Annotated in this window: 31 protein-coding genes (1 of these 31 running past the window's edge); 17 read left to right on the top strand and 14 right to left on the bottom strand. The window is 32.6% G+C overall.

The window, feature by feature from the left end; all coding sequences use genetic code 11:
• Positions 1–95: 95 nt before the first annotated feature.
• Positions 96–3,809: a two-component regulator propeller domain-containing protein gene (locus tag PBN93_RS12240; protein WP_271080768.1), complete on the bottom strand. Its 3,714-nt coding sequence runs from the start codon at positions 3,807–3,809 to the stop codon at positions 96–98.
• A 223-nt stretch (positions 3,810–4,032) separates the two neighbouring features.
• Positions 4,033–5,520 carry an aminotransferase class V-fold PLP-dependent enzyme gene (locus tag PBN93_RS12235; protein WP_077403018.1) on the bottom strand — a complete coding sequence of 496 codons (1,488 nt, stop codon included), beginning with the start codon at positions 5,518–5,520 and terminating at the stop codon, positions 4,033–4,035.
• Positions 5,521–6,223: 703 nt separating this feature from the next.
• Between PBN93_RS12235 and PBN93_RS12230 the strand changes: the two genes are divergently transcribed.
• The 3 genes from PBN93_RS12230 to PBN93_RS12220 are packed head-to-tail and all read left to right on the top strand — an operon-like array spanning position 6,224 to position 16,577.
• Entirely contained in the window at positions 6,224–13,681 is a 7,458-nt protein-coding gene (locus PBN93_RS12230) for an Ig-like domain-containing protein (protein ID WP_271080767.1), read from the top strand.
• Between the two features lie 9 nt (positions 13,682–13,690).
• Complete coding sequence (locus tag PBN93_RS12225; protein WP_077403013.1) at positions 13,691–14,644, top strand: PorP/SprF family type IX secretion system membrane protein; 954 nt, start codon at positions 13,691–13,693, stop codon at positions 14,642–14,644.
• A 1-nt stretch (position 14,645) separates the two neighbouring features.
• Complete coding sequence (locus PBN93_RS12220) at positions 14,646–16,577, top strand: OmpA family protein (protein ID WP_077403010.1); 1,932 nt, start codon at positions 14,646–14,648, stop codon at positions 16,575–16,577.
• Positions 16,578–16,644: 67 nt separating this feature from the next.
• Here PBN93_RS12220 and PBN93_RS12215 read toward each other — a convergent pair whose 3' ends face one another.
• Genes PBN93_RS12215 through PBN93_RS12195 form a run of 5 tightly spaced genes read right to left on the bottom strand, consistent with a single transcriptional unit; the run spans position 16,645 to position 26,759 of the window.
• Positions 16,645–17,352, bottom strand: coding sequence for a hypothetical protein (locus PBN93_RS12215; RefSeq protein WP_271080766.1), 708 nt, complete (start codon positions 17,350–17,352; stop codon positions 16,645–16,647).
• Complete coding sequence (locus tag PBN93_RS12210; protein ID WP_271080765.1) at positions 17,352–20,693, bottom strand: alpha-amylase family glycosyl hydrolase; 3,342 nt, start codon at positions 20,691–20,693, stop codon at positions 17,352–17,354. Before PBN93_RS12210 ends, PBN93_RS12215 begins: the two co-directional genes overlap by 1 nt.
• Positions 20,694–20,751: 58 nt before the next feature.
• Positions 20,752–22,116, bottom strand: a complete 1,365-nt coding sequence (locus PBN93_RS12205; protein WP_077403001.1) for a SusF/SusE family outer membrane protein — start codon at positions 22,114–22,116, stop codon at positions 20,752–20,754.
• 19 nt (positions 22,117–22,135) lie between these two features.
• On the bottom strand, positions 22,136–23,671 hold the full coding sequence (locus PBN93_RS12200) for a RagB/SusD family nutrient uptake outer membrane protein (protein WP_271080764.1): 1,536 nt from the start codon (positions 23,669–23,671) through the stop codon (positions 22,136–22,138).
• A 4-nt stretch (positions 23,672–23,675) separates the two neighbouring features.
• A complete protein-coding gene (locus PBN93_RS12195; protein ID WP_077402995.1) occupies positions 23,676–26,759 on the bottom strand; it encodes a SusC/RagA family TonB-linked outer membrane protein in 3,084 nt (1,027 codons plus the stop codon).
• A gap of 265 nt (positions 26,760–27,024) precedes the next feature.
• On the opposite strand from PBN93_RS12195, the gene PBN93_RS12190 reads away from it, so the two are divergent.
• The 7 genes from PBN93_RS12190 to PBN93_RS12160 all read left to right on the top strand — a co-directional run bounded on the left by PBN93_RS12190 (position 27,025) and on the right by PBN93_RS12160 (position 36,933).
• A complete protein-coding gene (locus PBN93_RS12190; protein WP_271080763.1) occupies positions 27,025–28,062 on the top strand; it encodes a LacI family DNA-binding transcriptional regulator in 1,038 nt (345 codons plus the stop codon).
• Between the two features lie 135 nt (positions 28,063–28,197).
• A complete protein-coding gene (locus PBN93_RS12185; protein WP_077402989.1) occupies positions 28,198–29,574 on the top strand; it encodes an MFS transporter in 1,377 nt (458 codons plus the stop codon).
• Position 29,575: 1 nt separating this feature from the next.
• Entirely contained in the window at positions 29,576–30,232 is a 657-nt protein-coding gene (gene pgmB, locus PBN93_RS12180; RefSeq protein WP_077402986.1) for a beta-phosphoglucomutase, read from the top strand.
• A 56-nt stretch (positions 30,233–30,288) separates the two neighbouring features.
• Entirely contained in the window at positions 30,289–32,592 is a 2,304-nt protein-coding gene (locus tag PBN93_RS12175; protein WP_271080762.1) for a glycoside hydrolase family 65 protein, read from the top strand.
• A gap of 14 nt (positions 32,593–32,606) precedes the next feature.
• The gene (locus tag PBN93_RS12170; RefSeq protein WP_271080761.1) at positions 32,607–34,538 is read left to right on the top strand and encodes a glycoside hydrolase family 13 protein; all 1,932 of its coding nucleotides are present in this window, start codon (positions 32,607–32,609) and stop codon (positions 34,536–34,538) included.
• Entirely contained in the window at positions 34,538–35,494 is a 957-nt protein-coding gene (locus PBN93_RS12165) for an alpha/beta hydrolase (RefSeq protein ID WP_271080760.1), read from the top strand. The genes PBN93_RS12170 and PBN93_RS12165 overlap by 1 nt, the downstream gene beginning before the upstream one ends.
• Positions 35,495–35,496: 2 nt before the next feature.
• Complete coding sequence (locus tag PBN93_RS12160) at positions 35,497–36,933, top strand: alpha-amylase family glycosyl hydrolase (RefSeq protein ID WP_077402974.1); 1,437 nt, start codon at positions 35,497–35,499, stop codon at positions 36,931–36,933.
• 70 nt (positions 36,934–37,003) lie between these two features.
• Here PBN93_RS12160 and PBN93_RS12155 read toward each other — a convergent pair whose 3' ends face one another.
• Genes PBN93_RS12155 through PBN93_RS12140 form a run of 4 tightly spaced genes read right to left on the bottom strand, consistent with a single transcriptional unit; the run spans position 37,004 to position 42,592 of the window.
• A complete protein-coding gene (locus PBN93_RS12155) occupies positions 37,004–38,551 on the bottom strand; it encodes an acyl-CoA carboxylase subunit beta (protein ID WP_077402971.1) in 1,548 nt (515 codons plus the stop codon).
• Position 38,552: 1 nt separating this feature from the next.
• On the bottom strand, positions 38,553–40,031 hold the full coding sequence (gene accC / locus PBN93_RS12150) for an acetyl-CoA carboxylase biotin carboxylase subunit (protein ID WP_077402968.1): 1,479 nt from the start codon (positions 40,029–40,031) through the stop codon (positions 38,553–38,555).
• A gap of 2 nt (positions 40,032–40,033) precedes the next feature.
• Positions 40,034–40,513 (bottom strand): biotin/lipoyl-containing protein, encoded by a 480-nt coding sequence (locus tag PBN93_RS12145; RefSeq protein ID WP_077402965.1) that lies wholly within the window; start codon positions 40,511–40,513, stop codon positions 40,034–40,036.
• 42 nt (positions 40,514–40,555) lie between these two features.
• On the bottom strand, positions 40,556–42,592 hold the full coding sequence (locus PBN93_RS12140) for an HD family phosphohydrolase (protein WP_077402962.1): 2,037 nt from the start codon (positions 42,590–42,592) through the stop codon (positions 40,556–40,558).
• Positions 42,593–42,723: 131 nt separating this feature from the next.
• Between PBN93_RS12140 and PBN93_RS12135 the strand changes: the two genes are divergently transcribed.
• Entirely contained in the window at positions 42,724–43,899 is a 1,176-nt protein-coding gene (locus tag PBN93_RS12135) for an acetyl-CoA C-acyltransferase (RefSeq protein ID WP_077402959.1), read from the top strand.
• A 23-nt stretch (positions 43,900–43,922) separates the two neighbouring features.
• Entirely contained in the window at positions 43,923–44,675 is a 753-nt protein-coding gene (locus PBN93_RS12130) for a C40 family peptidase (protein ID WP_077402956.1), read from the top strand.
• A 79-nt stretch (positions 44,676–44,754) separates the two neighbouring features.
• On the opposite strand, the gene PBN93_RS12125 is transcribed toward PBN93_RS12130, so the two are convergent.
• Both PBN93_RS12125 and gyrA read right to left on the bottom strand, forming a co-directional pair.
• Positions 44,755–46,020 (bottom strand): tetratricopeptide repeat protein, encoded by a 1,266-nt coding sequence (locus PBN93_RS12125; RefSeq protein WP_077402953.1) that lies wholly within the window; start codon positions 46,018–46,020, stop codon positions 44,755–44,757.
• Between the two features lie 33 nt (positions 46,021–46,053).
• Positions 46,054–48,612, bottom strand: a complete 2,559-nt coding sequence (gene gyrA / locus PBN93_RS12120; protein ID WP_077402950.1) for a DNA gyrase subunit A — start codon at positions 48,610–48,612, stop codon at positions 46,054–46,056.
• 257 nt (positions 48,613–48,869) lie between these two features.
• Between gyrA and PBN93_RS12115 the strand changes: the two genes are divergently transcribed.
• Both PBN93_RS12115 and PBN93_RS12110 read left to right on the top strand, forming a co-directional pair.
• On the top strand, positions 48,870–51,422 hold the full coding sequence (locus PBN93_RS12115; protein ID WP_077402947.1) for an ATP-dependent Clp protease ATP-binding subunit: 2,553 nt from the start codon (positions 48,870–48,872) through the stop codon (positions 51,420–51,422).
• A gap of 206 nt (positions 51,423–51,628) precedes the next feature.
• Positions 51,629–52,051: an STAS/SEC14 domain-containing protein gene (locus PBN93_RS12110; RefSeq protein WP_077402944.1), complete on the top strand. Its 423-nt coding sequence runs from the start codon at positions 51,629–51,631 to the stop codon at positions 52,049–52,051.
• A gap of 28 nt (positions 52,052–52,079) precedes the next feature.
• Here PBN93_RS12110 and PBN93_RS12105 read toward each other — a convergent pair whose 3' ends face one another.
• The gene (locus PBN93_RS12105) at positions 52,080–53,615 is read right to left on the bottom strand and encodes an NAD(P)H-hydrate dehydratase (protein ID WP_271080758.1); all 1,536 of its coding nucleotides are present in this window, start codon (positions 53,613–53,615) and stop codon (positions 52,080–52,082) included.
• Between the two features lie 268 nt (positions 53,616–53,883).
• Between PBN93_RS12105 and thrA the strand changes: the two genes are divergently transcribed.
• The 3 genes from thrA to PBN93_RS12090 form a co-directional block, all read left to right on the top strand.
• A complete protein-coding gene (gene thrA, locus PBN93_RS12100; protein WP_271080757.1) occupies positions 53,884–56,328 on the top strand; it encodes a bifunctional aspartate kinase/homoserine dehydrogenase I in 2,445 nt (814 codons plus the stop codon).
• Between the two features lie 2 nt (positions 56,329–56,330).
• Complete coding sequence (locus PBN93_RS12095; protein WP_077402935.1) at positions 56,331–57,257, top strand: homoserine kinase; 927 nt, start codon at positions 56,331–56,333, stop codon at positions 57,255–57,257.
• A gap of 159 nt (positions 57,258–57,416) precedes the next feature.
• A protein-coding gene (locus tag PBN93_RS12090; RefSeq protein ID WP_077402932.1) for a DUF349 domain-containing protein crosses the window boundary here: on the top strand, positions 57,417–57,671 show its 5' portion. The gene runs 1,731 nt beyond the window's last position; 255 of the gene's 1,986 nt are visible here — the first part of the coding sequence; its start codon is at positions 57,417–57,419; its stop codon lies off the right edge, out of view.

Genomic DNA, 57,671 nt, shown 5'->3' with positions numbered 1-57,671 from the left:
TAGTGCAAAAAGTGCTATTTGAGCATCAAAAAATAGGACTTTTGTTACAGTAACATTAACCTAACATATAGCTAATCCTAAGCAAACAATAAATTTTATGTTTTTTGTTCTTTGTACGTTTTAGGACTTACACCAAAATGCTTTTTAAATGTGCGCCCAAAATATTTGCTATCGCTATAACCACACTCAAACCCAATTTCAGAGATATTAAATTTTTTGTTTTTAAGTAGGTATTCTGCTTTTTGTAGACGTAAAGAAGTAATTACATCTGACGGAGATTGCCCCAATTGCTCTTTAAACAATCTATAGCATTTAATTCTAGATATTTCTAAGATAGATATTAGTTTCTCTACATTAAAGGATGGGTTGGGCAATTCTTCTTTTATAATTTCTAAACTTCGTTTTAAAAGTTTTTCATTGCTAGATTGTAGGTCGTTTTCTTCTGTTAAAATTTTAAAAATTTCTTGCTGAAACTTATTGTGCCCACGACCTGCACTCCTGTTAATTAAAGACGTAATTTTATTGCTAATAAAAAACTTACTAGCCGGTAATTGTATTACCACATCTATACCAAACTCTAATGAGGTTTCTTGCAATGCATAGTTAATTTCTTCTGATATGTACACTAACGGAACTCTATCCTTTTTAGGAATTTCTTTGTATTTCTGTAAAAAATAGGCTATTTCTTTAGTAAAGCTTACTTGGTAAAAAACTAAAACATCTATCTGTAATTGTTTTAATGCTGATGAAAGGTTGGTTACTACATCTTCAAACAACAAGTAATTATCTTGATTTTGCAATAACTGACTAGATATATTAAAATTTGATGTACTAGTAAATACTAGAATTTTATTTTTATTGGCTGGAAGTTTTTCTTTTATATCTAAATGTTTCCATGAAATTGTTTCTACAGCTTTTGTGCTGTTTTCCATTACTGAAACTGGTAAAGTAAAACTATAACTAAAGTTACCTGTTTCATTTAAGTTACAAGTACCATTAAGGTCCTTTATAAGTACTAAAAATGCTTTGTAGTACGGACTATAGTTTATTATATTTTTTACATTACTTTGTAAAACTGTACTGTTAGACGTTACTGTAAATTGCAATGTATTTTCTTGTAAAACAATAGCTACATCTAATAAGCTTTTGGCTTCTGAGTACTTTACTATATCATTAAAAATATATTTTAATAATAGTTTTAGCCTTAATAGGTCTACCTCTACCCAATTAATACTTTTATCTATTTGTGCATTAAAATTTGCGTTATTTTGTTTTAATTTATCTTTTACACTAGTAGCTATTTCTTTTAAAATAGGTAATAATTTTACAGAGGTTAACTTAACGTCTCCTAACTCTTTAATATGATCTAAATAGTTCCATTCTGATATTAAATCTATTATTTTACCAGATTGTTGTAATATTTCTGTTTTTGGTTCTTGGTTTTGTTTAATTTCATTTGCCATTTTTAATATTACCGATAATGGCTGCTGAAATTGAGAAAGCACAAAAGTTTTAAACTTATCTACCTCAAAATCCTGATTTTTTAAATTGTTGTGTAAGTTTAGGAGTTTTTCTTTTTGAAGAATAATTTCTTGGTTTTTATCATCTAGCTCACTATTAATTTTTAGTAAATCTTGTTTCTGTTTTTCTATAAGTTTTGTTCTTGCTGTTATTTGTTCCTCAAGCTTTTTGTGTTTTGCTTTTGCAGTTTTATTTTTTAAATAAATAAACAACAATCCTATACATACCACTAGCATTAATATTAAAACAAAAAAACTAATGGTCTCATAAAATGCTTTTTCAATTTTTAAACTAAAAACCTCCTGCGGCGTATCATTTAAATTATTTTTTAATAGAAAAGTATAATTACCGGAAGCTAAATTTTGATATGCTATATTTTGTTTTCCTTGAGCTAAAACCCAGTCTGTGTTTTTACCTTGTAATTTATAATAGTAAGTACTTGCTTTACGTACTGGAAATACAATAGGAGTTACTGTTACATTTACAGTGTTATTGCTATGTTTTTTATTAATTACCTTGTTGGTTATAGATTTGTTATTTACTTGTACTTTTAATTTAGCTGTATTAGGTTGTATGGCAAGTGCATTAGGGTTAAAATAATTAAGTCCTATTACGCCACCAAAAAATAATAATCCTTTGTTGTCTTTATAGTAGGCTCCTTCAGAAAATTCTGGTGCTTGCCAACCTTCTTTAGGATTAAACGGAGTTACTTGGTATGTGTTTTTATCTATAACAGCTATTCCTTTAGTTGTACTTACCCATATTTGATTTTGATTATCTAGAATACCGTACACCATATGGCTTGGTAAACCATTGGCATCTGTAATATTTTTTACAACTCCTTTTTGCTTATTATACACACTTACACCTCCTAGTGATGCTATCCAATAATTTGATGTGGTATGGTCTATAAAAAGAGAATAAACGCTATTACCTAAAATACCACTCTTTTTTGTAAGTTGTTTATGTTTACCCGTGGTAAGATCTAAAATAAAAACGCCATCTTGTTCGGTAGCAATTACTAAATTATTACCATCTTTTTTTATGTTTCTTATATTGTAGTTTTCAAAGTTTTTTTGTCCCTTAAATGTTTCAAATTTTTGAGATTTTATATTGTATTTGGCTATACCTCCCCAACAGGCAATCCATAATACATTGGTATCATCTTCATAAAAAGAATAACTTCTGTTGTTGGGCAACTCTGGTATATTAGCAGCTTCAAAAGTGATATAACTATTATTTTTAATACGCAAAATACCTGCATATGTACCTACCCAAATACTACCATCTTTAGCGGTATAAAGACTTCTTATACGCTCCCACTCATCATTATATGTAGACTCTTTTACAGCAAATTTTAAATAACATTTTGTTTTTTGGCTATAATGGTATAATCCGCTATTGTAATAACCTATCCAAATATTACCATCTACATCTTTGGTTATGGCTCTTGTGGTTTCTACAGGTAAGTGAGGAAATCTATTAGGATGTGGTATAACAGACGAAATTTCTTGTGAGCCTGCATATGCCATAGCTAAACCTCCATCTTTTTGACCTAACCAAACATTACCATAAACATCTTGGTTTAATGATGTAATTTCATTACTAAAAAAAGTATATGGCGTATAAGCATCGTAAGTATAATTATGTATTAAGCTTGTAGTTAAATTGTTTACATGATTAGGTATAATGTAAATACCATTTTTAAAGGTAGCAAACCATAAATTACCATCTTTATCCTTTAGAACATCATTTATAACTACGTTAGGATATTTAGCTAAAAGTATTTTTTCTAATTCGTTTTTTTCCTTGTTTTTAGATGCACCATCTGCGCCCCCTACAAAACTACCATTGCTATATTTATAAATTTTATTACCAACCCAAACGTTAATAACACCACTTGTAGATGCGTACATTGCTCTAGGTCTTTGGCTAAATTTGTAGTGTTTAAACTCATTATTACCTATGTATTTACTAATTAAGCCCTCATTACTAAAGGTCCATATAAAACCGTTTTTATCTTTTTCTATATTAGTTAAGTAATTACTTTGTAAAGATTTTGGATCGTTAATATTGTGTTTAAATGTTGTAAAGGTGTAACCGTCAAAATAATTAAGTCCATCCCAAGTAGCCATCCATAATCCGCCATCGTTATCATTTACAATATCTAGAACAGAATTGTTAGACAATCCTTGGTCTGTAGTATAATTTATAAACTTTAATTGTTGAGAGTAGCCATACAAAGAAGCTAATAACAGGAGGTATACTATATAAAATTTCGTTTTCATCGCCATTTTTACAAACAGCTAAAATACCTTACCAAGGTCAAGTTAATATTAGGTTTAGATTAACAAAACCTTTATTTAATATTAGTATACGACGACCCAAAACAATGTTTATAGATTACTAATTAGATGTAAAGTAAAAAAGATAAAAGCGAAAACGCCAGTAACAATTAAAGTTACCAGCGTTTTCTAGAAATAAAAACTAAATTAAGTTCTTGTTAAGTAGCTACAAACTAAACCATTTGCAAACTTCTTGTTTAATTTCTTGATCTCCTCTTTGTAGACAATCCCACTCATTGGTATTAGAATTGTATTGATAATCACATTTCCACAGTGCAATTTTCTTTTGTATCTCTTTTAAGGCATCACTAATAAAAATTATATCTTCATTAGTCATTAATGGGTGCAAAGACAAACGTACCCAACCAGGTTTGTTGGTGAGGTCTTTTTGTATAATGTTACGTGTTATTTTTTTAGATTCTTTTTTATCTATATCAAATAAATAATGACCATAAGTACTAGCGCATGACCAACCTCCTCTAACTTGTATACCAAATCTATCATTTAATAAGCGTACTATAAGATTGTAGTGAATATTTTTTATAGTAAAAGAAATACAACCAATTCTTGGTACATCTGTACTTCCCAAAATTTCTAGTCCATTTATTTCACTTAATTTCTGGTAGCTTAATTGTAATAATTCTTCTTCTCTTTTATGAATTTTTGTTACTTCCATTTGATCCTTTAGCCTAATTGCTAAAGCAGCCCTTATTGTTTGTAAAAAACCAGGTGTACCTCCATCTTCTTTAACCTCAATATCATCAAAATAACTATAACTACCCCAAGGATTTGTCCATTTTACGTTTCCTCCTCCTGGAGTATCTGGACACTTAGCATTATATAACTTTTTATTAAAAACCAATACGCCGCAACTACCAGGGCCACCTAAAAATTTATGCGGAGAAAATGCAATAGCATCTAAATAAGCTTCTGGATCTGCTGGGTGCATATCCATTTTTACATAGGGTGCAGAAGCTGCAAAGTCTACCACACAATATCCGTTATGTTTGTGCATTATTTTAGCCAACTCTTGGTAAGGTGTTATAATACCGGTAACATTAGAACAAGCTGTAAAAGCACCAATTTTTATAGGTCTATCTGCATATTCTAATAATTTTTGTTCTAGGCTGTTTACATCTACAAGTTTATTTTCATCACAGTCTAAAATAACTACATCTGCTAGGGTTTCCATCCAAGAAACGTGGTTTGAATGATGCTCCATATGCGTTATAAAAACCACAGGCCTGTCTTGCTTATTAGGTTTATGTTTAAAGCTTTTACGCAGACCAATTATGCGTTGTAATTTTACAATTGCACCAGTCATACCAGTGCCAGTAGTTACTAAAATATCATCTTCATTTGCGTTTACGTGTTCTTTAATTATTTTACGAGCTAATTTATATGCGTAGGTAGATGCTTTACCGGTTTCGCTAGAGAAAGAATGTGTATTTGCCACCATAGGACCAATATTATATTGCATTTTTTCTTCAATAGGAGCATATAATCTTCCACTCGCAATCCAATCTGCATATACTAATTTTTGTTGGCCGTATAGGGTTTTAAAGTAATGTTTGTTACCTACTACTCCTTTAGAAAACTGTTGAAAATAATTTTCTAAACTTTTATCTACTAAAACTTGTTCTTTAACACTCACAACATTTATTTTTTAATCGTTATTTAGTACGATTTATTTTTTATTTATTAAAAAAGGGCTACCCACTAAAAATAGCCCTTTAAACAACATTCTTTCATTTTTTTATTGATTGACTAATTCAAAAATTTTCACACTTAAAAACAAAGTATAAAGAAAGGTTATGTTGTATATGTAATACTGATACTATTTTATAAGCAGTACAGAATTGATATTTTTTAAAGGTTTGTTATTTTCTACCAAGACGTATAAAAACTAATTAACCCTTACTCTTGTAATGTTAATTTTAATTAATTGTTAATTAAAATTTTTAAACCAAAAATTAAATGAGTTGCAGTAAGCAGCTTTTTTAAGCTGTTCTTTTTTTTGAAAACATACCTCTCAAATTTGTAAACATTTTTTATTTGGTCTTAAAAACTACCGTTAAAACATATATTACTTAAATATTTAAAATTAAAAACGCTAAACGGCTAAACACCCAATAAACATCAGCGGTTAACCACAAATAAAACAACTGTTCATATTGTTTATAGAAAACTACATAAACTCTAGCCCTTAAACGTATTACAATTAGGCCTACGCATACAAAAGCCTAGTATTCACAACATTAATACACTGTTCGGTATTTTTCAGTATAAATTAGCTTTTAAATTGAATAACTTTTTTTTAAAAAATCAACCATTAGATTATTCATAAAAAACTTTTTATGATAAAATTGAATACAAAATTCTTTCATATAAACAGTGTAAAATTAATTACTCTTTTAGCTTTTATATTTTTTAGTCAACTATTTTTTGCTCAAACCTCTGGTGTATGGTCAGAAGCTAGTGTGGGAAAATGGACATCTATAAGTTCTGACGGTTTAGTACGTATAGAAGTTACAGTTACTGGTTATGTAGATATTCTTGGCGGTGATACTATGCTTTGTTCTCCAGATGCTTTTAGTGACCCAACTATTACAGGGATGCCATCTTTAGAAGTAGAAATAACGGGAAACGAAAGTAATGTGGGTTCTATTTCTTTTGAGTTTTATGACACTAGAACAGGTGCATTAGCAGATATACAGAACCCTATTTTGCACGTGGATAAAGTTGGAGCAACAGGGTTATTAGGATCTAACACTACTGGTGTATTTTATTTACAGGACGGATACACTTGGGATGAACTAAGTGCTACTAACAGATTAAAATCCGACTCCGTTTTTTTTAGGGGAGAAAATTTATTTGAAATATTAGGAGGTAGTGGGGAATGTGGTAACACTGCTGGAGGTAGTTTACAAATATCGGACTTGATAAACACAATAAATATTAATACGGGTATAGAAAAAAATGGAATCTCTGCACCTAACATAGACGAAGTAGAATTTGCTTTTTCTAACCTAGTAATAAACCCTTGTACCTCTGGAGCTATTGTTGGTACTCCTACAGATAACGACACAGATGGTGACGGTATAAATAATAGTTGCGATTTAGATGATGATAATGATGGTATTTTAGATACCGATGAAGGTAGTTGTACTCCTGTACAATCTGGTGCTTGGACTATTGCTGGCAAAACTGCTTCTTTTAATTATGGTAACGGAGTTATTGCAAATATAACCACAACAAACTCTACCGATTTTGTAAGTGGAAATTTTACAAGTCCTGGTGTAGATTTTTGGACTGAGGATTTACAAGGAGATATTTCTCTTGCTGCTACTTATGATAGCGGAGTAACAGTTACTGTTGAGTTTGTAGATGCCGCTAACAACCCCGTTTTTGTAGATAAACCTATGCTTCATCTGGATAGAATTGGTGGTAATGATATTAGTGATAATCAAACCTCGGCAGAAATAAGCCTATTAAACGGTTTAACGTGGTCAGAACTCGCAGGTACATTCGACTTTGTTTCTACTGCAACCACAGTAAAAGATGGTGGTACTGGATTACCATCAGATGGTTATGATCCTGAAAGCTCATTAAAAGATAGCAATGGTTCTGCTGCTGGAACATTACAAATTAACCAAAGAGTATCTACTTTTACATTACAATTAACACAAACAACTCCTTCTGGTACAGAAGATGAAATAGAACTTATACTATTTGCTTGTAATGACAGAGATTCGGATAACGACGGTGTTCCAGATTTATTGGATTTAGATTCTGATAACGATGGTATTTTTGATGTTATTGAAGCCGGACATAACCAACCTCATACCAATGGTATTTTAGGTACTGCTGTTAGTGAAGATGGTATTTTTGATGCCTTACAAACCAGTAGTGGTGTTAATAATGGCACTGTTGATTATACTTTAGCAGATTCTGAGGCAACACCAAACGGAACACCAGATTATTTAGAGCTAGATGCAGATGGCGATGGTTGTAATGATGTTTTAGAAGCAGGATTTACAGATCAAAATAACGATGGGATACTTGGTAATTTACCAACAGTTGTTACAACAAATGGTACTGTTATTAGTAGTATGGTAATAGATGGTTATACCACACCTAACAATGCAGATAGCAGCACAGGAAATACAGTGTTAGATTTTCAGCAAGTAGGACAAGCGCCAACTATAACAAACACAGCAAACCAGCCACAAGATATTTTAACCAATGGCACAAACCCAGAAACTTTTGTGGTTACTGCAACTGGACAAGCGTTAACATATCAATGGCAAGTAGACCGTTTAGATGGTAATGGTTTTGTAGATATAAATGATGCCAACACAGTAGATATTTATACTGGCAGCAAAACTAACACACTTACATTAACAGGGATTACAGCTAGTTATGATGGGTTTTTATATCAAGTTATTATTAATGATGAAACCTTTTCTTGTGCCAATCTTACTTCTAGTAGTGCTACAATTATTTTTGATGATACACCACCAGATGCTCCAATTGTTGTTATTACTGAAGACACAAATAATGATGGTTTTTTAAATACAAGCGAATCTGTTGGAGATGTTGATGTTACTATTACATTACCTGCCAATGCTGCCGAAAATGATATTTTAACCATAAATGGTAACAACCAAACTTTAACTGCAACCGATATTACAAACGGAGAAATACTTGTAAGTTTTACTCCTCCAGCAGAAGATGGTTCTTTAACAGTTACCGCAACAATTACAGATCCTGTAGGTAATACTAGTAACCCTGGTTCTGATAGTATTTCTGTAAATACTGCTCCAACTTCTGCTCCTGTAGTTGTAATTACTGAAGATGCCAATAACGACGCTATTATAAACAGTACAGAATTGGTTGGTGATATTGATGTTACCATTACATTACCTTCCGAAGCTATTGCTGGGGATATTTTAACCATAAACGGTACTAATCAGACTTTAACTGCGGCAGATATTACGGCTACAGAAGTAACAACAACTTTTCCAAGTCCGGGAGAAGGCAACACATTAACGGTAACGGCTTCTATTACTGACACTGCAGGAAATACTAGTACTAATGGAAGCGATTCTGCTAGGATAGATACTATATTGCCAATACCTACACTAACAATAAATGACGTTACTGCAGATAATACCGTAAACTCGGCAGAGACTGCCGGTAGCATAACTATTACAGGTTCTGTTGGTGGTGATTTTAATATAGGTGATACCGTTACTCTGGTAATTAATGGTTTTACAAGCACAGGAACTGTAGATGCCTCCGGTAATTTTAGTATTTCTGTTAACGGTAGTGATCTTGCTGCAGATACAGATACAACCATAAATGGTAGTGTTAGTACAACAGATACTGTAGGTAATATAGGAACAGCTACAGCAATTAAAACTTATAATGTAGATATTACTGCGCCTACGCCTATGCTAACAATTAATGATGTTACCGCAGATAATACAGTAAACTCAGCAGAGGCTGCTGGTAGCATAACTATTACAGGTACCGTTACAGGAGAATTTAATACTGGAGACAGTGTAACTCTTCTTATTAATGGTGTTTCTAGTACAGGAAACGTAGATGCATCTGGTAACTTTAGTATACCTGTTAGTGGTAGCAATTTAGCAAATGATGCAGATACAACAATAGATGCATCAATTACAACAACAGACAATTCTGGTAATACAAATACAATAAATACAACTAAAACATATAATGTAGATGTTACTGCTCCTACACCTACTCTAACAGTAAATGATGTTACTGCAGATAATATTATAAACACAGCAGAATCAACATCAACCATAACTATTACTGGTACTGTTACAGGAGAATTTAACGTGGGAGATACGGTTACACTTATCATAAATGGTGTTTCTAGTACAGGAAACGTAGATGCATCTGGTAACTTTAGTATTCCTGTTAGTGGCAGCAATTTAGCAGATGATGCAGATACAACAATAGATGCATCAATTACAACTACAGACAATTCTGGAAACACAAACACAGTAAATACAACTAAAACATATAATGTAGATGTTACTGCTCCTACGCCTACACTAACAATAAATGACGTTACTGCAGACAATTTAGTTAATACCACTGAGGCGGCATCAACCGTAACCATTACAGGTTCTGTTGGTGGTGATTTTAATACTGGTGATACCGTTACTATGGTAATTAATGGTGTTACAAGCACAGGAACTACAGATGCCGCTGGTAATTTTAGTATTTCTGCTAACGGTAGTGATCTTGCTGCAGATACAGATACAACTATAAATGGTAGTGTTAGTACAACAGATACTGTAGGTAATATAGGAACAGCTACAGCAATTAAAACTTATAATGTAGATATTACTGCGCCTACGCCTACGCTAACAATTAATGATGTTACCGCAGATAATACAGTAAACTCAACAGAGGCTGCTGGTAGCATATCTATTACAGGTACCGTTACAGGAGAATTTAATACTGGAGACAGTGTAAATCTTCTTATCAATGGTGTTTCTAGTACAGGAAACGTAGATGCATCTGGTAACTTTAGTATTCCTGTTAGTGGTAGCAATTTAGCAAATGATGCAGATACAACAATAGATGCATCAATTACAACAACAGACAATTCTGGTAATACAAATACAATAAATACAACTAAAACTTATAATATAGATGTTACTGCTCCTACACCTACTCTAACAGTAAATGACGTTACTGCAGATAATACTATAAATGCCACAGAAGCAGCATCAACCGTAACTATTACTGGTACTGTTACAGGAGAATTTAACGTGGGAGATACGGTTACTCTAATCATAAATGGTGTTTCTAGCACAGGAAACGTAGATGCCTCTGGTGTTTTTAGTATTACCGTTAGTGGTGCAGATCTTCTTGCTGATTCAGATACAACTATAAATGCTTCAATTACAACTACAGATAGCTCTGGCAATACAAATACCATAAATACTACTAAAATATATAATGTAGATGTTACAGCTCCTACGCCTACACTAACAATAAATGATGTTACTGCAGATAATACTATAAATGCCACAGAAGCAGCAGCAAACATAACCATTACAGGTACTGTGAGTGGCGAATTTAACACAGGTGAAACCGTTACTCTTGTTAGTAATGGTGTTACAAATACTGGAACTGTAGATGCCGCTGGTAATTTTAGTATTTCTGTTAACGGTAGTGATCTTACTGCAGATACAGACACAACAATAGATGCATCAATTACAACTACAGATAGCTCTGGAAATGGTAATACCGTAAATGCAACTAAAACATATAATGTAGACGTTACAGCTCCTACACCTACACTAACAATAAATGATGTTACTGCAGACAATGTAGTAAATGCCAATGAGGCAGCATCAACCGTAACAATCACAGGTACTGTTGGTGGCGATTTTAATACTGGAGACCTTGTGACAGTTCTAATTAACGGAAACTCATTTTTTAACGGTGTAAATGCATCTGGTAATTTTAGCATTCCTGTACCAGGTTCAGACTTAGCTTTAGATACAGACACAACCATTAATGGCTCTATTAATACATTAGATGTAGCTGGTAATATAGGTACGGCTAACAATACAAAACTTTACAATGTAGATACCAATTTACCTAGTCCGGTAATTACCATAAATAATATTACGGCGGACAATACTATTAATACTACGGAGGCTTCTACTACTATTACTGTAATTGGCAACGTTACTGGAGATTTTTCAGCAGGTGATATTGTTACTTTAACTGTAAACGGATCTTCTTATACCAGTTCTTTAGATGCTTTAGGTAATTTTAGTGTCCTTATAGCTGGTAGTGAACTTATTTTAGATACGGACTTAACTGTTAATGGCAGTGTTAGTAACACAGATGCTTCTGGTAATATAGGCACAGGAACAACCAACAAGGTTTATAATGTAGATACAACACCTCCCACTCCAACACTAATTATTGATGATGTTACCGCAGATAACGTTATAAATATGGCAGAATCAACATCAAACATAACTATTACAGGTACTGCTACAGGAGAATTTAATAACGGAGATACAGTTACACTATTAATAAACGGTGTCTCTACAACAGGTACTGTTAATGCTTCTGGTATTTTTAGCATTACCGTTAGTGGTGGAGATCTTCTTGCAGATGCAGATGTAACAATAAACGCTAGCTTGGTTACCACAGATAGTGTTGGTAATAGTAATACAATTAATGCAACAAAAATATATGCTTTAGATATTACAGCTCCTACACCAACACTAATTATTGATGATGTAACTGCTGATAATACCATTAATGCTATTGAAGCTTCTCAAAATATAACAATTACAGGTTCTGCTACAGGAGAATTTAATACCGGAGATACGGTTACATTATTAATAAACGGTGTTTCTACAACAGGTACTGTTAGTAATACCGGAACGTTTAGTATAATAGTGTCTGGAAATAATTTAGCTTTAGATGCAGATACTACTATAGATGCAAGCTTAACAACTACAGACGTGGCTGGCAACACTAATAGTATATCTACAACTAAAATTTACAATGTACAAACCGCAACTATTGCAACGCCAGTTATTACAGCTATCAGTATAGATAGTAATATTCCTAACGACGGAATTACTAACGATAATACCATATTAATTTATGGAACTTCTGAACCTAACAGGACTATAACAATATATATTGATGCTGTACAAATAGGAACAGCAACATCGGACACTACAGGAAATTGGATATTAGACTATACCGCAACTGTTTTACCAGATAGAAACTATAATATTACTGCGGTAGCTAATGATACTTTTGGCAATATTAGTTTTTCTTCATCAACGTATCCAATTGTTATAGATACAGAAGCTCCTATTGCAAATGACCAAACTACAGATAACCTTACGCCTATTATTACTGGTACTGGTAGTGCAAATGAAACTTTAACTATTGCTATTGATGTTGATGCTGACGGTACACCAGAAGTTACTTATACAGTTACAACAGATGCTGCAGGTAACTTTAGTTTAGATACAAACACGGCTACTCCAATTAGTGGTACTTTACCTAGTTTAGGTTTTCCTAGTACATTAGATATTACTGTTTCTGATGCAGCAGGTAATACAAATACAGCTATTATTTTTATTACAGATGATTTTGATAATGATGGGTTAACTAATGAAGATGAAGCTGCACTTGGTACAGACCCTAATGACGCAGATACAGATGATGATGGTGTTACAGACGGACAAGAGGTTGCAGATAACACCAATCCTTTGGATGACTGTGATTCTCTTAACGGAACACCTTTAGGTACGTCTGACTGTGATGCTGACGGCTTAACTAATGCAGAAGAAAATGCAATTGGCACAGATCCTGAAGATCCTGATACAGATAAAGACGGAATTTTAGATGGACAAGAAGTTACAGATAATACAGATCCTTTAGATGCTTGTGACTCGGTTGGTGGTACACCTCCTTTAGGTGTTGCTTGTGATATTAAAATACAGAATGAAAACATTACACCTGGTACTACAGACGGCACGTTTGTTATAGTAAACATAGAAGCTTTTCCTGATAATACTGTAGAAATTTTTAACCGATGGGGTGTAAAAGTTTACAGTGCTAAATCTTATGATAATACATCTAGAGCATTTACAGGAGTTTCTAATGGTAGAGCCGTTGTTAAGTCTAGCAGCACATTACCAGCTGGTGTGTATTACTACATAATTAACTATGTAAAAAAGGGAGAACCAAAAACTAAAAACGGCTACTTATACCTTAATTAATTGTATAAAATGATATCAATATATAAACATAAAAAACACGTATTTAGCCTTATTGGGCTGCTGTTATTTGCTCTTGGAGTAAACGCTCAGCAAGATGCGCAGTATACGCAATATATGTACAATACAATTTCTATTAATCCGGCTTATGCTGGCTCTAGAGGAGCATTAAGTATAGCAGCTTTACACCGTTCACAATGGGTTGGTTTAGATGGTGCTCCTGTTACACAAACATTTAATATTCACGCTCCAGTTTCTGCAAAATCAGGCTTAGGCTTGTCTGTTATTAATGATGAAATTGGTAATGGTACTAACCAAGATACCTATATAGATGCCTTATATTCCTATACCATTAAAGCATCAGAAAAAGGAAAAATTTCATTTGGATTAAAAGCTGGTGGTCATTTTTTAAATATAAATCACAATAAATTAAGAGCCAATAACCCTACAGTTGCCACACCAGATAATGGTGTAGACAAACAATTTTCTCCAAATTTTGGCGCTGGTATTTATTACCACGAAGATAAATTTTATGCGGGTTTATCTATTCCTAATTTTTTAGAGACTAAACATTTTGATGAGTCTTCTACAAGCACATCATACATTGCAGAAGAACAAGTGAACTGGTATTTAATTACAGGTTATGTTTTTAATTTAAATAGCGATTTAAAAATGAAACCCGCTACCCTATTAAAAACAACTTATGGCGCTCCGCTACAAGTAGATGTTTCTACTACGTTTTTATACAAAGACAAATTTTCTATGGGTGTTGCTTACAGATGGGATGCTGCTTTAAGTGCCCTAATTGGCATACAAGCCACACAACGTTTAATGATAGGATTGGCGTATGATAAAGAAACCTCTGCTTTAGGTGGCACTACTTTTAACGATGGCTCTTTTGAGGTTTTTCTTAGATACGATTTTAAATCTAAATTTAGAAATGCACTAACACCAAGATTCTTTTAATATGAAAATACATAAAATTATAATTGGTAGTTTTTTATTTGTAACAGCTCAGTTTACAGCAATTGCACAAACAAAACAGTTAGCAGAGGCAGATAAACTTTTTAATACCAGAGCTTATGCCCTAGCCATTAAAGAATACAATAAACTAATTAGTAAAGGTGAAACCTCTATAGATATTTATAAAAAATTAGGTGATGCGTATTACTTAAATGCAAACTATAAAGAAGCTGCTAATTGCTATTCAAAATTAATAATGCCAGATCTAAAAAATTCTGATTCTGAATATTTGTTTAAATACGCACAAACATTAAGGTCTAACGGAAAATATGATGAAGCAGAAAAAATAATGCTTCAGTTTAATAAAATTAAGCAGCAAGACTTAAGAGCGTCAAAATTTATAGAAAAAGTAAATTATTTAGAAAACTTAAAAAACATCAAACAAAAATACATCTTAACCAACTTAAAATCTAACTCTGTAGAGTCAGACTTTGCGCCATCTTTCTATAAAGATACCTTAGTTTTTTCTAGCGCTAGAGATACTGGTTTTTTGGTAAACAATGTACACGAGTGGAACAATAGACCTTTTTTAAATTTACATTCTGCAAAAAAAGACAGCACCGACTTTATACACTTAGGTAGCTTTGCAAAAGAGTTAAACACCAAAACTCACGAGTCTTCTACAGCTTTTACTAAAGATGGTAAAACGGTATATTTTACAAGAAATAACTCGGAAAACGGTAAATTTTCTCCAGATAAAAACGGATTAAGCAGACTAAAAATTTATAAAGCTACATTAGAAAATGGTAAATGGACAAATGTAACTGAATTGCCTTTTAATAATGATGACTATTCCGTTGCTAACCCAACACTAAACTACGCAGAAGATAAATTGTACTTTGCTTCAGATATGCCTGGTACGCTTGGCGCTTCAGATATTTTTGTTGTAGCTATTAATAGTGATGGAAGCTTTGGAATTCCGCAAAATTTAGGAGCTAAAATTAATACCGAAGGTAGAGAAACGTTTCCTTACATATCTGAATCTGAAACCTTGTATTTTGCTTCAGACGGACATCCTGGTTTGGGCGGCTTAGATATTTTTTATATCAACCTACAACAACAAAATGCTGAGGTTAGTAATATGGGAAAGGGTGTTAATAGTAAACAAGACGATTTTTCTTTAATTATAAACGAATCTAAAAACGAAGGCTATTTTTCTTCTAACAGACCTAAAGGGAAAGGAAGTGATGATATATATAGATTTACAACAGAGTCTATTTCTACTAATGTAAATGGTAAAGTAATTGATAAAGAAACTAAAAAAACTGTAGCTAATGCTACTGTTACTATTTATGATTATGAAAACAATAATTTAATAGAAACTATTAGTGATGAAAATGGTTTTTTTACAACAGAAATAAATTTACCAGAAAAAAAGTACCGTTTTATAGCCAAGAGCAATGGTTACACAGATGCTGTAAAGTATATATATTCTCCTAAAAATAGTACAAAAAATAAAGAGGTTATTTTAGAATTACAAAATTCTGAAGAAGCAACAGCGGTAGGCTCCGACTTAACAAACTATTTAAAATTAAAATCTATTTATTTTGATACTAACAGTTCTTACCTAAGGGTAGAATCATATCCAGATTTAGATAAAGTTGCAAACTATATGCTAGAGAATCCTACGGTTGTAATAGAAGTTGGCTCACATACAGATAGTACAGAGAGTGATACCTACAACCTGTGGCTATCTAAAAGAAGAGCAAAATCTACTGTAAAATATCTTGTATCTAAAGGTGTAGAGCAAAGCAGAATTTCGGGTATTGGTTTTGGAGAATCTCAACTGCTTAATAAGTGTAAAAACGGTGTAAAATGTTCTAATGAAGAACACGCTGTTAATAGAAGATCAGAATTTATAATTATAAATAAGTAAGTAAGTATAAAAAAAGGCCAGAAATACTACTATTTCTGGCCAAACAAAACTTACTAACACACTTGGTTTAATTAACTTTAAACTCAAATATTTGTGAATTGGAACTGTTATTCTCTTGGTCTGTTGTTACAACTTGCCAATAGTAAACTGTTCCTGGACTTACAGTGTGCTCTAAAAAAGCATCTGTAGTTGTACCTATACTTGTAGCCGGTGGTGATGTTGTTGCTACAAAAACTTCATAGTCTTTAATATCATTATCTACATCTGTACCACGCCAACTTAAAGTTACTTTATTATTAGATGCAGAAACCGTTTCTCCTATCTCTGGTGATAGCGCTTCTGCCATAAAAGGTGCATAATTTACAATTCCGTCTCCTGCCAAATAAAATTTCCAAACATCACTTTTTGCCGTTTCTGTGGTGGTATTAGATGTAGAAACAACGTACCATGAATATGGTTCTCCTTTGGTTAAAGTAACATCTAATGTTTCTGATGTAGTTGTAAATGTATTTTCTTGTTCTGTACTTAAGTTTTTAATTACTACATTATAACTGTTAACATTAGTTGCTCCTTGCCATGTAAATGTAACTGTAGCCTGCGTACCATTTATAGATGAGCCAGTTAAACATACCTCATCATTTGCAGGTAAGCTTAAGGTAGAAGCTGTTGGAGGAAAAACTTCTGGTTCAGACGGACTATCATCTCCGCCGCCACCGCAACTAGATAAAATTACTGCAGCTATAAATCCGTATATTATTAAATACTTTGTATACATTACTTAATAATTTTAAATGTTTTGTTTATTGTTTTCCCTTTTACAGTTACCACATATTTCCCCTTTTTTAAGGCTGAAGTAGCAATTGAAATTTCCCTATTAACATCAACCTCTTTTGTGTCAGAAATCAATTGTCTACCTGTAAAATCATACAAAGTATAGGTAACTTTTAAATCTTTACCTGCGCAGTATACTTTTAATTCTGTTTCTACTGGATTAGGAAAAAACCGAACCTCCTCAGACACAAAAACTTCTTCTGTATATTTTCCTTGGCAATCTATACCAGTTTCTGCAGAAATTCTGTTCATACCGGGTTGTAATTTAAGTAGTATTTGGTCTTCTGTAGTCTCATAAGTAATACCATTTACCGTAACAAAATAAACCTTAGCTCCTTTTAAACTTAAACTTGCACTTTTATTAGAGGTATCTATTTTAGAAGAAACAGATAAATCTTGAGGTTCTGTAATAACAAGTGTAAAACACTGCTCATAATCTGTTTCACCATCTATAGTAAAACAAACAGTATATGTACCAGCATTTAAATTGTCTAAAACTAATTCTGTTGTAAAGTTTTCTTGTACAGAAAAATTATTAGGTCCAGATACTGTTGCTGTATAATTTAAACTTTCTGCAGTTGTAACCGTAATTTTACCATTGTTGGCATCCTTACAAGTTTCACTAACTGTTTCTATTTGGTAGTTGGTAACTGCCAATGTAAATAAACTACATCCAGTAACATCTACGGTAGTACCTACTGGAGTATTTGGGCAGGCGTCATCTGCATTTGCAACACCATCACTATCCAAATCATTAGGGTCTACAAAAGGTTTATCTGCATAAATTATAAACTCACCTGCTTCTAAATTTATGCCTGTAGCGGTTGTTGTTACTTCTAGCGGTGTGTTTTTACTTAAAAGATTATACCACGTACCAGTTTCCTGAAAATCTGCAGTTATATTCTGTGCAGACATTCCAAAATTTCCTAAAACAACTACGTATTTTATTTGGTCTGATGTAGCACTCTCTAGCGTTAAATGTATTTTTTTTAAACCGTTTGCATTAGAAGCATCAACAGTAAAATTAGCAGTAGTAAATACTTCTGCATTTTTCTTAAGATTGATAATCTTGCTCCAGCTATTGTAAACTGCTTTTCTATTAGGGTCATTTGCATACTCCCACAATATTGGTTTATTACCTACACGGCCGTTTTCATCAATAGAGATATCATACCCAAGTTCTCCAAATTGCCATATCATTTTTGGTCCCGGAACTGTAAAGAAGAATGCTCCTGCCGTCTGCAAACGCTCTAAAGATGTATTTAGGTCTTTAGTAGAGTAATTGCCTTCTTCATTACCAAAATTTAAACTTTTGTAAAGCAATCGTTCCTCATCATGGCTTTCCATATAAGATATTGCAGACGCTTGCTTAAATCCTTTTTGCCTGTAAGAAACACCAGAAAAATTAGATTTACCAGCTGTATTATATCCCATTAAAGCCTCATTGTAAGCTTCTGTTTGTTTATTCCAAAGTAAAATTCCTTTACCCTCTGCAACTCTATAATCTGCCCATTGCTCTTCTTCTGTAATACCTCCTAAATGTTCAAAAATAATATAGAAATCATTATTTACTGCCCACTGGTCATCTGCATATTGTTTTAAAACATCTACTCTGTCTTGTTGGTAAGCATTAGTACAGCTATCATCATTTGCGGTACAATTTTGAGTAAAGCCTTTGGTTAAATCCCATCTAAAACCATCTAAATTAAATTCCTCTATCCAATATTGAGCAGTACGTTTAACATACTCTTGTGTAGCTACAGATTGATGGTTATAATCGTTAAAAACACTATAAGAATGCTTTGCATCAATATTAAAAAATGGGTTATCTGCAGTAACCCTACCGCCTAAACCACCATTGCTATCATTCCATAATCTAAAATATGGGTTTTGACCACTGGCGTGATTATAAACCACATCTAAAATTACAGCTATACCTCTGCTATGACATTCGTCTACCAAACTTTTGAAAGCATCTTTAGTGCCATAATATTTATCTAATGCCATATGAAAAGATGGATTGTATCCCCAACTTTCATTCCCATCAAACTCACTCACAGGCATAAGTTCTATAGCGTTTATACCAAGTTCCTGAATATAGTCTAACCTGTTTTCTAGTGCTTTAAATGAGTGCAGCGCATCAAAATCTCTAAGTAATACCTCATAAATTACTAAATCTGTTTTATCTGGAGCAACAAAATTTGTTGTTTGCCAATTATAATCTGTATCACCAGTACGTAAAATAGTAACAGCTTCTGTAGTTAAATTTGTTGGGTAAGCAGGTAAATTAGGATATGTAACCTCATCTATATATTGATCTGAGTATGGATCTAAAACTAAAGTAGAATAAGGATCTGCAACATTAATTTCAAAATTCACCAAATATTGATACATATGATTGGTTTGCGGTGTTAGACCTGTTAGCTCTATCCAAAATCTATCTGATGCACTATCTTTTTTCATTAGATAGTTATTGTCTATTTGCCAGTTATTAAAATCGCCAATAACGTGCACAAAATCTTTTAAAGGAGCATATAAAACCAGTGTTGCTTTTGTAGCATCTACTGGGTCTAAATTAATACCGTCTAGCATACCAGCAGGTACCGGAGCTTCCTCTACTGTTGGAGAAACTACGGCATTAAATGATGCAGATTTAGTTTCTGCTTCATTTGTAACCTCTAAACTAAAGTTGGTGTTTTGTGTTATGTTAAAATTATAGCTGTAATCTGTAATTGCCGTTTGGGTATTTACAACTACATTATTTGCCTTTAAAACAAAAGTTGCGCTGATTGAAGAAGTAGCTGTAATTGCTAAATTATCTCCAGAGTCTAATACAGTTGTTGTTTGCGTTGGTGAGTTAAGGTTAAATTGGAACGTACCAACATTAAAGATATAGTCTTGTGATTTTTTATCGCCGTCTCCGTTTTTTGCTTTTATTAGCAACCCTATTTGCCCTATATTAGTTCTATTAAAAAAACTAGAGGGAGTTAAAGTAAAGCTATAAGTACCATCTGTATTAGCTGTAAGTTTTTGATCTTCATTAGAGTTTGTCCAGCTACCATTTGTAGGTGAGTCTTGAGAATTTTCACCATCTGCATCTAAGGACCAAGCCCAAAGGTAAACATCAGTAACACCCCAAATAGATGTATCTAAATTAGATACGGTAATGGTAATTTCTTCGTTCTCTCCAAAAGCTTCTGGAGAAATTGAGTAAGTTACGTTTTGCTGTTGTGCAATAGCAATTGATGTTAAAAATAGTAAAAGTAGTAGTACAGTTTTTTTCATAGTCAGTTATTAAAAAAAAAAGGTTACACTATGTGCAACCCTTTTAAGTTTATTTACTTTATTCTATTACAATTGTAGGAGAAGCTTCATCAGAAAAGTCTATTGTAATTTTGTATGTACCAGCAACAACACTAATATTATTGTCATTTTCTGTGTCCAATACTCCGTCTGGTTCTACATCACCATAACTTACATCCCAAGCATCATTAGCTCTAACTTTTATTTCTCCGTCTACTAAGTCTATACTATCTATAGTCCAAACGCCAGGATTAGCAAAATCCGGAGTGAATTTAGTATCTGGACCATCCCATCCGTTAGGAGTAGCAGAACCAACTAAGCCCCATATTGTAGTTTCTTCTAATGTATACTCTAAGGTATTAAAGTTAACCGTTAATAAGTAATATCCAGCAGTAACAGCAATATTATTGTCTGCGTCTGTATCTAATACGCCATCTAAGTTTCCGTCACCATAGCTAGTATCCCACTTATCATTCATTCTAACTTTTATTTCGCCATCTATTAATTGTACAACAGCCTTAAAAGTATCTGTGGTATAGTCATACGCTAATTTTACATTAGGGCCATCCCATCCGTTAGGAGCTGCACTACCAACAATACCCCAAAAGAATTCCTCAATTGTATAAGAGTTATCGCTTAAGTTAATTGTAACTTTATAGGTTCCAGCTTCTGCAATAGCAATATTGTTATCTGGATCTGCATCTAAAATACCATCTAAAGTGGCATCACCTAAATCTCCGCCCCAGGTATTGTTTTCTCTAAATTTAATTTCACCTGCAATAAGGTTTGCATAAGCAACAATAACATCTGGTGTTTCTGTTGTATAAAAAGGAATATCTGGTGTTGCCCCCCAATCATTAGCTGCAGAACCAACAATACCCCAAGTTGACATTTCTATTCCACTACCAGCACCTGTATCTTCTGGTAAAACAACATTTAGCGCTGTAACATCAGAATAGCTTTCTGGAGCATTTTCGGCACCATCACCAACATAAGCTCTAACCCTAAAATACAATACTCCTGTATTTGGCATATCTGCTGTACTTGGGTCATTATCTAAGCCTGCAATTGTTGCCAATTCTAACATTTTTTCTACAGTAACTCCTAAGTTATTATCTGGAGTAGAGCCTAATTCTAATACTTCAGCAAAATCTTCGGTAGCAGAGCCTTGCAAGTCATAAGCATTAGGAGTAGCTATACCAAAATTTGGTGAGTTCCAAACAAAACGCTCTGCTATATTATCTTTAGTAGCTTGCGTTAAAACGTATTCATTTAAAAATGTACTAGTAAAAGCTACATTTTCTGATGGTGTTTGTGCGGTATATATTAAATTATCATCGTCTTCACAAGAAGATAAGCCTGCAACAGCTAGGATAAATAATCCTATAATTCTTAATTTTTTCATAGTTATGGTTTTTAGTTATTTAGTATCCGTTGTTTTGTTTTAGGTTAGGATTTGCTTCTAATGCCTGTAAAGGAATAGGAAACAATTTGTATGTATCTGGAATTCCTGTGCCATCTACTACACCACCTTTCCAAGGCCATAGGTATGAGCTACCTGTAAATTTGCCAAAACGGATTAAGTCTGTTCTTCTGTGTCCTTCTAAGTTTAGCTCTCTACCACGTTCATCCAAAATAAAATCTAGTGTTAAGTCTCCTGCGCTGATTGGCTCTGCATTTGCTCTTTCTCTAATTTGGTTTACGTATCCTAATGCTTCGCCTAAATTTTGATTGGTTCTAACAGCACATTCTGCAAACATTAAGTAAGCATCTGCTAGCCTAAACAAAGGAAAATCTGTACTAGAAAAAGGAGTTGGTGCAGTTGAAGCCGTTAAAGCATTAGTATTTCTAAACTTTATAGGTGGGTAACCATCTGTCCAGGTTTTATAATCATTCATTTCATATGAATGCCCTTCTGTAAAAAACAAACTAGCTCTTTCATCTGTAGAAGTTTCTAAATCTCCGTACAAACCGTACCAACCTTTAGAAGCTCTATGTCCTCCCCAACCATCTGTTAATCCGTAGTCTGCTAAAGTCATAGTTTCTGAACTACTAGAACCATTAACAATATAGGTAGTATTACCGTAACTTTGACTAGTTACTGCGTCTGCAATTAAAGGAAATATTATTTCTGGTGATGTATTATTATCTCCAGAAAATATACTTACATAGCTATCTGCTAAAGTATAACCACCACTAGTAATTACTTTATTTATTGTGGTTAATGCTTCTGCAAACTTATCTGTGCCTGTATATACTTCTGCATTTATGTACAACTTTGCTAATAGCATATTACCAACCGCCTTATTAGCTCTACCGTAGTCATTAGAATCTGGTAAAGTTTCTACAACGTCTAATAATTCTGACTCTACATAAGCAAATAGTTCTGCTCTTGTAGCTTCTGGTAGTGGTGCAGAAGATCCAAAGTTTTCTTCTGTTGCTAAAACTCCTTTTCCAAAAGTGTCAATTAAGTAGTAGTATGCTAAAGACCTTAAAAAACGCACCTCTGCAATTACTTCTTCTTTACCTTCTGTATCTACGTTATCTAATACAGATAATAAGTTGTTACATTGTGGAATTGTGTAGTAAATTCTGTTATACAAGTATCTAAAAAACTTGTTATTTTCATCCCAGTTAGATGTAGTTGTAAGTTGATCCAAACCATCATCTCCCCATCTATTTTTCATTCCATCCGCAGTAAAATCCTGAAGATTTATAATTCCTCTTAAAAAAGGAGATTCACCTGCATTATCACTAATATCAGAACTACCAGGGCCATCTGGGCCAGATAGCGCAAAAGAACCGTAAAGTCTAGAAACTATACCTTGTACAGCGTTAGGGTCTCTATTAATTAATTCTTCTAACGTTAATTCTACTAGTGGATCTGTATCTAAATCTTTTGTACAACTTATGTTAACCAACATAGTTATACCTAGAAAAGCTATTATAATTTTTTTCATAATCCTAAAAGTCTAAATTTAATCCCAAGGTAAATACTCTAGGTCTTGGGTAGAAATTATTATCTATTGAGTTAAAATTCTCAGGGTCTTGTCCGCTATAATCACTTATAACAAAAAGGTTATTTGCAGCTCCATAAATTCTTAAAGAAGTATCTTTTAAGAAATTAGGTACTCTAAAACCAATTACAATATTTTCCATTCTTAAAAAAGATGCATCTTCTAAGAAATAATCTGAGAAAGGAATATTACCTTGTACGTTAGCAAAAGAAGTAGTGGCCGCATCAGAATTAAAATCTAACACATTACTTAAACTATTGCTATTGTTTGGTATAGCTCTATCAATCCAACCAGAAGTTAATCTTCTTGCGTTGTATACTTGCCCCCCTAATTGTCCTCTAAAGCTAGAACTTAAGTCCCAGTTTTTGTAGTTAAAATTAAGTCCAAAGCCAAAAGTCCAATTTGGTCTTAATGTTTCATAATATCTATCATCATTATCTATAACATTATCTCCATTAATATCTACAAATGCATTAGAGATTGGATCTCCATTTGTATCATATACCTGCTTAAATACCCAAGCAGAATATGGTTGATAACCTACAGCGTGGTACGCTAAACTTACTCCTGTACCTGTTGGTAAACCGGACTCTGCTGCAGTAATTCTAGTTACGTCTTTTAAACTAGTAACCTCAGATCTGTTGTACCCAACATTTGAATTAAATTCTAATGTAAAATCTTCTGTGCTAACAGGTCTTAGGTTTAAATTAACTTCAAAACCTTTACTCTCTGTTTCACCTACATTTTGTACAAATGCATCTGATAATGCTTGCCCAGGAGGTACAGCTGTTCTTGCTAATAAATCTTTTGTTTGCTTTTGATAGAAATCTACCGAACCAGAAACAATTCCGTTTGCAAATAAGTCAAAATCTAAACCAACATTATATGTTGTTGTTTTTTCCCAAGTTAAGTCTGGATTAAATGCTTTAGCAGAGTATAAGTTTACTCCACTTAAGTACTGACTAGTTGTAGAACCAATAGTAAATAATGGTGAAGATGGATAATAACCAACAGCACCAGTAATATCTTGTTGCCCTGTTTTACCTGCTCCTAACCTAAGTTTTAGGTCATTAATAACATTAGAATTTTCTACAAAACCAGCATTACCAATTTTCCAAGCAACCGCTGCCGCAGGAAAATATCCCCATCTATTTTCCTCTGTAAACAATGAAGAACCATCTGCTCTAAAAGATAATGTTACTAAAAACTGTTCTGCTAAATCTATATTTGCTCTTCCAAAATAAGACTGTAAGTTTAGTACATTATAATACCTATTATTTAAATTGTTTGGATTTATTAACTCTTCTCTTAAACCTGACTCATCATTATATCTGTATTGAACAGATGTGCCATCATTTTTAAAATTTTGATAAGAGTAACCACCTTGTACTTCAAATCTTTTTACAAATCCTTTAAACTCTTTAGTATAAACTAAATAAGCATCTAATGTTGTATTTGTAATGTCTTGATTTTCTGTGTAATTAACACCAGGATTAAACAAATAATTAGTATTAATATCTGTATCTGCGTTATTAAACCTGTAGGTAGCAATAGAATTATCTAAAAACCTTTCTTCAATGTTTGCCTTAGATGCTTCTAAACCTAAATTTAAAACTGCTCTTAATTCTGGCAAAGCGTGTAATTTGTAATCTAGTTCTATATTTCCTAAAAAACGTTTTACTTCTTCTGGTCTTTCTCTTTGTTTTAATAATGCTAACGGATTACTTTGCCCGTCTAATAATAATCTATTACCATCTACAATTGTATTTTGGTAAAATCCTCCAAAACGGTTGTTTGGGTTTACATCAAAAACAGGTTTTGTAGGATCCATATTTACAGCACCTCCTAAAGCTCCACCTTCATCAATAGCATTTTTTTCTGAATATAATCCTTTAGCGTTTAAACTAACTTTTAAGTGATCATCAAAAAAAGTAGGTGTTAATTTAGCAGATAAGCTAACTCTTTCATAATCGTTAGTTTTTACAACACCACCAGTATTTGTATAACCTATAGAACCTCTAAATGGTATTTTACCACCTAAGTTAGCTCTAGCACTAAAGTTAGTGTTTGTAGAAATTGCTGTTCTATAAATTTCATCTTGCCAATTTGTATCTGCAATTATTCTTCCTTCTATACCAGGTGTAGTAAGGTTATCTGTAGCATCTGTACTAGGATCATCAATACCTAATAAATTTGTGTATGTTGGATGATACTGCTGAATAAAACTTACGTATTGCTGACTATTCATTAAATCTATATCATTAGCTACATTGCTAACAGAAACATCTGATGAAAAATTAAATTTTACCTCGCCAGAAGTCCCTTTTTTAGTAGAAATAATTATTACACCGTTAGAAGCCCTAGAACCATATATAGCCGTTGCAGAAGCATCTTTTAAAACACTAAAGCTTTCTATATCATTAGGGTTAATAAGCGATAAAGGGTTACCAACACCAGCAGGGTTTGTATTATCTACAGGTATACCGTCTATAACAATTAACGGGCTATTATTAGCAGATAAAGAAGAACCACCTCTAATTCTAATATTTGGTGCTGCATCTGGCTGCCCACCATTAGATGTAATACGTACACCTGCCATTTTACCTGTTAATAATTGATCTGCAGAAACTACAGAACCTTGATTAAAGTCTTTAGATGACAATACATCTACAGAACCAGTTAAATCTTCTTTTTTGGCACTACCGTAACCAATTAATACAACCTCTTCTAATAATTCTGTAGATTCTGCCATTTCTACATTTAAAGTACTAGAAGTAACTTTCACTTCTTTAGGATTATAACCTATAGATGTAAATACAAGTATATCACCCATATTTACATTTCTAATTTCATACAATCCATCAAAATCTGAAATAGATCCGTTTGTTGTTCCTTTTACAACAACGTTAACTCCTAGTAATGGAGTTTTTGTTACATTGTCTGTAATTTTTCCTGACACTGTTTGTTGTGCAAAAAACAGCAGTGGAAAAAGTAGAAACGCACCTAAAAAGATGTTTTTTAGTTTATTCATAAAGTTAGTTTGAGTTAATAATTTGATTAAAACTTAACACATTTTTATATTTCGCACAGTGAAAGTATATGGTTAACTTTAAATTAACAAATCTACAAGGTTACGCAACGCGTTGCATGTTAACAACTTTATCAAAAAGTGTGTTTTTATCATAAAAAATGACTGCAATTTTAATAGATTGTTATTTATTTGCTATTAAAAATTAAGTATTGTCAATTTAGCGTTAATACTTAATTGATGTTTACAAACGTTGTATCTTTATATTATGAAAGCCAAAATTACCATAAAAGACATAGCAAAAGAGTTAGGTGTGTCTTCTTCTACAGTATCTAGAGCATTAAAAAACAGCCCTGAAATAAGTGAAGAAACACGTAAAAAAGTTAAGGCCTTTGCAGACTTATATCATTACAAACCAAATATGCTTGCGCAAAAATTACGCAATAATAAAACAATGGTAATTGGTGTAATTATTCCAGAAATTGTACATCATTTTTTTTCTAGAGTTATTAGTGGTGTAGAAAAAATAGCAAACGGTAGAGATTACAATGTTATGATATGTTTATCTAACGAATCTTACGAAAAAGAAAAATTAAACATACAAATGATGGCTAACGGAAGCGTAGATGGCTTGCTTGTTTCAATAGCTAAAGAAACCCTAGAAAAAGGCAATTTTGAACATTTTAACGAATTAAAAGATTACAATATTCCTTTGGTTTTATTTGATAGAATTTCTGATAAAATTGATTGTGATAAAGTTATTGTAGATGATATTGGTGGTGGTTACAAAGCTACCAAACACTTATTAGATGTAGGGTGTAAAAAAATAGCCATATTATCTACACCAGACCACGTAAATGTTGGCGCATTACGCACAATTGGCTACAAAAGAGCTTTAGAAGAGAAAGGAATTGCAATAGACGAAAATCTTATTTTTAAAGTAAACGACAACTCTAGCATTACCAAACAAATTAGCACATTTATGCACAACTCTAATTTAAGTTATGATGGAATAGTAGCTGTTAATGAAATTTATGCTGCTAATGTTATAAAAATAGCTAAAGAAAAAGATTTACAAATTCCTAATGAGCTTTGTGTTGTTGGCTTTACAGATGGATTAATATCTTCATTTTCAACACCTTCATTATCTACCATAGACCAACACGGCATTACAATTGGCGAGCACGCTGCAGAATTATTGTTAGACCGCATACAAAATAAAACTGCTAATAAAGAATACCAACGTAAAGTTATTTCTACCGATTTAATTATTAGAAAATCATCAGAAAAAAATACAGTTTTGTAATCTGTATCAAAAATTTTATATCTTTACCCCCATAAAATATTAAACTTAACACTTAATATTTTTGTACTTCGCACCCTATACACGCCAAACAGACACAAAATCTGGCGCTGTATTTTTATACTAAATATTTACATTATGGAAAAACAGAAACTTGGTTTCTGGCAGATCTGGAACATGAGTTTCGGGTTTCTGGGAATTCAATTTGGATTTGCCCTACAAGGCGGTTTTATGTCCAGAATTTTTCAGACGCTAGGTGCAGAAAAAGACGCTATACCACTTTTATGGATTGCAGCCCCTTTAACCGGATTGGTTGTACAACCAATTATTGGTTATTTAAGTGATAGAACTTGGAGCGAACGTTGGGGAAGAAGAAAACCTTATTTTTTAATTGGTGCTATTTTAAGCTCCCTAGCTTTATTTTTGGTGCCTCACTCACCTGTTTTATGGATTGCAGCTGGTTTTTTATGGATTTTAGACGCATCAATTAATGTATCTATGGAGCCGTTTAGAGCTTTGGTTGCAGATAAATTACCAGACTCACAACGCTCTTACGGTTTTGTTATACAAACTTTAATTATTGGTATTGGTACTTGGGTTGCTAGTAATTTACCTTGGATGGTATCTAAACTTGGAGTAAGTGATGCTGCTCCTTCTGGAGTGGTACCAATGTCTGTAAAAGTAGCATTTGCAATAGGAGCGGTTGTATTTTTAATTAGCATACTGTACACCATATTTACTACATCGGAGTATCCGCCAGAAGATATGGAAGAATTTAAAAGAGAAAAGGCTAAAAAAAATCAGTTTATTTCAGATATCATAAACAATATTGGCAATATGCCTTCTACTATGAAAAAGTTAGGTGTAATTCAGTTTTTTAGCTGGTTTGCCTTTTTTACAATGTGGAGTATGGCTAACCCAGCACTAACAGAACACGTTTTTAATACACCTGCTCCAGTAGAGGCTAATTATAATATGGAAATAGCTGCAGATTTACTTGCTTTTAACACAACTAATGAAGCGTTTCAAAAATCATCAAACTTAGTAGGTTCTTATATGGGAACTTATGGCTTATCATCTATGGCGTTTGCTTTAATTCTAGTCTTATATACATCAAGAAAAAGAATTAATAGAAAACTAGTACATATGTTTTCTTTAATTATTGGTGGTGTTGGCTTTTTGTTAATGTACTTTATTCCTTCTCCAGAATATTTAACCTTATGTTTTATACTAATTGGCTTTGCTTGGGGTAGTATTTTATCTATGCCATATGCTATGCTTTCTAGTGCTGTAGACCCTAAAAGAATGGGGGTTTTTATGGGCATTTTTAATATGTTTATAGTTATACCTCAAATTATTGCTGCTATAGGTGGCATAAATATTATCTCTAATTTATTAGGAGAAGGCGCTATAAATGCAATGATTATTGCTGGTACAAGCTTAATTATTGCTGGTTTATGCAACTTCTTAATTACCGAAAAAAGTGCAATTTCTTATCAAACAATAGAAGAATAAAATGAAAAGAAAAGGATTCATATTTGACCTAGATGGCGTTATTGTAGATACAGCCAAATACCATTTTTTAGCTTGGCAAAAACTAGCTAATTCTATTGGTGTTGAATTTACTAATGAACAAAATGAGCAACTAAAAGGTGTTAGCAGAGTAAAATCTTTAGAAAAAATACTTAACTGGGGTAATATTACTCTAGAAAACGAAGAGTTTATTGGCTTAATGGCTAAAAAAAATGAAGATTATTTACTGCATATAGAAAAAATGGACGCTTCTGAAATTTTACCAGATGTACCTAGAATTTTAGAGCTTTTAGAAAAAGAAAAACAAGGTATTGCTTTAGGTTCGGCAAGTAAAAATGCAGAGGTTATATTACAAAAAGTGAATTTAATACAAAAGTTTAGTGCTATTATAGATGGTAATGGGGTTACTAAAGGTAAACCAGATCCTGAAGTGTTTTTAAATGCTGCTAACGCACTTTCTATAGCTCCAGAAAATTGTATTGTTTTTGAAGATGCCACTGCTGGTATTAAAGCCGCCAATGCTGCAAATATGATTAGCATTGGTATTGGAGATGCTACCGTTTTACATGAAGCAGATTACGTTTTTAAAGATTTTACAGAAATCTCATCAGACTTTATACAAGAATTAATAAAAAAATAAGGTAGATACTAACTTACTAAAAGTACTATTTACAAGAATCAATAGCATAAGAAATTATGAATCAAGATTATATTAAACCAAACAACTGGTCTATAATAGAAGAAGGTTTTAACACAGACAGAGTTAAATCTTCAGAAAGCTTGTTTAGCATTGGAAACGGTGCAATGGGGCAAAGAGCTAATTTTGAAGAGCACTACTCTGGACCTACGTTTCAAGGTAGCTACATTGCAGGTGTTTATTACCCAGATAAAACTAAAGTTGGATGGTGGAAAAAAGGCTACCCAGAGTATTTTGCAAAAGTTTTAAATGCTCCAAATTGGATTGGTATTAATGTACAAGTTAACGGAGAAAATTTAGACTTATTTACCTGTAAAGTAGATAATTTTAAGAGAGAGTTAAATATGCAAGAAGGTTGGCTTTCTAGATCTTTTACTGCTACCTTAAAAAATAATGTAATTGTTTCTGTAAAAACAAAGCGCTTTTTAAGTTTAACTTTAGATGAAGTTGGTGCTATTAATTACACAATTACTCCTGTAAACGTAGACGCTACAATAACATTTAGTCCTTATTTAGATGCAGGTATTACAAATGAAGATACCAATTGGGATGATAAGTTCTGGCAAATAACTAACATAAATAATACAGGTAGTAAGGCATTTATAGAAGCACATACTTTAAAAACAGAATTTCATACTTGCACGTTTATGGAGTCTAAGTGTTTTTTAAATGATAAAAAAACAGATATTACTCCTAAAATAGAAAAGCTAGAAAATAAAATCACCTATAACTATACGGCAGATATAGAAGCAAATTCTTCGTTTACCATACATAAATTTGCTGGGTATACTGTAGACAGAAACCACCCTAAAGAAAAGCTTATTACTGCTGCTACTATTGCTTTAGAGAAAGCTACATCTACTGGATTTTTTGCATTGTTAGAAGCTCAAAAAAATGCTTGGGCTACAATTTGGGAAACATCAGATATCACGATAAACGGAGACGTAAAAGCACAACAAGGTATACGCTTTAATATTTTTCAATTAAACCAAACATATTTAGGGACAGATGCACAACTAAACATTGGACCAAAAGGTTTTACTGGCGAAAAATATGGTGGTAGTACGTACTGGGACACAGAGGCTTATTGTTTGCCTTTTTATATGGCTACAAAAGACCAAAATGTTGGTCGTAATTTATTAGCCTACAGGTATAATCACCTAGAAAAGGCTATTGAAAATGGAGAAAAATTAGACTTTACTAACGGAGCTGCCTTATACCCAATGGTAACTATGAATGGCGAAGAATGCCATAACGAATGGGAAATAACTTTTGAGGAAATACACAGAAACGGTGCCATTGCTTTTGCCATTTACAATTATTACAGATATACTGGTGATTACAGTTACATTCCAGAAAAAGGATTAGAGGTTCTTATTGGTATTGCCCGCTTTTGGCACCAAAGAGCTACATTCTCTACCAATAAAAACAAATATGTAATTTTAGGAGTAACTGGACCTAATGAATATGAAAACAACATAAATAATAACTGGTATACCAATTATATAGCTCAATGGTGTATAAACTATACAGCAGAAACAATAGCTAATGTAAAAGAAAATTACACAGAAGACTATAACAGAGTTATATCTAAAGTAAACTTAACTCATAACGAAATTGATAGTTGGAAAGAAGTTGCGGATAATATGTATTTTCCTTTTTCTGAGGAGCATAATGTTTTTTTACAACAAGACGGTTTTTTAGATAAAGAATTAACTCCGGTGTCTAGTTTAGATAATTCTCAACGTCCTATAAACCAAAAATGGTCTTGGGACAGAATTTTACGTTCGCCTTATATTAAACAAGCAGATACGTTACAAGGTTTTTATTTATTTGAAGATAATTTTACTATTGAAGAAATAGAACGACATTTTGATTTTTACGAGCCCTTTACAGTCCATGAAAGTTCACTATCTCCTTGTGTGCATAGTATTTTAGCTGCAAAGTTAAACCGTATGGACCAAGCATATAGTTTTTACTTAAGAACATCCAGACTAGATTTAGATGATTATAATAAAGAGGTAGAAGAAGGCTTACACATTACATCTATGGCAGGTACTTGGATGAGTATTATAGAAGGCTTTGGCGGTATGCGTGTACGCAATCATAACTTGTCTTTTAGTCCTAAAATACCAAAAGAATGGGATGGCTATTCTTTTAAAGTTAATTTTAGAAACCATACTATTAAAGTAAGTGTTACACAAACTAAAAATACTTTTGAGCTTTTAAAAGGAGAAGAACTTACGTTATTGGTTAACGGTAAATCTATAACCATAAATCAAAATAACTTAATTACAGTATAAAAACTATTTAAGCTATGAAAAAAGGATTTGTAAGTGTTTTTGTATTAGTTTTTGCTCTTTTTGTTTCTTGTTCTCCTAAAAAAGAACAGAAACAAGAAGAAGCTCCTGTTACAATTTCTAATGATATAGAGCGTGTAGAGCCTCCTCATTGGTGGGTAGGTTTTAAAAACAACAAACTGCAATTATTGGTTAAAAGTCCTAATATAGCCAATAGTACTCCAAAGATTTCTAAAACAGGTATTTCTATAAAAAAAGTAACTAAAGCAGATAGTCCTAATTATTTGTTTATTGATGTAGAGATTAGTAAAACAGCAAAAGCTGGTTTATTTAATATTGATTTTACATCTGAAGATGGCACTACAAAAACGCAAACTTATGAGCTTAAAAACAGAGTTAAAAAAGCTGAAGATTATATAGGTTTTTCTAGTGCAGATGCAGTTTATTTAATTACTCCAGATAGGTTTGCTAACGCAGATACTTCTAACGACACAAATAGTTCTTTGCTTGAGAAAAATATAGATCGTACAGATGATTATGCCAGACACGGTGGAGACATTAAGGGGATTACAGCACACTTAGATTATATAAACTCCTTAGGTTTTACGGCAATTTGGCCTAGTCCCTTGTTAACTAATAATATGCCTAAGCAGTCGTACCACGGATATGCAATTACAGATTTTTATGGTGTAGATCCTAGGTTTGGCACCTTAGATGAGTACAAGCAATTAGCTATAAAATCTAAAGAAAAAGGAATTAAGCTAATAATGGATCAAGTTGCTAACCATTGTGGTTTAGAACATTGGTGGATGAAAGATTTACCCTTTAAAGATTGGGTAAATTACCAAGAAGAATTTACCAATAACAAACCAGTAGAAATCTCTAACCACAAGAGAACCAGCAACCAAGATATTTACGCATCTAAAGCAGATAATAAAATAATGACCCACGGTTGGTTTGGTAACCATATGCCAGATCTTAACCAACGCAACCCTTTTTTAGCAACTTATATTATTCAAAATAGTATTTGGTGGATAGAAACTTTAGAACTTGGAGGCATACGCCAAGATACTTACCCTTATCCAGATAAAGATTTTATGGCTAATTGGGCAGGAACTATTATGGAAGAATATCCAAATTTCTCAATTGTTGGAGAAGAATGGAGTTATAACCCTCTATTAATTGCATACTGGCAAAAAAACAACCCAAATAAAGACGGTTATGAGTCTAACTTAACCTCTACAATGGATTTTGCCATGCAAAAAAATATAGTAGATGCTTTAAACCAAGAAGAAACTTGGGGGACTGGATTTGTAAAGGCTTATGAAGGTTTAGCTAATGATTTTGCGTACAAATCTCCTAAAGATATTATGGTATTTTTAGACAATCATGATATGGACCGAGTGTTTACTCAACTTAATGAAAATGTAGAAAACACAAAAATGGCAATAGCATACTCAGCTTTGCTACCACGTATTCCTCAATTTTATTATGGTACAGAAATACTAATGCAAAACACAGCAAAACCAGGTGATCACGGACTAATACGTACAGATTTCCCTGGAGGATGGGCATCTGACTCTACCAACGCATTTACAGGAGAAGGCCTTACCTCTAATCAAAAAGAAATGCAACTATTTATGAGTACACTATTAAATTTCAGAAAAAATAGTGAGACTATTCATAAAGGAAAAACCATACATTTTGGTCCTGAAAATGGGGTTTATATATTATTTAGAATTTTAAATGATAATGTTGTTACCATCATTTTAAATAAAAATGAAGAACCGTACCAATTAAATCTTTCTAGATTTAATGAGATTGGTTTAGACGGTAAAAAGCTTACCAATATTTTTACTGGTGAAGCTGTTGTTTGGGACAATAATTTAACGCTTCCCAAAAAAGGAAGTTACATTTTAACAACTAAAAACGTAAACAAGCCTAACTAATGAAATCATTATTATATTTTTTAATACTGAGCTGTTTATTTTCATGTACTAATAAAACAAACGCAGTAAAAACCAAATTACTGTTTAAAGAAGTAAACCAAATAAATTTGGCTCGCGGAACATTATTTAGAGCAGACAGTATTTCATCTAAATACATTACAACTAGACCTGTAGATGTGTGGTTACCTAGTAATTATACAACAGAAAAAGAATATGCTGTTGTTTATATGCATGATGGCCAAATGCTTTTTGACAGCACAACAACTTGGAACAAACAAGAGTGGAAAGTTGACGAAGTAGCAGGTAAATTAAATAATGATAAAAACATTAAAAATTTTATAGTTGTTGCTGTGCACAACATAGCAGAATTAAGGTGGCAAGATCTTTTTCCTACAAAAGCTATAACAAATAATATAAGTGCTATAGACACTTCTTTAGCTAAAGATTTTAAAAAAGATAATTTTGATATAAACAAGCTTACTGGAGACCAGTATTTAAAATTTTTAGTAACCGAACTAAAACCAATAATAGATACATCATTCTCTGTAAAAAAAGATGCCAAAAATACATTTGTTATGGGATCTAGTATGGGAGGTTTAATGTCTATGTATGCCATATCAGAATATCCAAACGTTTTTGGCGGAGCTGCGTGTTTATCTACTCACTGGGTAGGCTTTAAACCTATGGAAAATAATGTACTACCTAGTTTAATTTTTAAGTATGCTGCATCTAATATACCAGACTCTAAAACACATAAATTGTATTTTGATTATGGCACTGAAACTTTAGATGCTTATTATTTAAAGCATGTAACTACTGTAGATAGCATTTACTTAAACAAAGGTTATACATCTAAAAATTACAGAAACTTAAAATTTAAAGGCGAAAACCACAGTGAAAACTCTTGGCAAAAACGCATAAGCATACCACTAACTTTTTTACTTAAAAACAATTAAAAATGAAAAAAATAATTACAATTTTATCCTTATTTGCAGTAGTACTATCCTGCAAGGAAAAAGTTAAAAAAGAAGAAAACAATGTAATTGTAGATAAAGAACCAATTGCTGTAACAGAAGTTATGGAAGATGGAGTAATTTACGAAGCCAACATTCGCCAATACTCACCAGAAGGTACGTTTAATGCTTTTACAAAAGATATTCCTGTACTTAAAAAACTTGGAGTTAAAGTTATTTGGGTAATGCCAATTAATCCTATATCTAAAGTTAAACGTAAAGCTACAGACGGACAGTTTACTAGCGATATTAAAGATGAAGAAGAGCGTAAAAAATACTTAGGTAGCTATTACTCAGTATCTGATTACAAAGCCATTAACCCTGAGTTTGGAACGCTTGATGACTTTAAAAATATGGTAACCACTGCTCATGACAATGGTATTTTAGTTATTGTAGATTGGGTACCAAACCATACAGGTTGGGATCATCCTTGGATTGCAGAACATCCAGAATACTACACTCAAAATGAACAAGGAGAAATTATAGATCCTATAAACCCAGAAACAGGAGAATCATGGGGATGGACAGACGTAGCTGATTTAAATTACGACAATGATGAAATGCGTAAGGAAATGATTAGTGATATGAAATTTTGGGTAGAAAAAGCAGATATAGACGGCTTTAGAATGGATGTTGCACACAAAGTACCTGTAGACTTTTTTAATACCGCTATAAAAGAAATGAAAACTGTAAAACCTGTTTTTATGCTGGCGGAAGCAGAACAACCAGATTTGCTACAAAATGGTTTTGATATGCAATACGGCTGGGAGGTTCACCATATTTTTAATGAAATAGCGAAAGGTGAAGCCAACGTTACTAAGTTTGATGAATATATGGTAAAACTAGATACTATTTTAGAAGCAGATGACATTAATATGAACTTTGTTACAAACCATGATGAAAACTCATGGAATGGTACTTTATTAGAAAGAATGCCAAATAACAAAGAAGTATTTACAGCTTTAACTTATGTTATGCCAGGTATGCCACTAATATATTCTGGACAGGAATATGATATGGAACACAGATTACGCTTTTTTGAAAAAGACACAATTCCTAAAACTAAAGGAAAATATTTTACTTTATTAGAAAAACTAGGCGAATTAAAAAATACAAATACGGCTTTAAACGGTGGTAAAAAAGCAGCAAATTACACAAGAGTTAACACATCTAATAACGAAGCTATACTAGCATTTAAAAGAGATAAAGATGGTGAAACTGTTTATTTTATTGCTAATTTAAGTAATACCATAAAAGAAGCAACTATTAGTTTAAATGGTGAATTTACAGACTACATCTCTAACAACACTTTTACTATTGAAGAAAACACAGCTTTAAAATTGGCTCCTTGGGAATACCATATTTTAATTACTAAAAAATAGAAAAACACACTTCTAAAAAAAGCGCCAATTTTATATTAAAATTGGCGCTTTTATTTTTTAACATTATATACTATAACGGAATGTTCCCGTGTTTACGTTTAGGTACGTTTACTACTTTATCTTCTAACATAGCCATTGCTTTTATTAGTTTTTTACGCGTATTCTTAGGCAAAATAACCTCGTCTATAAAACCTCTTTGCGCTGCACTGTAAGGATTTGCAAATGTATCTGCATACTCTTTTTCTTTTTCTGCTAGTTTAGCTGCTGGGTCTTCTGCTGTTTGTATTTCTTTTCTAAAAATAATTTCACTAGCACCCTTAGCTCCCATTACTGCAATTTCTGCTCCAGGCCAAGCATAGTTCATATCTGCACCAATGTGTTTAGAGTTCATAACATCATAAGCACCACCATAAGCTTTACGTGTAATAACAGTAACTTTTGGCACTGTAGCTTCACTTAATGCATATAATAATTTAGCACCGTTTGTAATAATACCATTCCACTCTTGGTCTGTACCTGGTAAAAAGCCTGGAACGTCTACAAGAACTAGTAACGGAATATTAAAACAATCACAAAAACGAGTAAAGCGTGCTCCTTTTTTAGAACTTTCTACATCCAAGACACCTGCCAAACTCATTGGTTGGTTAGCTACAATACCTATACTCCTACCCGCTAAACGTGCAAAACCAACAACTAAATTATCTGCGTAATCTTTATGAATTTCAAAAAAAGATTCTTTATCTATAATTCCGTTTATAACAGTACGCATATCATAAGGCTGATTTGCGTTTGCCGGAACCATAGTTTCTAATTCTTCTCTAATTTCATCCCCCAACGTAAACGGCAATTTAGCTGGTTTATCCTCACAGTTTTGAGGCATATAGCTAATCATTTGTTTAATTTGGTTTATACATTCAATATCATTGGCAGCAGTAACGTGTGTTACACCAGATTTTGTAGCGTGTGTTTTTGCACCTCCTAATTCCTCTGAGGTTACTTCCTCATTTGTTACTGTTTTTACAACATTTGGTCCAGTTACAAACATATAGCTAGAGTTTTCTACCATAAGTGTAAAATCTGTCATAGCTGGCGAGTAAACAGCACCACCAGCACAAGGTCCCATAATTGCAGAAATTTGAGGTATAACACCTGAAGACATCACGTTTCTATGAAAAATATCTGCATAACCACCTAAAGAGCGTACACCTTCTTGTATTCTTGCTCCTCCACTATCATTTAATCCAATTACAGGTACACCTATCTTCATAGCCATATCCATAATTTTACAAATTTTTTCTGCGTGAGTTTCAGACAAAGCACCACCAAAAACAGTAAAATCTTGTGCAAAAACACAAACTTGTCTTCCGTTAATGGTACCGTAACCGGTTACGACTCCATCACCATAAAATTGTTGTTTATCCATTCCAAAGTCAGACGTTCTGTGGGTTACTAAAATTCCCATTTCTTCAAAAGATCCTTCGTCTAACAAAAAATGAATACGCTCACGGGCAGTTAACTTTCCCTTAGCGTGTTGTTTTTCTATACGTTCTTTACCGCCTCCTAATTTGGCTAATTCTATTTTTGACTGTAATATATTTTCTTTGCTTTGTTCTCCCATGTTACTTAGTGTTTCTGTTAGTTCTCCAATTGGAAGTTTCTTGTACTGGCGTTTTTACTATTTTATTATTTTGGTTAAACAAGTGCATACTAAAAAGAGCTGCAACTTTGTGCTCTGGTAAACGTGCTGCTATTAACTTATCTGCAGAATAATATTTTTTTACAAAATGTGTATCAAAATTACCAGATAAAAAAGCAGGATGTTCACACACAAACTTACCAAAAGACAAGGTTGTAGAAGCTCCTTCTATTTTATAATCTTTAATAGCAGATAACATTAGTTGTATAGCCTCTTCTCTTGTATCACCGTAGGTTATTAATTTAGATAACATAGGATCATAATAAATAGGTATTTCCATACCTTCTTCAAACCCATCATCTAAGCGTATGCCTTTACCTTTTGGTCTTTTATAAGTAGATAGTGTACCTATACTTGGCATAAAATTATCTAACGGATCCTCTGCATATACTCTTATTTCCACAGCGTGACCTTTAATTTTTAAGTCGCTTTGTCTAATTTGAAGAGTTTCGTTTCTTGCAACTTTTATTTGTTGTTCTACCAAATCTACACCAGTTATAAGTTCTGTAACTGGATGCTCTACTTGTAAGCGTGTATTCATTTCCAGAAAATAAAAATTTTTATCTGCATCTAATAAAAATTCTACTGTACCAACCCCTACATAGTCACAGGCTTTTGCCACTTTTATTGCAGCATCTCCCATTGCTTCTCTTATTTCTGCAGTTAGCACAACAGAAGGAGCTTCTTCTACCACTTTTTGGTGTCTACGTTGTATGCTACATTCACGCTCAAATAAGTGTACTACATTACCGTGGTTGTCTGCTAAAACTTGTATTTCTATATGCCTTGGTGATGCTACGTACTTTTCTATAAAAACAGAACCATCTCCAAACGCAGATTCTGCTTCACTAATAGCACGTTTCATTTGATCTGGTAGTTCTTCTATATTTTCTACAACACGCATTCCTTTTCCGCCACCACCAGCTGCTGCTTTTATTAAAATAGGGAAACCTATTTCTTTGGCTATTTTGGTTGCTAAGTCTACATCTGTAATAGCTTCTTCAATACCCGGAACCATAGGAATATTGTAATCTTTAACAGCTTCTTTTGCCGCTAATTTATTTCCCATAACCTCTATAGCGTGTGGTTTTGGTCCTATAAATGTGATACCAGCATTTGTTACTTTTTTTGCAAACTCAGCATTTTCACTTAAAAAACCATATCCAGGATGTATACCGTCTGCTCCAGTATCTTTTGCTGCTTTTATTACTTTGTCCATTACCAAGTATGACTCAGAAGATGGTGCTGCTCCCAAGCACACCGCTTCATCTGCAAACTTTACGTGTGGCGCCTCCCTATCTACATCAGAAAAAACAGCAACAGTTTTAATTCCCATTTTTTTAGCAGAACGCATTACTCTTAATGCTATTTCACCTCTGTTAGCAACTAATATTTTTTTCATAGTTATGCTATTTCTATTAATAATTGTCCTTTTTCTACAGCATCGTCTTTAGCAACGTTCACAATACTAACTACACCATCACTAGGTGCTGTAATAATGTTTTCCATTTTCATAGCAGATAAAACCAAAACTTGCTCTCCTTCTTTAACTTCTTGGCCTTCTGTTACCAAAATATCTAAAATAAGCCCTGGCATAGGAGCATTTATATTTTTCTCTTTTTTTGTATTTACAGCAAGTAAGCCCATTTTTTTAACCATCTGGTCGTACTCATCTGCAATGGCAATTGTATAACTATTACCATTAACCTCAACTTTTAAGGTTTTTTCTAAAAAATTTGCGCTAATTAATTTAGCATTGTACTTTTTATTGTCTTCTAAAATATGGTATTCTTTATCTGAATTTTTAACAATATTTAGCTCAGAAACCTCATCGCTATTTATTGCTAACTCTTCATCATTTACTGAAACAACATATGTTTTCATACTAAAATGGTTTATAAATATTTGTGTTTAGTTAGATTTTTTTTATTCTGGATATTCAATTCTAAGATGGTAAATATTAGTAAGTTTTAATTTTAGCACCTTTTTTATTTCTATAATTTCTTTAAATGTAATATTGGCATTAGAAAATTGATTAGCTCTCATTTGCCCATCAATAATTTTATCTACAAATTCATCTATCATTAAAAAAGTAGGGTTTTTTAAACTTTTTGAAGCTGCCTCTACCGCATCTGCCATCATTAAAATTGCAGTTTCTTTAGAAAAAGGTAATGGACCAGGATATTTAAAATCGTCTTCGTTCACCTCTTCATCAATCTCTGACTGTTTTTTAAAAAAGTAATACACTTTAGAGGTTCCGTGATGTACCCTTATAAAATCTATAACCCTGTCTGGTAAATTATTTTTACGTGCTATTTCTATACCATCCAATACATGGTTTATAATAATTTTTGCACTTTCTAAGGGTGTATGCTCATTATGCGGATTTACATTGGTTACTTGGTTTTCTGTAAAATAAGTAGGGTTATTCATTTTACCAATATCATGATATAAAGCTCCTACCCTAACCAACATTGCATTTGCTCCTATTTCTTGTGCTGCTGCTTCTGCCAAATTTGCTACTTGTAAAGAATGATGAAATGTACCTGGCGCCTTGTTAGAAAGCTCTTTAAGTAATTTGGAGTTGGTATCTGATAATTCTAACAATGATACGTCTGACACTAATCCAAAAATCTTTTCGTAAATATAAATAAGCGGTTGTACAAAAAGAGTAATCATTCCGTTTAACAAAAACACACCAAATGTAACCGCATACATATTATTTAAATTACCCTCGTGTATAATATGAAAAGCAAAATATCCTATTATATATATTAAAGTAATTTGCCCTACAGAAATAAATAAATTAGCTCTTTTATACAATTGAGAAACCGTTAATATGGTTACAATACCAGCCATTATCTGAAGAAAAATATACTCAAAACTATTTGGCACAACAAAACCCAAAATTAATAATGTAAGCACATGTACAAAAAGACCTAAACGGGCATCAAAAAACGTCTTTAGTATTAACGGTAATATACATAACGGTACTACGTATACATAGGCTTCATTATACTTAATTACCATTGTGGTTATAAAAACCATTAGTAAAATATTAAAGAATATAAAAGTTACTTTAGTGTTATTTTTAAATACCGAAGCCCTATATTTTTTTAAAAATAAAAGCAACATTAGCAATACAAGAGCTACCAAAATTGTGTAACCAGATACAATTATGTAATAATTATTATCCGTCCAAAGCTCAGACTCATATTCTTGTTTTAAAGAGTTTAATATTTTATAATTATCTGCTTCTACTACTTCTCCTTTAACTATAATTAGTTTGCCTTCATCAATAGTACCACGAGTAACAGAGATTTTGGCTAATTCCTCATCTAAAGTTTTTTTAGAAATATTATCGTTATAAAAAACATTAGGTTTTACTATGTTAAAAAATAGCTTTTTAAATTGTGTGTTATATGTTGTTAGTTGCTTTTTTCGTAATACAGAAGTTATAATTTTGTCTATACTTTGTATGCTTGTAACATCATTGTAACTTAATTCTTTAGCTTCATTATTACGTAATAAAAAAAACTTTTGAGTTTTTGATGCAACTTTATTTTTTTTAATTATTCCGTTTAAATAAAGCGTATTTAATATTTCTTGACCTACAGATTTTAAATATCTTTTTTCTTCAGAGTTTAACCCTAAGTCATTAAATGCATTATTAAAATTAGTATTGTATTTTTTTGTGACCGATGTAACAATGTCCTGGTTATAGGTATAATAATCTAAATGAGAATTTTTTACTATTTGCTTTTCTTTTTCAATTTCTGATACATCTTTTTTTATGGAAAAATCAAAAGGTGCATATAAATTTTCATACTGCCACGGTTTTCCTTTTTGAAACTCGTACTTAAACTTACCTCCTTTAGGAAAGAAAAATACAATTAAGAAAATGGTACCCACATATAGAAAGCACTTGTATAGTAACGATTGATTTTTATAAATTTTCTCCAAGATAGATTTTGTAGTTAAAGGGAACTTTTTCCAAAAATAGAAAATTATGCGCTTAAAAAATGGTTTTGACAAAAGAACCCTACTCTATGTGCATTAATTTATTAATTTTGCAACACTAAAATTTAGAATTTATGAAAGATGTTGTTATAGTTTCTATGGCAAGAACTCCAATTGGGAGTTTTTTAGGATCATTATCTAGTGTTGCAGCTCCAAAATTAGGTGCAATTGCTATAAAAGGCGCGTTAGATAAAATTAAACTAGAGCCATCTCAGGTTCAAGAAGTTTTAATGGGTAATGTAGTACAAGCTGGTGTTGGACAAGCTCCTGCAAGGCAAGCGGCTATATACGCTGGTATTCCAAATACTGTTCCTTGCACAACAGTAAACAAAGTATGTGCTTCTGGAATGAAAACTATAATGCAAGCTGCACAGTCTATTGCTTTAGGTGATAATGATATTGTTGTTGCTGGTGGTATGGAAAATATGAGTATGGTACCACACTACGTACATTTAAGAAACGGACAAAAATTTGGACCAACATCATTAGTAGATGGGTTACAAAAAGATGGTTTAGTAGATGCTTACGACCAAAATGCAATGGGCGTTTGCGCAGATGCATGTGCTACAGAATATAAATTTAGTAGAGAAGACCAAGATAATTTTGCTATACAGTCTTACAAAAGATCTGCTGCTGCTTGGGAACAAGGTAAGTTTGCCAATGAAGTTGTACCAGTAGAAGTACCACAAAGAAGAGGCGAGCCAGTTCTAGTTTCTGAAGACGAAGAATTTAAAAATGTGAAACTAGAAAAAATACCTGCATTAAGACCTGCTTTTACAAAAGAGGGAACTGTAACTGCTGCAAATGCATCTACTATTAATGATGGTGCTGCTGCTCTAGTACTTATGAGTGCAGATAAAGCAAAAGAGTTAAACTTAACTCCTTTAGCCAAAATTAAAAGCTATGCAGATGCGGCACATGAACCAGAATGGTTTACAACTGCACCAGCAAAAGCTTTACCAAAAGCATTAGATAAAGCAGGTATAGCAATAGATGACGTAGATTATTTTGAATTTAACGAAGCATTTTCTGTTGTTGGTCTAGCCAACATGAAAATATTAGGTTTAAATGACTCCAACGTAAATGTTAATGGTGGTGCTGTGTCTTTAGGACATCCACTAGGCTGCTCTGGAGCAAGAATTGTTATTACTTTACTAAGTGTATTAGAACAAAATAACGGAAAAATTGGAGCTGCTGCTATTTGTAATGGTGGTGGTGGTGCCTCTGCAATTGTTTTAGAAAAAGCGTAATATAGCGGAATAGAACAATTTGTATGCAATACGGTATTTGTAATCTTAGTATAGTTCCAGTACGATTTACACCTGAAGAAAACTCAGAAATGGTTGCTCAACTTTTGTATGGCGACCATTTTAAGGTTCTTGAACACCGTAAATTTTGGAGCAGAATAAGAATTGCTTTTGACGGTGTAGAGGCCTGGGTAAGTAATAATCAGTTCTATTTTATTGATGAAGATGATTATGATGCCTTAGATGCTACCACAGACATAGCATTAAGCTCGGATTTGGTAGCATTTATTTCTGCCTCAGAAAACGATTTAATGCCTGTTATTGTAGGTTCTGTTTTAAATGGTATACCTATATTAAACCATTCTTTTGAAGGTAATTATATACAAGGCATACAAAGTAAAAGTAAACTTGTAAATACCGCATTATTGTATTTAAATAGTCCTTATTTATCTGGAGGAAAAACGCCTTTTGGTACAGACAGCGCTGGTTTAACACAAATGGTTTATAAGATAAATGGCTATAAATTGCTACGTACAGCGCAAGAACAGTCTACACAAGGAGAACCACTTAGTTTTATTGAAGAAAGTGAACCTGGAGATTTAGCCTTTTTTGACAATAAAGAAGGTGTAATAGACCACGTAGGTATTATTATGCAAGACAACTACATTATTCATTGTCACGGCAAAGTACGTATAGACCGCATAGACCACACAGGAATTTTTAATGCCGAACTAAAAAAATATACGCATCAATTACGTGTTATAAAAAAGATAATTTAAACTAAAGTTAGTTTACTTTAATGCATAAAAAAGCCTTCATTTCTGAAGGCTTTTTACTTTGTTTAAGTTTACTAGAAAATTACTCTCCTAATAATTTTTTAAGACGCATAAAGTTTTCTGTATCACCTAATGCACCGTAAATGTTTTTTAACTGTGATAACAAGGCTTGGTTACCTGGAGTTTGTTTTAAAGCATCTTCTAAAATTTGTGCTCCTTCTCTAAACAAACCGTCTTTTTTAGCTTTTAACTCATCATACTTAGCAATATCTGCTCTAGAGCTACCTAATGCATTCATAGCATCAATTAAACCGTTACCTTCATTTACATATGTTGTAGATAAGTTTAATTGTGCGTTAACATATCCAGGATTAAGCTCTATTGCTTTTTCATAAGCAGATCTTGCCTCTGCAATGTTTTCTTGCTCCATATTAATTACGCCAATATTGTAAAATAAATCAGGGTTATTTGGGTCTACTCTTGTAGCTTCTGCCATTAACTCTTTAAACTTATCTTTATTACCTAATTTATATTGTAGGTTTGCTTCGTTTAAAATTAAGTTTACATCACCAGGATTGTTAGCTCTTGCATCTTTGTAAGCCTCTAATGCTTTTTCATCTTCACCTAATTGAGTATAAATTAACGCAATGTTTTTAACAATCTCAGCTTTTCTTGATGGAGACTTTTCCTCTTTTGGATCTTTGTATTGTTTAGACTTAACCATTAAATCTCTTTGAGCTTTAGCCATTTCCTCTCTCTCTCCTGTTGCAATATTTACTGCAGAGTACTTAACTTCACTACCGTCATAATTTATGTCTTTAAGCTCATTATAATATTTAAGAGCTTTTTCCATATTTTGCGCATTTACAGCACTGTTTGCTGCATAAAATAAGTAAACAGTATCTTTTTTGCTCAAGTTATAAGCTAGGTATAATTTGTCTGCACCAGCTTCAAACTTTTTTTCATTATTATCTTTAATTGCTGCGTTAACAATATCACCAGTCATACCAGTCATAGCTTGCTTTGCTTCTACTGTATATTTCTTTTTACCTACTTCTTCTTCGTAAGCAATTAAATCGTTAAAAGCAGCTATAGATTTTTTAAAAGCTCCCTCTTCACCTGCTTTAGCAAGTTTAGAATATGTTTTTCCTTTTACTAAATAGTAAAGTGCCTTTGTTTTTGGGTCTGCAGATCCTAATAACGGTTCTGCCTTATCTAAAGCAGCTTTAGCCTCTGCAGCATTATCAGATTTTAATGCTTTATCAGCAGCTTTAACTTCATTCTTTTGTGCAAAAGACATTGCAGAAAAAGACATTGCTGCTGTTAATATTAAAAATTTAGTTTTCATTTCAATTTCTATTAAATAATTAGTGTAAAAAATTTATTCTTCAGTTGATTCCGTTGTATCATTATCAAGAGCCGTGCCATTATCAGTATCACTATCTGTATTTTGTGGTCCTTCTGGATTAGCGCCTTCTAGATTTTCTTCATCTACAGCATCTTCGTCTTTCATAACTTTTGCAACTGCTGCAATAGAATCTTTTCCTTTTATATTTATTAATCTAACACCCTGTGTTGCTCTACCCATAACACGTAAATCTTCTACGCCCATACGAATTGCAATACCAGATTTGTTAATAATCATTAAATCATCAGAATCTGTAACATTTTTAATAGCTACTAAACCACCAGTTTTATCAGTAACACTAATGGTTTTTACACCTTTACCGCCTCTGTTGGTAATTCTGTAATCTTCTAAGCTAGAACGTTTACCGTATCCTTTTTCAGAAACTACTAAAATATCATCATCAAAGTTGTGTACAGATACCATACCTACAACTTCATCATTATCATCTGCTAATGTAATACCTCTAACACCAGAAGCATTTCTACCCATTGGTCTTGTTTTACTTTCTTCAAACCTAATGGCTTTACCAGATTTTAATCCTAAAAATATTTGACTAGTACCTGTTGTTAATTTAGCTTCTAACAACTCATCTCCTTCTTTTATACCTATGGCATTAATACCGTTTAAACGAGGTCTTGAGTATTGCTCTAAAGATGTCTTTTTAACAGTACCTTTTTTGGTAGCCATAATAACGTAGTGACTATTTACGTACTCTTCATCTTTAAGATCTTGAGTACATATAAATGCCATTACTTTATCATCTTGCTCTATATTAATTAGATTTTGTATTGCTCTACCTTTAGATGTTTTACTACCTTCTGGTATTTCGTAAACACGCATCCAAAAACATTTCCCTTTTTGTGTAAAGAACAACATATATTGGTGATTTGTACCAACAAATAAATGCTCTAAAAAGTCTTCGTTTCTTGTTGATGATGCTTTTTGCCCTACACCACCTCTATTTTGTGTTTTGTATTCTGATAATGGCGTTCGTTTAATATAACCTGCATGAGATATGGTAATAACCACTTGCTCATCTGGTATCATATCCTCAATACTTAAATCACCCCCTGCAAAATTAATTTCAGATCTTCTTTCGTCTCCGTATTTCTCTTTAACTTCTAAAAGCTCATCCTTAATTATTTGCATTCTTCTATCTTCATTAGCAAGAATATCTTTTAAGTCTGCAATGGTTTTTATAATCTCATCATACTCTGCTCTTAACTTGTCTTGTTCCAGACCTGTTAATTGGCGCAAACGCATTTCTACAATTGCTTTAGCTTGTATTTCAGACAGCTCAAACCTTTTAATTAAGTTCTCTCTTGCTTCATCTGCGTTAGAAGAACCTCTTATTATAGCAATTACTTCATCTATATTATCAGATGCAATAATTAAACCTTCTAAAATATGAGCTCTGTCCTCAGCCTTTTTAAGTTCAAACTTTGTTCTACGTACAACTACTTCATGTCTATGCTCCACAAAATAGTGAATCATTTCTTTAACATTAAGTAATTGTGGTCTTCCGTTAACTAGAGCAATATTGTTTACACTAAAAGATGTTTGTAATGCTGTATACTTAAATAATGTATTTAATACAATATTTGGTATAGCATCTCTCTTTAAAATGTATACAATACGCATACCGTTTCTATCAGATTCATCTCTAATAGTAGATATACCTTCAATTTTTTTATCGTTAATAAGGTCGGCTGTTTTCTTTATCATATCAGCCTTGTTAACTTGGTATGGTATTTCTGTAACCACAATACACTCTCTACCCTGAACTTCTTCAAAAGTAGCTTTTGCACGCATTACAACTCTACCTCTACCGGTTTTAAAAGCTTCTCTAACACCGTCATAACCATATATAATACCTCCTGTTGGAAAATCTGGAGCTTTTATATGAGATATTAATTCGTCTATCTCTATGTCCTTATTATCTATATAGGCAACAGTACCATCTACAACTTCAGATAAGTTGTGTGGAGGCATATTGGTTGCCATACCTACTGCAATACCAGAAGCTCCATTTACTAATAAGTTTGGTATTCTTGCAGGTAAAACTGTTGGTTCTTTTAAAGAATCGTCAAAATTTAATTGATGATCTACAGTGTCTTTTTCTATATCTGCCAACATGTCATCGGCAATTTTACGCATACGTGCTTCTGTATAACGCATTGCTGCAGGGCTATCACCATCTATAGAACCAAAGTTACCTTGGCCATCTACAAGCATATAACGCAAACTCCATTCTTGAGCCATACGTACCATAGAATCATAAACAGAAGTATCTCCATGAGGGTGATACTTACCTAAAACCTCACCCACAATACGGGCAGATTTCTTATGTGCGCTATTGGAACGAACACCCAACTCATGCATACCATACAAAACCCTCCTATGTACTGGCTTTAAACCATCTCTTACATCTGGCAAGGCACGTGATACTATAACCGACATTGAATAATCAATGTAGGCAGATTTCATTTCGTCTTCTATGTTTATTGGAATAATTTTTTCCCCTTCTGCCATATTAAAATCTTATATACTAATTTGATTAAAAATTGATGCCAATATACATAAAATCATCACGAGAAAAGCAATATTAAGTTACTTTAATACAATATTTATTAACACTTTTTAATAGGCAAATAGTTAATAATTATTTAAATTATGATAGTCAAAGCTGTTTTTTTCGACAAATATTCAAACTTTAACGAATATAGGAACAGTATTTGCCTTATATAAAAATAGATTTATTACTTTTATAATTGATTAAGGATTAATTTATGGATGACAATTTTTCACCTAGAGTAAAAGATGTAATTGCGTATAGCAAGGAGGAGGCATTAAGACTTGGACACGATTTTATTGGTACCGAGCACTTAATGCTTGGCTTATTGCGTGACGGAAACGGAAAAGCAATTAATATATTAGATGCATTAGAGGTAGATTTAGATCATTTGCGACGCAAGGTGGAAATACTTAGCCCAGCAAATCCTAGTTCTGACAATTTGCAAAAAGATAAAAAAAACTTGCACTTAACAAGGCAAGCAGAACGCGCACTAAAAACAACTTTTTTAGAAGCTAAGCTTTTCCAAAGCTCTTCTATTAATACGGCGCATTTATTACTATGTATTTTGAGAAACGAAAATGACCCTACTACAAAGCTTTTACATAAACTAAAAGTAGATTACGATAATGTAAAAAGTGAGTTTAAAACAATTATTACCAAAGATGAAGACTATATAGACACACCAAGAGCTGAGTCTTTCCCTGGCGATACCGATGGTGATAATGATGAAAAAGAAAACTTTGGAGGTGGCGCTACTGCTGGACCAAAATCTAACAAAAAATCTAAAACACCTGTATTAGATAATTTTGGTAGAGATTTAACCAAAATGGCAGAGGAAAATAAATTAGATCCTGTTGTTGGTAGAGAAAAGGAAATAGAGCGTGTATCTCAAATATTATCTCGTCGTAAAAAAAATAACCCACTTTTAATTGGTGAACCAGGTGTTGGTAAAAGTGCCATTGCTGAAGGTTTGGCATTACGTATTATCAATAAAAAGGTTTCCAGAATTTTATACAACAAACGAGTTGTTACTTTAGATTTAGCTTCTTTAGTGGCTGGCACCAAATACCGTGGCCAGTTTGAAGAGCGTATGAAAGCCGTAATGAACGAGCTTGAAAAGAATGATGATATTATTCTTTTTATTGATGAAATACATACTATTGTTGGTGCTGGTGGTGCTACAGGAAGCTTAGACGCTTCTAATATGTTTAAACCTGCATTGGCTCGTGGAGAAATTCAATGTATTGGCGCTACTACTTTAGATGAGTACAGACAATACATAGAAAAAGATGGTGCTTTAGAACGTCGTTTTCAAAAAGTAATTGTAGAGCCTACCTCTGTAGACGAAACAATAGAAATTTTGCAAAACATTAAAGGCAAGTATGAAGAGCACCATAATGTTAATTATACAGATGAAGCTTTAGTAGCTTGTGTAAAATTAACGAACCGTTATATGACAGACCGTTTTTTACCAGACAAAGCTATTGATGCGTTAGATGAAGCTGGCTCTAGAGTGCACATAGTTAATATGGATGTACCAAAACAAATTCTTGAGTTAGAAAAACAACTAGAAGATGTTAGAGAGCTTAAAAATACGGTTGTTAAAAAGCAACGTTATGAAGAGGCTGCAAAACTAAGAGATGATGAAAAAAGAATTGAAAAAGACTTAGCTCTTGCTCAAGAAAAATGGGAAGAAGAAAGTAAATTACACAGAGAAACAGTTACAGAAGAAAATGTAGCCGATGTTGTATCTATGATGAGCGGTATTCCTGTAAACAGGATTGCACAAACTGAGATTAACAAATTAGCAGAATTACCAAGTTTAATTAAAGGTAACGTAATTGGACAAGATGATGCTGTAGCAAAAGTATCTAAAGCTATACAGCGCAATAGAGCTGGACTTAAAGATCCTAATAAACCAATTGGTTCGTTTATATTTTTAGGTCAAACCGGTGTTGGTAAAACCCAGTTAGCTAAAGTACTAGCAAAAGAGTTGTTTGATTCTGAGGACGCACTTATACGAATTGATATGAGTGAGTATATGGAGAAATTTGCCATTTCTAGATTAGTTGGTGCTCCTCCAGGATATGTTGGTTATGAAGAAGGCGGACAATTAACTGAAAAAGTACGTAGAAAACCTTATTCTGTAGTTTTACTAGACGAGGTAGAAAAGGCACACCCAGATGTATTTAATATGATGCTTCAAGTACTAGATGACGGCTTTTTAACTGATAGTTTAGGTCGTAAAATAGACTTTAGAAATACTATTATAATAATGACATCTAACATTGGAGCACGCCAGCTAAAAGACTTTGGCCAAGGTGTTGGTTTTGGTACATCTGCCAAAAAAGCACAAGCAGATGAACACCAAAAAAGTGTTATAGAAAATGCCCTTAAAAAAGCATTTGCTCCTGAATTTTTAAATAGAATTGATGACGTTATAGTATTTAACCCATTAGAAAGAACAGATATCCATAAAATTATTGACATTGAGTTAAGCAAACTTTATGCAAGAATTAAGGATATAGGGTATAACTTAACATTATCAGAAAAAGCAAAAGACTATATTGCAGACAAAGGATTTGACAAACAATATGGTGCAAGACCTTTAAAAAGAGCAATTCAAAAGTATATTGAAGATGCTTTAGCTGAAGAAATAGTGAACTCTAAGCTAGAAGAAGGAGATAGTATTTTTATGGACTTAAACGATGAAAAAAACGAACTTACCATAAAAATTAAGAAAGAAGGAAAAGCATCTGAAGCTTAAAAAAAACGTAAGTTAATAAGTACAAAGGAGTCAATTTTTATTGACTCCTTTTTTTATTTAGTTTATAATTAACGTAAGAAAATCAAAGCTAGAAAAGCATATTAGCAACTGTTAAAGGATATATTAACCTTTTATCTAGTTTTTTTCTAATTATCTTAACATAAAATTAATTTAGCTTCTGAACACTATTTTACTACATACAGAATATGAAGATGGGGCAAACCAAAAAGGCTGTAATTGTTAAAGAATACCAATTAGAGTCTGGCAAAATATACATATATGACAACTATATGGTAGCTTCTTTTGATGAAGGAACTACTATTACGTTAGAAAAAGCTTTTCAAATTATAGGAATATCCGAAATACACTTTAGAGATAAAGATTTTGGGTACATTAGTTTGCGTAAAAATTCATATGCAATAGACCCCACTGTTTATAATTTTGTTAGAGGCTTAGAAAACCTTAAAGCATTTGCTATTGTTTCTGTAAAAGAAATAGATATGCACAATTTCAAAATTGAAAAAATGTTCTATAAAAAGCCTATGAAATTTTTTATTGAATATACAAATGCTCTTAGCTGGGTAAAAAGAAGGCTAGCTACCGCAGCGGCAACAAAAACTAAAGAATAGTTTAAGTGCCACTTTAGTAACTTATAAATTATGCTTTTTGTTGCTGAGGAACTTCTGGTCTTTTAAACAATTCTATAAAAGCCCCACCAATAGTGTTTACTATAGATGAAGCAGTTAAAGATTGATATCCTAAACCTTCCACAGCAAGGTCACCTGCACTCCCGTGCAAATACACTCCAAAAATTGCAGCCACTACTTTTGGATATCCTTGCGCAATTAAACCGGTAATTACACCAGTAAGTACATCTCCACTACCCGCTGTTGCCATACCAGGATTACCTGACGTATTTATAAAACCTTTTCCTTGATATAAAACTATGGTATGAGCGCCTTTTATCACTAAAATACATTTTAGTTCTATTGAAAATAGCTTAGCTTTCTCTAATTTATCAAAATCGTTTTCCCATTTACCTATTAAACGTTCTAATTCCTTAGGATGAGGAGTTAGCACACTATCTTCCGGAATCAACTTTAATAAATCTCTATTTTCAGATATAATGTTTAATGCATCTGCATCTATTACCAATGGTATTTTATTTTGCCTTAAAAATTTACCAAAAGCTTCTACCGTTTGTGGTGCTTTTCCTAAACCTGGACCAACACCTATTACAGTTGGCTCTAAGTCAAAATCAAAATTAGCTAAAAGATCATCATTGGCTCCAGTTTGCACCATAATTTCTGGCATAGAACTTTGCATTGGTACATACCCGCATTTAGGCAATAAAGCAGACACTAATCCGCTACCAGAGTTTAATGCTCCTTTAGCCGCCAAAATAGCCGCACCAACTTTACCATAGCTTCCACCTATAATTAAGGAATGTCCATAAGTTCCTTTATGAGCATACTTTTCTCTAGGTATGTAACTTTGTAAAACCTCGTTTTTACTTATTAAAGTATAAATTGTTTCAGTAACCGTTAAGTACTCTGGATCTATACCTATGTCAATAATTTCCCATTGGTTACAGTAGATACCAGTTTGTGGTAAAAAGAAAGCTAATTTAGGTGACTGAAAAGTAAGTATATGGTTGGCGTGTATTATTGCTTTAGGATTTTCTACAATCTTATCTAAGAATAAACCAGAAGGTACATCTACAGCTAAAATAAAAGCTTCAGAATTATTAATATGCGTCATCAAACTAGCTACCCAATTATCTGGTGTCCTGTTTAACCCAATTCCAAAAATAGCATCTACTATAATATCCTCTCTGCCAATAGCAGGCAGTTCAGTTTCTGTAGATAAAAAATTAGGCCAAACATTTCTATCCTTTAAGCGCTTTAAGTTTATTAAAAACTCTTCTGTTCTTTTTTCGTTATAGTTTACAATGTAAACTTCAATATTGTAACCATGTTCTTTTAAGTGTCTGGCAACAGCTAACCCATCACCTCCATTATTTCCAATTCCACAAAACAAATGTATTTTTGGTTGTGCACCTTGTAGGCGTAAGTGTAACCAGTTAAATATTTGTACAGCAACGCGCTCCATAAGCTCATCACTCGTAATTTGTTGTTTTTCAATTGTAAATTTATCAGCTTGGTATATCTGTTCTCCTGTAAAAATCTTCATTCTATAAAAATATTAAGCTTTTACTATTAAATTGGTAAAAGTTTTAGAAATCATTTGTTTAAAAACACAAAAGTACTACATTTGACTTGTTAATAAGCAAAGCTTAAACAAACATTTTGGACAACGTAACTACATTTTTTACTACAATTTTTACTTGTGTTATAACAAACACAACAATTACCCCTTTGGGGTAATCTGCTATATAATACACGTCCGTTTACGTATTGTTTAAACAATACAACATATAAAAATCTATAATTATTTTACAATGAAAGTATTAAAGTTCGGCGGAACTTCGGTTGCCAATGCCAAGAACATAGGGTTAGTTAAAAATATAGTTAAAAACAATAAAAATAAAACAGCAGTTGTTGTTTCAGCTTTTGGAGGAGTAACAGACTTGCTATTAAATGCCGCTAAACAAGCGTCTTTACACAAAAAAGAATACAAAAAAACTTTTTTGGAGATTGAAGAAAGACACATATCTACAATTAAAGAATTAATACCTGTTGCTAACCAAAGTAAAGTGCTAAGCAAGGTTAAAAGCGAATTAAATATTTTAGAAACACTATTAGAAGGTGCTTTCTTTATTGGAGAAATAACTCCTAAATTATCTGATAAGATTGTGAGTTATGGTGAGCTATTATCATCATATATAATTAGTGAATATTTTATAGCCGAGGGTTTAAATGCAAACTACAAAGATAGCAGAGATTTACTTAAAACAAATACCAATTATGGTAAGGCTGCAATTTATAGTTTTAATGAAACCAATATGTTAATTAAAGACTTTTTCTCTAAAAACAAGAGTAAAATTACAGTTCTTGGTGGCTTTATTGCTTCATCTATAAAAGGAGACTCTACAACTCTTGGTCGAGGCGGATCTGACTATACTGCGGCTATTATAGCTGCTGCTATAGATGCAGAAAATTTAGAAATTTGGACAGATGTTAGTGGAATGTTCACAGCAAATCCCAAATTAGTAAAACAAGCTAAGGCTATAGAAGACATATCTTACCAAGAGGCTATGGAATTATCTCATTTTGGAGCAAAAGTTTTATACCCTCCTACAATACAACCTGTCTTAAGCAAAGGAATTACTATTACGATAAAAAATACTTTTGATCCAGACTCTAAAGGCACAACAATTACCAAAAACTTAAATAAAAACGGGAAAACTGTACGCGGAATAAGCCATATAGACAACATAAGTCTTATATCATTAGAAGGTTCTGGTATGGTAGGTATTCCAGGTATATCTAAACGTTTTTTTGAGGTATTATCAATAGCGCAAATTAGCATAGTACTAATTACGCAAGCGTCATCAGAACATTCTATTTGTGTCGCAATTAATGCTGATGATGTTTTGGTTGCCGAAGAAGCAATTAATAATGAATTTGAATATGAAATTTCATTAAAAAAAATAAAGCCTGTTTTAGTAGAAAGTAACCTTGCAATTATTGCCTTAGTTGGTGATCATATGAAAAACCATCAAGGTTTAAGTGGCAAAATGTTTAGTACACTCGGAAAAAACAATGTAAACATTAGAGTTATAGCGCAAGGTTCATCAGAGCGTAATATATCTGCTGTTATAGATAAAACAGATGTTAAAAAAGCACTAAACTCCCTCCATGAAAAATTCTTTGAAGAGAACACTAAACAACTTAACCTATTTATAATGGGTGTAGGTAATGTGGGATCCAAACTATTACATCAAATTAAACAACAAAAAAAATACTTAAAAGAAAACCTAAAACTTAATGTTAGAGTAATTGGCATATCTAATTCTAGAACTATGTTTTTTGATGAAGATGGCATTTCTCTTAAAAATTGGGAAACTTTACTTTCTAGTGGAGAAAAAGCAAATAAAGAAGCCTTTTTTGATAAAGTAAACAGTCTAAATTATAGAAATAGCATATTTGTAGATAACACTGCTAGTGATGTAGTTTCTAACACGTATGCAGACTATCTTAGCAATAGTATTTCTGTGGTAACATGTAATAAAATTGCTTGCTCATCTCAATACACAAATTATAGCAAACTAAAGTACTTAGCACAAAAATATAATGCTCCGTTTTTATTTGAAACCAATGTTGGTGCTGGTTTACCAATAATAGATACCTTAAAACATTTAATAGCATCCGGAGATAAAATTTTAAAAATACAAGCTGTATTGTCTGGTAGTTTAAACTTTGTTTTTAATAATTTTAACAACCAAACAACATTTCATGATGTTGTTAAACAAGCACAAGAAGAAGGCTATACAGAGCCAGATCCAAAGATTGACTTGAGTGGGATTGATGTTGCTCGTAAAATTTTAATTTTAGCTAGAGAAAGTGGTTATAAATTAGATATTGATGAAATTAAAAACAAACCTTTTTTACCTCTAGAAAGTTTAAATACAACTAATAATGATGACTTTTTTGCGTCATTAATTAAACATGAAGCTTCTTTTCAAGATATGTACAAAGCTGCAGCAGAAAAAGATTCTAAATTAAAATATGTTGCACAATTTGAAGACGGTAAAGCTAGCGTTGGATTACAACATATTCCTAAAGGGCACGACTTTTATAATCTTGAAGGAAGTGATAATATCGTATTATTTTTTACTGAAAGATACCCAAACCAACCTATGATAATAAAAGGTGCTGGAGCTGGCGCAGACGTAACTGCCTCAGGTATTTTTGCAGATATAGTAAGAATAGGAAATTTTTAATTATGAAAAACGAAATTAGGGTATTTTGTCCGGCTACAATAGCTAATATTTCTTGTGGTTTTGATGTTTTAGGAGTTGCATTAGATAACGTTGGAGATGAAATGGTTGTTAAAAAAACAAGCAAAAAAGGAATAATTATCACAAAAATAGATGGTCAAGAATTACCGTTAGAAACTCATAAAAATGTAGCTGGTGTTGCTGGTTTAGCATTCTTGTCTGCATCCAACTATAACGGAGGTTTTGAAATTGAAATATATAAAAAAATTAAAGCTGGCAGCGGTATAGGAAGTAGTGCTGCAAGTTCTACTGGTGCTGTTACAGCAATGAACAAGTTATTAGACGAACCCTTTAGTAATTTAGAACTTGTACAGTTTGCAATGAAAGGGGAAGAACTTGCAAGCGGAGTACAACATGCAGATAACGTTGCACCGGCTATATTTGGTGGTTTTACTTTAGTACGTAGCTACAACCCTTTAGATGTAATAAAAATAAATACTCCAAAAGAATTATACGCTACAGTTATACATCCTCAAATAGAAATTAAGACATCTGACTCTAGAAAAGTTTTAAAAACAACCATATCCTTATCAGACGGAATAAAACAATGGGGTAATGTGGGCGGACTAATAGCAGGTCTTTACACTGAAGATTACAACTTAATAGGCAGATCTCTAGAAGACCACATAGTAGAACCCATACGTTCCATACTTATTCCTGCTTTTGATAATGTTAAATCTGCATCAATAAATTCTGGCGCTCTAGGTTGTGGTATTTCAGGTTCAGGACCTTCAATCTACGCCTTAAGCAAAGGACTTAGAACAGCAAAAAAAGTAGCAGAAGCTATGCAAAATGTATATAACAAAGTAGGTATACCCTATGATATTCACGTATCTAAAATAAATACAGAAGGAATAAAAATTATAGCATAAAACAACACTATTTGTAATACACAGTAAAAAATAATAGCTACTATTTGTAAAACTAGGTTTATATATTGATTTTGAGAGTACTAAAAAAACATATTAAGTTTTGCCGTTTGTTTGGTTGTTAGTATATTACCGTTATAAAGAAATCCAAATACACACATTATGTTGGAAGACAACAAAGAAGAACTACAAAACAATGTAGGGGGTGATAAAAATTCAGAAACTACTGATCCTAAAACTGTTTCAGAGAAAACTACTGAAATAGAAAGTGATAAGATAGAAAAAATATCAACTGATATTTCTGATGATAAAGAAATTTTAAATGAGATTGAAGAAACCAATGCAGAAGATGCAGAGGATAATGACAATCTTCAAAGACATGATATTCCCTTACTTGATTACCATGCTATGAGTATG

Origin of the sequence: Cellulophaga omnivescoria (assembly GCF_027915275.1) — a bacterium.
Classification (GTDB): domain Bacteria; phylum Bacteroidota; class Bacteroidia; order Flavobacteriales; family Flavobacteriaceae; genus Cellulophaga; species Cellulophaga omnivescoria.
Note: the sequence above shows the minus strand (reverse complement) of the source record. Positions and strands in the feature narration are given on the sequence as shown.

What these genes read in the sequence shown, in the direction of transcription:
- PBN93_RS12220 (WP_077403010.1), top strand. Translation starts at nt 14,646, where the DNA reads ATGAAAATACATAAAATTATAATTGGTAGTTTTTTATTTGTAACAGCT.
- PBN93_RS12190 (WP_271080763.1), top strand. Translation starts at nt 27,025, where the DNA reads ATGAAAGCCAAAATTACCATAAAAGACATAGCAAAAGAGTTAGGTGTG.
- PBN93_RS12195 (WP_077402995.1), bottom strand. Translation starts at nt 26,759, where the DNA reads ATGAATAAACTAAAAAACATCTTTTTAGGTGCGTTTCTACTTTTTCCA.
- PBN93_RS12240 (WP_271080768.1), bottom strand. Translation starts at nt 3,809, where the DNA reads ATGAAAACGAAATTTTATATAGTATACCTCCTGTTATTAGCTTCTTTG.
- accC (WP_077402968.1), bottom strand. Translation starts at nt 40,031, where the DNA reads ATGAAAAAAATATTAGTTGCTAACAGAGGTGAAATAGCATTAAGAGTA.
- PBN93_RS12200 (WP_271080764.1), bottom strand. Translation starts at nt 23,671, where the DNA reads ATGAAAAAAATTATAATAGCTTTTCTAGGTATAACTATGTTGGTTAAC.
- PBN93_RS12145 (WP_077402965.1), bottom strand. Translation starts at nt 40,513, where the DNA reads ATGAAAACATATGTTGTTTCAGTAAATGATGAAGAGTTAGCAATAAAT.
- PBN93_RS12205 (WP_077403001.1), bottom strand. Translation starts at nt 22,116, where the DNA reads ATGAAAAAATTAAGAATTATAGGATTATTTATCCTAGCTGTTGCAGGC.
- PBN93_RS12115 (WP_077402947.1), top strand. Translation starts at nt 48,870, where the DNA reads ATGGATGACAATTTTTCACCTAGAGTAAAAGATGTAATTGCGTATAGC.
- PBN93_RS12130 (WP_077402956.1), top strand. Translation starts at nt 43,923, where the DNA reads ATGCAATACGGTATTTGTAATCTTAGTATAGTTCCAGTACGATTTACA.
- PBN93_RS12105 (WP_271080758.1), bottom strand. Translation starts at nt 53,615, where the DNA reads ATGAAGATTTTTACAGGAGAACAGATATACCAAGCTGATAAATTTACA.
- PBN93_RS12210 (WP_271080765.1), bottom strand. Translation starts at nt 20,693, where the DNA reads ATGAAAAAAACTGTACTACTACTTTTACTATTTTTAACATCAATTGCT.
- PBN93_RS12185 (WP_077402989.1), top strand. Translation starts at nt 28,198, where the DNA reads ATGGAAAAACAGAAACTTGGTTTCTGGCAGATCTGGAACATGAGTTTC.
- PBN93_RS12095 (WP_077402935.1), top strand. Translation starts at nt 56,331, where the DNA reads ATGAAAAACGAAATTAGGGTATTTTGTCCGGCTACAATAGCTAATATT.
- PBN93_RS12125 (WP_077402953.1), bottom strand. Translation starts at nt 46,020, where the DNA reads ATGAAAACTAAATTTTTAATATTAACAGCAGCAATGTCTTTTTCTGCA.
- PBN93_RS12110 (WP_077402944.1), top strand. Translation starts at nt 51,629, where the DNA reads ATGAAGATGGGGCAAACCAAAAAGGCTGTAATTGTTAAAGAATACCAA.
- PBN93_RS12170 (WP_271080761.1), top strand. Translation starts at nt 32,607, where the DNA reads ATGAAAAAAGGATTTGTAAGTGTTTTTGTATTAGTTTTTGCTCTTTTT.
- PBN93_RS12175 (WP_271080762.1), top strand. Translation starts at nt 30,289, where the DNA reads ATGAATCAAGATTATATTAAACCAAACAACTGGTCTATAATAGAAGAA.
- PBN93_RS12135 (WP_077402959.1), top strand. Translation starts at nt 42,724, where the DNA reads ATGAAAGATGTTGTTATAGTTTCTATGGCAAGAACTCCAATTGGGAGT.
- gyrA (WP_077402950.1), bottom strand. Translation starts at nt 48,612, where the DNA reads ATGGCAGAAGGGGAAAAAATTATTCCAATAAACATAGAAGACGAAATG.
- pgmB (WP_077402986.1), top strand. Translation starts at nt 29,576, where the DNA reads ATGAAAAGAAAAGGATTCATATTTGACCTAGATGGCGTTATTGTAGAT.
- PBN93_RS12225 (WP_077403013.1), top strand. Translation starts at nt 13,691, where the DNA reads ATGATATCAATATATAAACATAAAAAACACGTATTTAGCCTTATTGGG.
- PBN93_RS12230 (WP_271080767.1), top strand. Translation starts at nt 6,224, where the DNA reads ATGATAAAATTGAATACAAAATTCTTTCATATAAACAGTGTAAAATTA.
- PBN93_RS12165 (WP_271080760.1), top strand. Translation starts at nt 34,538, where the DNA reads ATGAAATCATTATTATATTTTTTAATACTGAGCTGTTTATTTTCATGT.
- thrA (WP_271080757.1), top strand. Translation starts at nt 53,884, where the DNA reads ATGAAAGTATTAAAGTTCGGCGGAACTTCGGTTGCCAATGCCAAGAAC.
- PBN93_RS12215 (WP_271080766.1), bottom strand. Translation starts at nt 17,352, where the DNA reads ATGTATACAAAGTATTTAATAATATACGGATTTATAGCTGCAGTAATT.
- PBN93_RS12160 (WP_077402974.1), top strand. Translation starts at nt 35,497, where the DNA reads ATGAAAAAAATAATTACAATTTTATCCTTATTTGCAGTAGTACTATCC.
- PBN93_RS12155 (WP_077402971.1), bottom strand. Translation starts at nt 38,551, where the DNA reads ATGGGAGAACAAAGCAAAGAAAATATATTACAGTCAAAAATAGAATTA.